This window comes from Pseudomonas sp. B21-053, from assembly GCF_026016365.1.
Lineage (GTDB): Bacteria > Pseudomonadota > Gammaproteobacteria > Pseudomonadales > Pseudomonadaceae > Aquipseudomonas > Aquipseudomonas nunensis.
Genome location: NZ_CP087205.1, coordinates 1 through 57,671, shown reverse-complemented (window position 1 = coordinate 57,671; position 57,671 = coordinate 1). Strand labels below are relative to the sequence as shown.

51 protein-coding genes (1 of these 51 running past the window's edge) are annotated in these 57,671 nt (G+C 59.7%); 24 read left to right on the top strand and 27 right to left on the bottom strand.

From position 1 onward, the window contains the following. From LOY68_RS00260 to LOY68_RS00250, 3 genes are all read left to right on the top strand, one after another. Positions 1–1,977 carry the 3' portion of a diguanylate cyclase gene (locus LOY68_RS00260; RefSeq protein WP_265042359.1) on the top strand. 87 nt of this gene lie to the left of the window's left edge, so the window shows 1,977 of its 2,064 coding nt (coding positions 88–2,064); its start codon lies off the left edge, out of view; its stop codon occupies positions 1,975–1,977. A gap of 103 nt (positions 1,978–2,080) precedes the next feature. Beyond that, on the top strand, positions 2,081–2,860 hold the full coding sequence (locus tag LOY68_RS00255; RefSeq protein WP_265042357.1) for an N-acetylmuramoyl-L-alanine amidase: 780 nt from the start codon (positions 2,081–2,083) through the stop codon (positions 2,858–2,860). A 76-nt stretch (positions 2,861–2,936) separates the two neighbouring features. After that, positions 2,937–4,550 carry an EAL domain-containing protein gene (locus LOY68_RS00250; protein ID WP_163910496.1) on the top strand — a complete coding sequence of 538 codons (1,614 nt, stop codon included), beginning with the start codon at positions 2,937–2,939 and terminating at the stop codon, positions 4,548–4,550. Positions 4,551–4,557: 7 nt separating this feature from the next. Here the strand turns inward: LOY68_RS00250 and LOY68_RS00245 are convergent, their stop codons facing one another. Together LOY68_RS00245 and algB are read right to left on the bottom strand one after the other, a co-directional pair. Continuing rightward, positions 4,558–6,348, bottom strand: a complete 1,791-nt coding sequence (locus LOY68_RS00245; protein ID WP_265042355.1) for a KinB sensor domain-containing domain — start codon at positions 6,346–6,348, stop codon at positions 4,558–4,560. 10 nt (positions 6,349–6,358) lie between these two features. Next, positions 6,359–7,705 carry a sigma-54-dependent response regulator transcription factor AlgB gene (algB, locus tag LOY68_RS00240; RefSeq protein ID WP_054048028.1) on the bottom strand — a complete coding sequence of 449 codons (1,347 nt, stop codon included), beginning with the start codon at positions 7,703–7,705 and terminating at the stop codon, positions 6,359–6,361. Positions 7,706–8,145: 440 nt separating this feature from the next. On the opposite strand from algB, the gene LOY68_RS00235 reads away from it, so the two are divergent. From LOY68_RS00235 to LOY68_RS00215, 5 genes are all read left to right on the top strand, one after another. After that, on the top strand, positions 8,146–8,433 hold the full coding sequence (locus LOY68_RS00235) for a hypothetical protein (RefSeq protein WP_163910498.1): 288 nt from the start codon (positions 8,146–8,148) through the stop codon (positions 8,431–8,433). A gap of 81 nt (positions 8,434–8,514) precedes the next feature. Further along, positions 8,515–8,679, top strand: coding sequence for a DUF1328 domain-containing protein (locus LOY68_RS00230; protein WP_008002172.1), 165 nt, complete (start codon positions 8,515–8,517; stop codon positions 8,677–8,679). Between the two features lie 2 nt (positions 8,680–8,681). After that, positions 8,682–9,146, top strand: coding sequence for an inhibitor of vertebrate lysozyme family protein (locus tag LOY68_RS00225; RefSeq protein WP_163910499.1), 465 nt, complete (start codon positions 8,682–8,684; stop codon positions 9,144–9,146). Positions 9,147–9,848: 702 nt separating this feature from the next. Then, positions 9,849–11,180, top strand: a complete 1,332-nt coding sequence (gltP, locus tag LOY68_RS00220) for a glutamate/aspartate:proton symporter GltP (protein WP_054048036.1) — start codon at positions 9,849–9,851, stop codon at positions 11,178–11,180. A gap of 250 nt (positions 11,181–11,430) precedes the next feature. Further along, on the top strand, positions 11,431–12,660 hold the full coding sequence (locus LOY68_RS00215) for a nucleoside recognition domain-containing protein (protein ID WP_265042349.1): 1,230 nt from the start codon (positions 11,431–11,433) through the stop codon (positions 12,658–12,660). Between the two features lie 137 nt (positions 12,661–12,797). On the opposite strand, the gene LOY68_RS00205 is transcribed toward LOY68_RS00215, so the two are convergent. The 9 genes from LOY68_RS00205 to LOY68_RS00165 form a co-directional block, all read right to left on the bottom strand. Further along, positions 12,798–13,424: an ABC-type transport auxiliary lipoprotein family protein gene (locus tag LOY68_RS00205; protein WP_265042347.1), complete on the bottom strand. Its 627-nt coding sequence runs from the start codon at positions 13,422–13,424 to the stop codon at positions 12,798–12,800. Then, positions 13,421–14,359 carry an MlaD family protein gene (locus tag LOY68_RS00200; protein WP_163910501.1) on the bottom strand — a complete coding sequence of 313 codons (939 nt, stop codon included), beginning with the start codon at positions 14,357–14,359 and terminating at the stop codon, positions 13,421–13,423. The genes LOY68_RS00205 and LOY68_RS00200 overlap by 4 nt, the downstream gene beginning before the upstream one ends. A 1-nt stretch (position 14,360) precedes the next feature. Beyond that, on the bottom strand, positions 14,361–15,164 hold the full coding sequence (locus LOY68_RS00195; protein ID WP_054048044.1) for an ABC transporter ATP-binding protein: 804 nt from the start codon (positions 15,162–15,164) through the stop codon (positions 14,361–14,363). After that, complete coding sequence (locus tag LOY68_RS00190; RefSeq protein WP_163910502.1) at positions 15,161–16,309, bottom strand: ABC transporter permease; 1,149 nt, start codon at positions 16,307–16,309, stop codon at positions 15,161–15,163. The genes LOY68_RS00195 and LOY68_RS00190 overlap by 4 nt, the downstream gene beginning before the upstream one ends. A gap of 54 nt (positions 16,310–16,363) precedes the next feature. Further along, entirely contained in the window at positions 16,364–17,392 is a 1,029-nt protein-coding gene (locus tag LOY68_RS00185; protein WP_054048048.1) for a DUF5924 family protein, read from the bottom strand. 249 nt (positions 17,393–17,641) lie between these two features. Beyond that, positions 17,642–19,030: a M16 family metallopeptidase gene (locus LOY68_RS00180; protein WP_265042344.1), complete on the bottom strand. Its 1,389-nt coding sequence runs from the start codon at positions 19,028–19,030 to the stop codon at positions 17,642–17,644. Between the two features lie 166 nt (positions 19,031–19,196). Further along, complete coding sequence (locus LOY68_RS00175) at positions 19,197–20,855, bottom strand: Na/Pi cotransporter family protein (RefSeq protein ID WP_265042342.1); 1,659 nt, start codon at positions 20,853–20,855, stop codon at positions 19,197–19,199. 306 nt (positions 20,856–21,161) lie between these two features. Beyond that, positions 21,162–21,929 (bottom strand): TerC family protein, encoded by a 768-nt coding sequence (locus LOY68_RS00170; protein WP_163910506.1) that lies wholly within the window; start codon positions 21,927–21,929, stop codon positions 21,162–21,164. An 84-nt stretch (positions 21,930–22,013) separates the two neighbouring features. Beyond that, on the bottom strand, positions 22,014–23,321 hold the full coding sequence (locus LOY68_RS00165) for a CitMHS family transporter (protein WP_163910507.1): 1,308 nt from the start codon (positions 23,319–23,321) through the stop codon (positions 22,014–22,016). 403 nt (positions 23,322–23,724) lie between these two features. On the opposite strand from LOY68_RS00165, the gene LOY68_RS00160 reads away from it, so the two are divergent. After that, the gene (locus LOY68_RS00160) at positions 23,725–24,126 is read left to right on the top strand and encodes a GFA family protein (RefSeq protein WP_265042339.1); all 402 of its coding nucleotides are present in this window, start codon (positions 23,725–23,727) and stop codon (positions 24,124–24,126) included. On the opposite strand, the gene LOY68_RS00155 is transcribed toward LOY68_RS00160, so the two are convergent. Beyond that, complete coding sequence (locus LOY68_RS00155; protein WP_265042337.1) at positions 24,127–24,453, bottom strand: DOPA 4,5-dioxygenase family protein; 327 nt, start codon at positions 24,451–24,453, stop codon at positions 24,127–24,129. 83 nt (positions 24,454–24,536) lie between these two features. Here LOY68_RS00155 and LOY68_RS00150 point away from each other — a divergent pair, with 83 nt between their 5' ends. Beyond that, on the top strand, positions 24,537–25,202 hold the full coding sequence (locus tag LOY68_RS00150; RefSeq protein ID WP_265042335.1) for an NAD(P)-dependent oxidoreductase: 666 nt from the start codon (positions 24,537–24,539) through the stop codon (positions 25,200–25,202). Between the two features lie 128 nt (positions 25,203–25,330). Here the strand turns inward: LOY68_RS00150 and LOY68_RS00145 are convergent, their stop codons facing one another. Further along, a complete protein-coding gene (locus tag LOY68_RS00145; protein ID WP_054617170.1) occupies positions 25,331–26,281 on the bottom strand; it encodes a choline sulfate utilization transcriptional regulator in 951 nt (316 codons plus the stop codon). Positions 26,282–26,395: 114 nt separating this feature from the next. On the opposite strand from LOY68_RS00145, the gene betC reads away from it, so the two are divergent. From betC to LOY68_RS00130, 3 genes are all read left to right on the top strand, one after another. Beyond that, positions 26,396–27,910, top strand: a complete 1,515-nt coding sequence (gene betC, locus LOY68_RS00140) for a choline-sulfatase (protein ID WP_265042332.1) — start codon at positions 26,396–26,398, stop codon at positions 27,908–27,910. Between the two features lie 16 nt (positions 27,911–27,926). After that, positions 27,927–28,850 carry a choline ABC transporter substrate-binding protein gene (choX, locus tag LOY68_RS00135; protein WP_265042330.1) on the top strand — a complete coding sequence of 308 codons (924 nt, stop codon included), beginning with the start codon at positions 27,927–27,929 and terminating at the stop codon, positions 28,848–28,850. A 160-nt stretch (positions 28,851–29,010) separates the two neighbouring features. Beyond that, positions 29,011–30,579: a SulP family inorganic anion transporter gene (locus tag LOY68_RS00130; RefSeq protein WP_265042329.1), complete on the top strand. Its 1,569-nt coding sequence runs from the start codon at positions 29,011–29,013 to the stop codon at positions 30,577–30,579. 95 nt (positions 30,580–30,674) lie between these two features. Here the strand turns inward: LOY68_RS00130 and aroE are convergent, their stop codons facing one another. Continuing rightward, the gene (gene aroE, locus LOY68_RS00125) at positions 30,675–31,496 is read right to left on the bottom strand and encodes a shikimate dehydrogenase (protein WP_265042327.1); all 822 of its coding nucleotides are present in this window, start codon (positions 31,494–31,496) and stop codon (positions 30,675–30,677) included. Positions 31,497–31,507: 11 nt separating this feature from the next. After that, positions 31,508–32,422 carry an oxygen-dependent coproporphyrinogen oxidase gene (gene hemF / locus LOY68_RS00120; protein ID WP_163910517.1) on the bottom strand — a complete coding sequence of 305 codons (915 nt, stop codon included), beginning with the start codon at positions 32,420–32,422 and terminating at the stop codon, positions 31,508–31,510. A gap of 164 nt (positions 32,423–32,586) precedes the next feature. On the opposite strand from hemF, the gene LOY68_RS00115 reads away from it, so the two are divergent. After that, the gene (locus LOY68_RS00115; protein WP_054617164.1) at positions 32,587–33,564 is read left to right on the top strand and encodes an NADPH:quinone reductase; all 978 of its coding nucleotides are present in this window, start codon (positions 32,587–32,589) and stop codon (positions 33,562–33,564) included. 87 nt (positions 33,565–33,651) lie between these two features. Here the strand turns inward: LOY68_RS00115 and LOY68_RS00110 are convergent, their stop codons facing one another. The 3 genes from LOY68_RS00110 to LOY68_RS00100 all read right to left on the bottom strand — a co-directional run bounded on the left by LOY68_RS00110 (position 33,652) and on the right by LOY68_RS00100 (position 36,469). Continuing rightward, positions 33,652–34,209 (bottom strand): L-threonylcarbamoyladenylate synthase, encoded by a 558-nt coding sequence (locus tag LOY68_RS00110; RefSeq protein ID WP_054048078.1) that lies wholly within the window; start codon positions 34,207–34,209, stop codon positions 33,652–33,654. A gap of 54 nt (positions 34,210–34,263) precedes the next feature. Then, positions 34,264–35,364, bottom strand: coding sequence for a DNA-processing protein DprA (dprA, locus tag LOY68_RS00105; protein WP_265042323.1), 1,101 nt, complete (start codon positions 35,362–35,364; stop codon positions 34,264–34,266). Positions 35,365–35,443: 79 nt separating this feature from the next. Further along, positions 35,444–36,469: a LysM peptidoglycan-binding domain-containing protein gene (locus tag LOY68_RS00100; RefSeq protein WP_265042321.1), complete on the bottom strand. Its 1,026-nt coding sequence runs from the start codon at positions 36,467–36,469 to the stop codon at positions 35,444–35,446. A 167-nt stretch (positions 36,470–36,636) separates the two neighbouring features. Here LOY68_RS00100 and def point away from each other — a divergent pair, with 167 nt between their 5' ends. The 5 genes from def (at position 36,637) to LOY68_RS00075 (ending at position 41,356) form a co-directional block, all read left to right on the top strand. Continuing rightward, entirely contained in the window at positions 36,637–37,143 is a 507-nt protein-coding gene (gene def / locus LOY68_RS00095) for a peptide deformylase (RefSeq protein ID WP_046056612.1), read from the top strand. 70 nt (positions 37,144–37,213) lie between these two features. After that, a complete protein-coding gene (gene fmt / locus LOY68_RS00090; protein WP_054048083.1) occupies positions 37,214–38,173 on the top strand; it encodes a methionyl-tRNA formyltransferase in 960 nt (319 codons plus the stop codon). Next, positions 38,170–39,480: a 16S rRNA (cytosine(967)-C(5))-methyltransferase RsmB gene (rsmB, locus tag LOY68_RS00085; RefSeq protein ID WP_265042317.1), complete on the top strand. Its 1,311-nt coding sequence runs from the start codon at positions 38,170–38,172 to the stop codon at positions 39,478–39,480. The genes fmt and rsmB overlap by 4 nt, the downstream gene beginning before the upstream one ends. A gap of 23 nt (positions 39,481–39,503) precedes the next feature. Continuing rightward, positions 39,504–40,877 carry a Trk system potassium transporter TrkA gene (trkA, locus tag LOY68_RS00080; protein ID WP_054617161.1) on the top strand — a complete coding sequence of 458 codons (1,374 nt, stop codon included), beginning with the start codon at positions 39,504–39,506 and terminating at the stop codon, positions 40,875–40,877. Between the two features lie 164 nt (positions 40,878–41,041). Further along, positions 41,042–41,356: a tetratricopeptide repeat protein gene (locus LOY68_RS00075; protein ID WP_054617160.1), complete on the top strand. Its 315-nt coding sequence runs from the start codon at positions 41,042–41,044 to the stop codon at positions 41,354–41,356. On the opposite strand, the gene LOY68_RS00070 is transcribed toward LOY68_RS00075, so the two are convergent. The 3 genes from LOY68_RS00070 to tag form a co-directional block, all read right to left on the bottom strand. Continuing rightward, positions 41,357–41,596 carry a PilZ domain-containing protein gene (locus LOY68_RS00070; protein ID WP_265042316.1) on the bottom strand — a complete coding sequence of 80 codons (240 nt, stop codon included), beginning with the start codon at positions 41,594–41,596 and terminating at the stop codon, positions 41,357–41,359. Positions 41,597–41,745: 149 nt separating this feature from the next. Then, positions 41,746–42,633 (bottom strand): lysophospholipid acyltransferase, encoded by an 888-nt coding sequence (locus LOY68_RS00065; RefSeq protein WP_054048093.1) that lies wholly within the window; start codon positions 42,631–42,633, stop codon positions 41,746–41,748. 40 nt (positions 42,634–42,673) lie between these two features. Further along, positions 42,674–43,231, bottom strand: a complete 558-nt coding sequence (gene tag, locus LOY68_RS00060; RefSeq protein WP_265042314.1) for a DNA-3-methyladenine glycosylase I — start codon at positions 43,229–43,231, stop codon at positions 42,674–42,676. 81 nt (positions 43,232–43,312) lie between these two features. Between tag and glyQ the strand changes: the two genes are divergently transcribed. The 4 genes from glyQ (at position 43,313) to LOY68_RS00040 (ending at position 47,718) form a co-directional block, all read left to right on the top strand. Continuing rightward, a complete protein-coding gene (gene glyQ / locus LOY68_RS00055; protein WP_008155694.1) occupies positions 43,313–44,266 on the top strand; it encodes a glycine--tRNA ligase subunit alpha in 954 nt (317 codons plus the stop codon). Further along, on the top strand, positions 44,263–46,317 hold the full coding sequence (gene glyS, locus LOY68_RS00050; RefSeq protein ID WP_265042309.1) for a glycine--tRNA ligase subunit beta: 2,055 nt from the start codon (positions 44,263–44,265) through the stop codon (positions 46,315–46,317). The genes glyQ and glyS overlap by 4 nt, the downstream gene beginning before the upstream one ends. A gap of 6 nt (positions 46,318–46,323) precedes the next feature. Then, positions 46,324–46,857: a D-glycero-beta-D-manno-heptose 1,7-bisphosphate 7-phosphatase gene (gmhB, locus tag LOY68_RS00045; protein WP_163910524.1), complete on the top strand. Its 534-nt coding sequence runs from the start codon at positions 46,324–46,326 to the stop codon at positions 46,855–46,857. Positions 46,858–46,938: 81 nt separating this feature from the next. Next, on the top strand, positions 46,939–47,718 hold the full coding sequence (locus LOY68_RS00040) for a lysophospholipid acyltransferase family protein (protein WP_265042307.1): 780 nt from the start codon (positions 46,939–46,941) through the stop codon (positions 47,716–47,718). Between the two features lie 170 nt (positions 47,719–47,888). Here the strand turns inward: LOY68_RS00040 and LOY68_RS00035 are convergent, their stop codons facing one another. Beyond that, complete coding sequence (locus LOY68_RS00035; protein WP_265042305.1) at positions 47,889–49,421, bottom strand: sensor histidine kinase; 1,533 nt, start codon at positions 49,419–49,421, stop codon at positions 47,889–47,891. A 176-nt stretch (positions 49,422–49,597) separates the two neighbouring features. Between LOY68_RS00035 and LOY68_RS00030 the strand changes: the two genes are divergently transcribed. Further along, a complete protein-coding gene (locus LOY68_RS00030; RefSeq protein WP_163910527.1) occupies positions 49,598–50,317 on the top strand; it encodes a response regulator transcription factor in 720 nt (239 codons plus the stop codon). Positions 50,318–50,405: 88 nt separating this feature from the next. Here LOY68_RS00030 and dinD read toward each other — a convergent pair whose 3' ends face one another. The 5 genes from dinD to dnaA form a co-directional block, all read right to left on the bottom strand. Next, positions 50,406–51,230 carry a DNA damage-inducible protein D gene (dinD, locus tag LOY68_RS00025; protein ID WP_265042303.1) on the bottom strand — a complete coding sequence of 275 codons (825 nt, stop codon included), beginning with the start codon at positions 51,228–51,230 and terminating at the stop codon, positions 50,406–50,408. 224 nt (positions 51,231–51,454) lie between these two features. Beyond that, positions 51,455–53,878: a DNA topoisomerase (ATP-hydrolyzing) subunit B gene (gene gyrB, locus LOY68_RS00020; protein ID WP_123408550.1), complete on the bottom strand. Its 2,424-nt coding sequence runs from the start codon at positions 53,876–53,878 to the stop codon at positions 51,455–51,457. 5 nt (positions 53,879–53,883) lie between these two features. After that, on the bottom strand, positions 53,884–54,987 hold the full coding sequence (recF, locus tag LOY68_RS00015; RefSeq protein WP_054048131.1) for a DNA replication/repair protein RecF: 1,104 nt from the start codon (positions 54,985–54,987) through the stop codon (positions 53,884–53,886). 20 nt (positions 54,988–55,007) lie between these two features. Continuing rightward, positions 55,008–56,111 carry a DNA polymerase III subunit beta gene (dnaN, locus tag LOY68_RS00010; protein ID WP_054048133.1) on the bottom strand — a complete coding sequence of 368 codons (1,104 nt, stop codon included), beginning with the start codon at positions 56,109–56,111 and terminating at the stop codon, positions 55,008–55,010. A 39-nt stretch (positions 56,112–56,150) separates the two neighbouring features. Then, positions 56,151–57,671, bottom strand: a complete 1,521-nt coding sequence (dnaA, locus tag LOY68_RS00005) for a chromosomal replication initiator protein DnaA (protein WP_054048135.1) — start codon at positions 57,669–57,671, stop codon at positions 56,151–56,153.

Sequence of the window (57,671 nt, the reverse complement as noted above, 5' to 3'; positions counted from 1 at the left end):
CTCGACCTGTTGCGTCGCGGGCTGGTGCGAAGCACTTTGGCGGCAGAGGGCACTGACCGCGCTGTTGACCTGTGCATGAAGGAAATGCGCGAAGTCGTGCGCACCGATGACATGGATGCCGGCCTCGCCGCGTTGCTACCGCGCCTGGAAAAAGCCGTGCTCGACTCCGAGCAGCGCCGCGAAACCCGGGTCGATCAGGTCAGCGCGGCACTGAATGCGCTGGTCTCGCAGCTCCAGGCACTCCCACTGCCCCGGGAAGTCAGCCGGCCACTCAAGGCTTTTGCCAAGCAATTGGACGGACGCGTCGGCCAGGCTCGCGAGATTCCATTGTTGCTCAGCGAACTGAGCGGCTTGCAAGGCAAAGCCCTGAACCAACTGGAAAACCCTGCCGAACCGGGTCGCCCAGGCTTGTTGCAGCGGTTGTTCGGCAGCCGGGAAGCGGAAGAGTCAGCGCCACAAGTCGCTGCCCCCGTCGTCCAAGCGCCAGTCCAACAACCCGTTTCTGCACCCGTTGTTGAGGCGCAACAGGCGAAAGCCGAACCCGCCCTGCCGCAAACATCGCCGGCAATAACCCCCGTCGCGCCAGCCGTCGCCATTGCGGAGCCACTCGCGCCGCAGGCAGCACCAGAGCCGGAGATTGTGGCGTTTATCCCTCCTGTCGTGGAGCCACAAGCAGTACACACCCAAGCGCCATCGCCAGAGCCTGACCCTGAACTGCTCCAGACACCGATAGCTCCGACCATCGCGCCTGTCGTTCAAGTTCAGCCAGACATCAATCCAGACGAACTGATTCCGGCCGCAAGTCCTGAGACACCGGTATTCCTCGACAGCCTGCCCCTGCCTCCCGTCATGGCCCAGGCACTGGCCGCCATCGATCCGGAACACCCCGAGCAAGACATTCTCTACGCGCTGCCGGACTCACCGGAACCGTCCTACAGCTCCGTGGCCACGCACATCGAAGAGACGCTGCTGGGCCTGCTCGACGACCTGACGCTGCCGGAACGCCACCGCCCGCAAGCCGAAGCGATGCGCGAACGCCTGCAAAACGGGTTGAACTGGTACGAATTGCTGCCGATCCTCGACGATCTGGCCACCTTGATGTTGGCCATTACGGACAGCGGCCAACACGAATTCGAAGCTTACTTGCAGCAACTCAACGAACGCCTCGAGTCGTTCCAGAGCAACCTGCAAGCCGCCAGTGCCGGACATGCCGATAACCGCTCCGCCGCGCGGGAAATGGATACGCAGATTCGCGAACAAGTCGACGGCCTGCAAACCAGCATGCAGGACGCAGCCAACCTGCAAGATCTCAAGCACGTTCTGGAGAACCATCTCGAAGGTCTGCTGGGCACCATGGATCAGCATCAGAAGCAGCGCGATGAACGTGAGCAGGAAGTCGCCGCTCGCCTGCAAGGCCTGGCCGAACGGGTTGCGCACATGGAGCAGGAAGCCTTGGGCTATCGCGAGCACTTGGAAGAACAACGTCAAAAGGCATTGATCGACCCGCTGACCGGCCTGCCCAACCGCGCCGCCTGGAGCGAACGGCTGGAACACGAAATCGCTGAGTGGCAGCAGCACGGCAACACACTGATGCTGGCCATGCTCGACCTCGACCATTTCAAACGCATCAACGATAACTACGGCCACCTGGCAGGCGACAAGGTGCTGAAGATCATCGCCAGCGTACTGCGCAAGCGCCTGCGCGGCTCGGACTTCATTGCCCGCTTCGGCGGTGAGGAGTTTGTGCTGTTGATGCCCGCCACCGTGCCGGCCGTCGGGGCAAAACTGCTGGAAACCCTGCGCGCTTCGATTGAAGCCTGCCCGTTCCACTTCAAGGGTGAGCGAGTGACTGTCACCATTTCCATGGGGCTCGCGGCGTTCAAACCGGGTGAACACAGCGATATGGTGCTTAAAAGAGCCGATCAGGCGCTGTACCGTGCCAAAAACGCCGGACGTAACCGGATCGAACTGGGCTGAAGGGCAATTGTTCCATTTTGTTTAAAGCGGCTCTTTTGCCCTCAACGCGCGAGGCATTACGTTACACTGTTGCATTATTGTCTCGCGCGTACTGCCTTCTATCATGAAATTTCTTACTCTCGTTGTGTCGCTTCTGCTGCTGGCCGGTTGTGCCAGCGGTCCACGTATCGACACCAGTCACCCTTCCGCCAACTTCGACAGCCGCGTGCAGTTCGTGGTGGTGCATTACACCAACGCATCCCTGGAACGTTCGCTGCAGTTGTTGACCCACGGCGAAGTCAGCGCCCATTACCTGATCGGTGATGACAAGGGCGCGACCATCTACAAACTGGTGGATGAAAACCAGCGCGCCTGGCACGCCGGGGAAAGCGAATGGCAAGGCCGGACCTGGCTGAATTCGAGCTCCATCGGCATCGAAATCGTCAATCCGGGTTTCAGCGACACCCCGACCGGTCGCCTCTGGTACCCGTACAGCGAAGCCCAGGTGCAATCCTTGATCGTCCTGCTCAAGGACATCAGCAAACGCAATGGCATCAGCCCTCGGCACATCATCGGTCATAGCGACATCGCTCCACTGCGCAAGCTCGACCCCGGCCCGCTGTTCCCCTGGAAACGTCTGGCCGCCGAAGGCCTGGGTATCTGGCCGAACGAACAGGCCGTTGCGAGCCGGCAAGTACAGTTCGCCGCCGAACTACCGAGCATCGGATGGTTCCAGGGACAGCTGGCACGCCTGGGCTATGCAACGCCGCAAACCGGCGAACTGGATGTGGCGACGCGGCATGTCCTGGCAGCCTTCCAGATGCACTACCGCCCTTCCCGTTTCGATGGCACCCCGGATGCGCAAACCGCCGCCCTGCTGCTGGTACTCAATCAGACAAAATAATGACGCCCGCCCGACGGTCCGCGCTTTTTCTCAATCAGCAGCTATAACTCATTGGTAATTCTTCGGATGTTCCCAAATGGCTGCTACTCGAGAGAGGTTGCGTAGTTGGTTCTATCGCCCATGGTTTTTGGCGATGCTGGCTGCTGCCTTGAGTGCGACGCTGTTGATGGCTGCCAGCCTGTACATCGCAATGAATCAGGTCGAGCAGAACGAAAGCCGGGAAATGAACGCCCAAGGCGAACGCTTTCTCGCCCGTCTTGAGCAAATGTTCGGGCAATTGCGCGAAAGCCTCGATGACCTGGAAGCCCAGCCGTTGCGAACGTGCAACGAAGAAATGATCGCCACGTTGCAGCAGATCAGCTTCAGCTACCGCTTCGTCTACGAAGCCGCTTTTATGGAAGGCAACCGGATTTGCTCCAATCGCCCTCGTCAGGAGGGGTTGGCGATGATCCGACCGGCGGACCTCCGGGGTCCCACCTACAGTTACTGGCTCAATACCACCACCGAACCCGATGAAAACCGCGCCGCGCTGATGCTCAGTCGAGGCAATTTCCGCGTGGCTACTTCTCGCGGGCATTTGACTGACATGGTCGATCTCTCGCCAGGCAGCAGCCTGCTGGTGGTACTCGATCATGGGAAGCGGGCAATTCCGGTTCTGGGTGTCGAGCAGGCCTGGCCACCGACGGAACCCTGGCCTCCGACCAGCAGCGATTCGCTGCAAGTGACCCAAACCCGCCTGATTTACCGTATGCCCACCAACAACCCGGAATATCAGTTGGTGCTGATCACCCCGCGCACCGCCATGCATGTACCGACGGTCTGGTGGTGGCTGCTGCCGGCGAGCCTGGCGCTGGGCATTATCGTCGGCATCCTGGTGTTTCTGCTGGTGCGTCAGCGTCAATCGCTGGATGCCGAACTGCAAGGCGCGATACGCCGTGGCGAGTTGCAGGTGTTGTATCAACCGATCTTCGACCTCGACAGTCGCAACTGTGTCGGCGCTGAAGCCCTGCTGCGCTGGCGCAGGCCGGACGGCACGCTGACCAGCCCTGACCTGTTCATTCCGATGGCGGAAAACACCGGACAGATCCGCCAGATGACCGACTTCGTCTTGCAGCGTCTGCTCGAACAGTTGGGGCAATTGTTACGAGCGAATCCGCAGCTGTACATCTCGGTCAACCTGGCAGCTTGCGATGTGATGGTGCCGCGTATCGGCCAAGTAATGGCGCGACTGCTGACCTTGCACCGGGTCGCGGCCAAACAGATTGCCTTCGAGGTGACCGAGCGCGGGATGATCGACGTGGTGGTGGCCCGGGAAAACCTGCAAGCCTTGCGCGATGTCGGGCATCAAGTGCTGATCGATGACTTCGGCACCGGCTATTGCAGCCTGGCCTACCTGCAAACCCTGCCGGTGGATTGCCTGAAAATCGACAAGGCCTTTATCGATGCCTTGGGTCATGACGCCGCCAGCAGTGGCGTGGCCCCGCACATCATTCACATGGCCCAGGCCCTGCAGCTCAAAGTGATCGCCGAGGGCATCGAACATGAAGCCCAAGTCGCATTCCTGAGCAGCGAAGGCGTTAAGTTCGGTCAGGGCTGGCTGTTCGCCCATGCGCTGAGCGCGGTGCAGTTCATTGAACTGATCACCCGTGGCCGACGACTGGCGGGCCGTCGTATGGATGACGAAGCGTGAAGACGCGTTATACCGCCAGCGCCATATAGAACTGTGTGCCCTGCCCCGGCCGCGAATAAACCCCCATTCGCCCGCCGTGCAATTGCACGATTTCCTTGCACAACGCCAATCCGAGCCCGGCCCCGCCCTTTTTGCGACCGACCTGCACGAACGGCTCGAAAATCCGTCCTTGCTGGCCATAGGCAATGCCTTCGCCGTTGTCCTCGACACTGATAATCACCCGTTCGCCGTGGCGCCGGGCCTGCAAACGGATCTGCCCGTCCGCAGCGGTATGACGCAAGGCATTGTCGATCAGGTTGTCGAGCACTCGATCCAGCTGCGCCTGGTCCGCCTGCAAGCGCGGCAGCGGCCCCTGCACTTCCACCAGCAACTCGATGCCCTTCTGCGCGGCCTCCCCCGCAAATCGGCCCTGTGCCTGCTCGAGCAAGTCTTCGATGACGCACGGCCCCAGCGTGAGTTTCTGCAAGCCGTTCTGGTAGCGCGAGAAATTCAGCAGATCGTTAATCAACTGCATCAAGCGCTGCATTTCTTCATTTACGGTATCGAGCAAGTCAGCTTCGCGGGAGTCCGGGGCAAATTTCGCTCGCTCGCGGAACAGGCCGAAGGCCATATGCATCCCGGTAACCGGCGTGCGCAACTCATGCGAGGCCCGCAGGACGAATTCACTGCGCACCCGTTCGAACGCCCGCTGTTCAGTGACGTCATGCAACACCATCACCGCACCGAGAATGTGTCCTTGGGTATGGCTGACCGGGGTCAAGCTGTAGGTCAACAGCCGCGATTCCCCATCGACTTCCACACTCAGGTCTTCCGGCGCCCGCTCCAGGGTGCCGCCGCGTAAAACCAATTGCAGCTGCGCATCCAGTTCAGGTCGTTCGAGCGCCGAGCCCAAACCCTGGCCGAGTCGGTCGGTGTCCCAGCCCAATTGGCGCTGCGCCACCGGGTTGAGGTGCTCCAGATGACCTTCTCGGTCGATCATCAGCAAACCGTCGTCGATGCTGTCGAGTACCGCTTGCAAGCGTTGCTGGCCGGCCATCAGTTCATCGACATTGGTCGCCTGATGCTCGCGCAACGCCTCGGCCATGATCCCGAAGCGCTTGGTCAGCTGGTTCATTTCCTCGGCCGAGGAAATCGGCAGGGTCACTTCGAAATTGCCTTGGCCAATGTTGTCCGCGGCCTGGGCCAGCGCCTCGATCGGCGCACCGAACCGGCGGGCAATTGCATGCGCAGTGACGAAGCCGATGATCAGCACCGCCAGCCCGACCAAGCCGAGCAGGCCGGCGATCAGCAGCGCCCGATCACGGGCTTTGCGCTGGGTGTCGTTGATGTTATCCAGAGCGCGCTTGTGCTCGGCGATCAAGCCGTTGCGCAGCTGATTGAATTTGGCCGTGACGTCATCGTTGCCCGACAGCACAAAGGCAGGATCGTGAGACTGGTCCAGCGCCTGCAGAAAACTCTGGTAGTCAGCCTTGGCCTGCTTGAAGCCATACTGGCCCTCGACAACGCCCTGCTCATGGGCGACGCCTTCGTCGAGCAGTTCCAGGTAATGCTGCTTCGACGCGGCAAACTGCGCAGGGTCGGGTTTTTCGCTGAGCATGATGATCAGTTGATCACCCAGGGTCTGGCGCAGCTTCAGACCCAGATCCAGAGTAACGAAGTTATTGCGGACCAGCGCTTCCTGACTGCCGGCCATTTGCATAACGCTGATCAGCCCGAGCAACAGCCCAAGCAGCGCGACGGTGATGAGTGCGGAAATACTCAGGAACAGTCGGGTCCGCAACTTCATCGCCAGTTTCATCGGATGTTGCTCACAGGTTGTACTGCTTGCGTTTGCGGTACAGGGTCGAGGCATCGATGCCCAGCGTTTTCGCTGCCTGGTCCAAAGTTCCTGCGGTGGCCAGCACGGCGCCGATATGGGCTTTTTCCAGCTCATCCAGGCTCAGCGCGGCACCCACTCGCGGCGAGTTATTCGCCGGTTGTTCGGCCATGCCCAAGTGAACGATCTCGACGCGCTCCTGTGGACAAATAATGCTCGCCCGCTCCACCACGTTACGCAGCTCTCGAATATTGCCCGGCCATCGGTAGCTGAGCAGCGCTTCCCGGGCCTCATCGCTGAAACCCCGCGCCGGTCGTGCATATTCCTTGACGAAACGGGCCAGGAAACGATCAGCGAGGGTCAGGATGTCTTCGCTGCGTTCGCGCAGCGGCGGCAGGTGCAAGGTGATGACGTTCAGGCGATAGAGCAAATCTTCGCGGAAACGTCCGTCGCGGACCATGTCTTCAAGATTAAGGTTGGTGGCCGCAAGGATCCGCACATCGGCGCGTCGAGTGACTGGGTCGCCGACCCGCTCGTATTCCTTGTCCTGGATGAAACGCAGTAACTTGGGTTGCAACGTCAGCGGAAAGTCGCCGATCTCGTCGAGAAACAACGTGCCGCCATCAGCCTGGTTAACCCGACCCAGCGTACTTTCACTGGCACCGGTGAACGCGCCACGGCTGTGGCCGAACAGTTCGCTTTCCATCAATTCGGCGGTCAGCGATGGGCAGTTGATGGTGACGCAGGATTTCTTCTCGCGCTTGCTCCAGCCGTGAATCGCCCGAGCCAGTTCACCTTTACCTGTCCCGGACTCACCGAGGATCAGGATATTGGCGTCGGTGCCGGCCACTTGGCGGGCCGTCTCAAGCACAACTTTCATCGCCGGGCTGTGGGAATCCAGGCCATCCTTGGTTTTACGCACTTCGCCTTCGAGGGCCTCCAGACGCGCCGAGAGCTGGCGCACTTCCAGTTGCTTGGCGGTGGCCAGACGCAATTGATCCGGGCTGCAGGGTTTGACCAGGTAATCGGCGGCGCCGGCCTGAATCGCATCGACGGCGGTATCCACAGCGGAATGCGCGGTGACGATAACGACCCGCATCCACGGCGCCTGAATACGCATCTGCGCCAATACATCGAGGCCATTGTCCTCACCCAGGCGCAAATCCAGGAAGCACAGGTCGAACACCTGACGCTGCAACAGTGCATCGGCCTGGGCGGCGCTGTTGGCGGTGGCGACGGTATAGCCTTCGTCTTCGAGGCAATAACGGAAGGTACGAAGGATGGCGGACTCATCGTCTACCAGCAGAATGCGGCCTTGATGCTCAGTGGCTGATTCCATTTTCCTACGCTCCTTACTGAATGATTTTGGTTAGTCCCGAGAAAATCGGGCAAGTTGCATGGTTGATTCTGATCCATTCCAGCCCCGGCAGTGTAGCTATCTGCTGCCCTTCTCGTTAATTGGCTGATTTCGTTGGTTTTTTACGAAAAATCCAACATTTCGACGTTTGCCTGCTTGAACGTCTGACATCTGCGCCCTCCTCGCAATTCAAAAAATTTGAAAGTTCCTCTGAATCTTTCGTGCATTACGCACGACCGTCAGGGCCCCATCGTGCAGGATGCGTGTGGAACGATTTTCACCACAACCATAACTATCTGATTTTATTGAGTTTTTTTCATTCAAAAAGCTGGCATGCAGACTGCAATAGTCTGATTAACGCCAGGGCATTCACGGAATGAGCGCCCTCAACAAGACGACCACTCAGGTGGAGGAGCTACAGGATGAATCGCCAACGTGCCGCCCAATTGCGTATCTCGCCACTGCACATCCAGCAGGGTTTGTTCGCGATGCTCGCTCTTACGATCACATTGATCGGTGGCCAGCAGTTCGCCCGTTGGGAGCAGAGCCAGCAGCCAGAGGCGCCACGCCTGTCGATTCAACACGCCACCCAGACCCACTTCAGCGCCGTCAGCAGCAAACTCGCCGACAGCGCCCCAATGCGAATGATGGACGTCGACCAGGCTCAGCCTGTGGATCAGATGCCGCGTCAGGAACGTTGGGTGTTCTAAAGAACCGAACTTGGCGCGACTGATGCGCCGGGAAAAGCACCACCAGACATACCTTTAAATAGAAACGTAAGGAGAATCACCATGTTGAGCTGGGCAATTACATTCTTGATCATTGCCATCATCGCCGCCGTACTGGGCTTCGGTGGTATCGCGGGCACCGCCACGGGTATCGCCAAGATTCTCTTTGTCGTGTTCCTGGTGATGTTTGTTGCTTCGTTCTTCTTCGGCCGTCGCGGTCGAGGCTGAATATGAGCGTTCTGTTTAAGACACTGGCAGCCGCCCTGCTTCTGGGCGGTAGTGCCATGGCGATGGCGGCCAATGATGGCCAGACGCGGGCCAACGAGTTGCTGAACTCTGACCCGCAGTACCGTGAAACCTGGACCAAAGTCGTGAAGAAGGAAGAACGACTGCCGGAATGGGTGATGAACCTCACGGGCGATGCCGAACAAATGAATGCTGTCCAGGAGGATGGCGACAAGTATCTGGTCGGGCCGCTGTGCGAAGCACAACAGTCATGCCTGAACAAACGCTTGATCGTGGCATTCAGTTTCGACAAAAAGGACGCCTACGCGATGCTGGTCGAAGTGCCTGCGGGCTTGCCCGCCGACAAATCACCCACGCGACATGCCGACTACCGCTTCCTCGGGAAGCCGAATCAGGGCATGCAGGACTTGTTGATGGAACAACTCAAGAAAGATCCGAACTGGTACTGAGTTTGAAACACGAGAGGAGCAGCCTTGCTTCTCTCCAGTGCGCCACCCGAGGAAGGCAGGCGCATGACCAAGGGGTCGGGACGCTTTGACTGCTTCAGGGTCGGAGTGACCTACGGGCACATGGAGTGCTTGCGCAAGGGCCGGGTCAGGTCAGTAAAGCTGCGACGCAAGTTCGCCGGCCCTCAGCGGCTCGACGGACTTGCGAAGAGCTTCAACGTGCAAAACGTTGATCTAGAGCACTTCGCTTGTTCCCTTCTGCTGCATATTCCCCGCAAAACCGTTTCGCGGTGTTTCTTCACGACCGTATATCGAGAAACCTCCGACTTTCGTCGCGGGAGTTTTCGCTATCAAACGTGGGCTTTTTCCCAAGTTTTGCCATGAATTCAACTGTTTAAAAAACAACCAACCTGCTCTGAAATGGCCGGTTCACGGCACTTATGCCTGCCGAAATGTCGTATTCGAACCGGTTGGGACGCCAGTTTCATTTGAAAAAGCTCATGCCGATTCGGCATAGGGTAGGCGTTTACGGCATTAGACGTCGCTTCCTTGCATCGGAATAGTTGCGCCTTTTTTCGCCTGCCGAAGAGCCGTAATTACGCGCTTGCGGGGCACCTTATACGGGGGCAGATGCACAGACTTTTCCGCCACTGAGCGTTCCAGTTCGCGCATCTGCCCGAGTCAAACTGAAGTAAGGGTAATGATATGAAGAAGGCAAAGCTTAGCCTCGCCTGGCAGATCCTCATCGGTCTGGTATTGGGGATTGCAATCGGTGCGCTGCTCAACCATTTCAGTGCCGAAAAAGCCTGGTGGATCAGCAACGTCCTGCAACCTGCGGGCGATATCTTTATCCGTCTGATCAAGATGATCGTGATCCCGATCGTGATCTCCTCGCTGGTGGTCGGTATTGCCGGCGTCGGCGATGCGAAGAAGCTCGGGCGCATCGGTCTGAAGACCATTCTCTACTTCGAAGTCGTCACCACCATCGCCATTCTGGTCGGTCTGGTGCTGGCCAACGTGGTCCATCCGGGCACCGGCATCGACATGAGCACCCTGGGTACCGTGGATATTTCCAAGTACCAGGCGACGGCGGCCGAGGTTCAACATGAACACGCGTTCATCGAAACCATCCTCAACCTGATCCCGTCGAACATCTTCGCGGCCATGGCCCGCGGCGAGATGCTGCCGATCATCTTCTTCTCCGTATTGTTCGGCCTCGGTCTGTCGAGCCTGCAATCGGACCTGCGCGAGCCGCTGGTGAAGATGTTCCAGGGCGTCTCCGAGAGCATGTTCAAAGTCACCCACATGATTATGAACTACGCCCCGATCGGCGTGTTCGCACTGATCGCGGTGACCGTGGCCAACTTCGGTTTTGCCTCGCTGCTGCCACTGGCCAAACTGGTGGTGCTGGTTTACTTCGCCATCGCTTTCTTCGCCTTCGTGGTGCTTGGCCTGATCGCCAAGCTGTTCGGCTTCTCGGTGATCAAGCTGATGCGCATCTTCAAGGATGAGCTGGTGCTGGCTTACTCCACCGCCAGTTCCGAAACCGTGCTGCCGCGCGTGATCGAGAAGATGGAAGCCTACGGCGCGCCGAAAGCCATTTGCAGCTTCGTGGTGCCGACCGGTTACTCGTTCAACCTCGACGGTTCGACCCTGTACCAGAGCATCGCGGCGATCTTCATTGCCCAGCTCTACGGCATCGACCTGTCGATCAGCCAGCAACTGCTGCTGGTGCTGACCCTGATGGTCACCTCCAAAGGCATCGCCGGCGTACCGGGCGTGTCCTTCGTGGTGCTGCTGGCCACCTTGGGCAGCGTGGGTATTCCGCTGGAAGGCCTGGCGTTCATCGCCGGTGTCGACCGCATCATGGACATGGCGCGTACCGCACTGAACGTGATTGGTAATGCCTTGGCCGTACTGGTCATCTCCCGCTGGGAAGGCATGTACGACGACGCCAAGGGCGAGCGCTACTGGAACTCCCTGCCGCACTGGCGCAGCAAGGAAAAATTGCCGGCCGGTGAAATCTCCAAGGGCTGATGCATAACCCTGTGGGACTGCTTTATGTGGGAGCGAGCCTGCTCGCGAAGAGGCCGGCACATTCAACACCTGAGTTGACTGACCCGACGCTTTCGCGAGCAGGCTCGCTCCCACAGTGGATTGAAGCCAGCCCATAGAATTGGGTTCGGCCCGCGCGATGCAGCGTCAAAACAAACCCCGGAGAAATCCGGGGTTTGTCGTTTCTGGCGACCCCGCTATCATTCGCCGCATTCTTCGGGGGATTTAACTGATGCTCAATGGCCTGTGGCTTGGCTTCTTCATCGTGGCAGCCGTGTCGGCAATGGCGCAGTGGCTGATCGGCGGCAATGCCGGGATCTTCGCAGCGATGGTGGAAAGCATCTTCGCCATGGCCAAGCTGTCGGTGGAGGTCATGGTCCTGCTGTTCGGCACCCTGACCCTGTGGCTGGGCTTCCTGCGGATCGCCGAGAAGGCCGGGATCGTCGAGTGGCTGGCCAAGGCGCTGGGCCCGTTGTTCCTGCGCCTGATGCCTGAAGTCCCGGCGGGGCACCCGGCCATCGGCCTGATCACCCTGAACTTCGCCGCCAACGGCCTGGGCCTGGACAACGCCGCGACGCCGATCGGCCTCAAGGCCATGAAGGCGCTGCAAGAGCTCAACCCCAGCGCCACCATCGCCAGCAACGCGCAAATCCTGTTTCTGGTGCTCAACGCCTCGTCCCTGACCCTGCTGCCGGTGACGATCTTCATGTACCGCGCCCAGCAAGGTGCGCCGGATCCGACGCTGGTGTTCTTGCCAATCCTGCTCGCCACCAGTTGCTCGACCATCGTCGGCCTGTTGTCCGTGGCATTCATGCAACGCCTGCGCCTGTGGGACCCGGTGGTGCTTGCGTATCTGATTCCCGGTGCGTTGGCACTGGGTGCCTTCATGGCGCTGCTGGCGACGCTCTCAGCCACGGCGTTGGCCGGGCTGTCCTCGATCCTCGGCAACCTGACGCTGTTCGGGCTGATCATGGTGTTCCTGATCATTGGCGCGATGCGCAAAGTGAAGGTCTACGAAGCGTTTGTCGAAGGCGCCAAAGAAGGCTTCGACGTGGCGAAGAATCTGCTGCCATACCTGGTGGCGATGCTCTGCGCGGTGGGCGTACTGCGGGCGTCCGGCGCGCTGGACTTCGGCCTGGACGGGATTCGGCACCTGGTGGAGTGGGCCGGTTGGGACACGCGCTTTGTCGATGCGCTGCCGACAGCGATGGTCAAGCCATTCTCCGGCAGCGCCGCCCGCGCCATGCTGATCGAAACCATGAAGACTTCCGGGGTCGACAGCTTCCCGGCGCTGGTGGCGGCGACGATTCAGGGCAGTACCGAAACCACGTTCTATGTATTGGCGGTGTACTTCGGCGCGGTGGGGATCCAGCGGGCGCGACATGCGGTGGGCTGTGCGTTGCTGGCGGAACTGGCCGGGGTGCTTGGTGCGATCGGGGTTTGCTACTGGTTCTTTGGTTAACCACAAAACCACTGTGGAGCAAAGAATCCTGTGGGAGCGAGCCTGCTCGCGAAAGCGGTGTGTCATTCAATGAAGATGTTGAATGTACCGGCGCCTTCGCGAGCAGGCTCGCTCCCACATTGGGGTTTGTGTTGGGTTCAGGGTCTGAGTGGCGGGGCGACTTTCTGTCCTTGTTCCACCGTCCAGGCCACCACCTGCGCGGTCAATTGATCGCTGGCCTGGCCAAACCCGGCCACCACCGACGGCACCTTCACGTCGCTCAGCGGTTGGCGCACTTCAAAGCGGTGGCTGGCGAGGATTCGCTGGTCATAACCGCGCACCAACAACGCATCCAGGCGCACCACCACACTCGCGTTCGAGCCCTGATATTCGGTCTGGAACGCTTGCAGGTTGCCGCCCAGCTCCAGATCCGCCTGGAAGTTGCTGTCATCGGTGCTCAACAACGACACCCGACCATCACGCTGAAAACCATCCAGCAGACGGTTACGCAGCAACACCGGCGCCGGATCGCTCCAGCGCGACGCTTTGTAGCTGCTGATCAAATCACCCTGCGGGATCACCGCGATTTTCGGACTGTTCAACGCTTCGCTGGCCTGAGGCTTGGCGAGGCGCAGCGACCAATGCTGCGGCGTGCCACGGCTGGCCGCTGCGCCGCTCTGGGTCGAGGGTAAGCGATAGACATCGGATGGCTCGGCCTTGGGCAAAATCGAGCAGGCGCTGACCAGCGCAAAACCGGCGAGGAGGGCGAGGTGAATCAGCTTCATGGCGTGAATTCCTTGTTCTTGTCGCTGCCCAGCAGGTAACCGCTGGGGTTGGCTTCCAGTCGCTGGGAAATCGCCCGCAGCGAACTCAGGGTGTCGCGCAATTCACGCACCGCCGGCGCCAGGCCATTAAGGCCCTGCATGCCGCTGTTGAGGGAGTCCTGATTGGTGGTCAGCAGTTTGTCGATGGTCGCGGTGGTCTGTTCCAGTGACTTCATCGCCTGCCCGGCGCTGCCAAACATCTGCTTGCCCTGATCGTTGAGCAAACCGTTGGCATTGCGCATCAGCGCGGTGGTTTGCTCAAGGGTGGCGCTGGCCTGTTTACCGATCGAGGCCAGTTGCTGCATGGCCTGGCGGATATCGCCGCGCTGCTCGGCGATGGTGCCGGTGGTTTGCTCCAAGTGCTCAAGAGTCTTGCTGATGCGCTCGACGTTGTCCGCCGAAAACATCTGATTGGCGTTGTGCATCAGCGTGCTCACGCCGGCCATCAGGTCGTTGCTGTCATTCAGCAGCCGGGCGATAGGCGAGGGCGCGGCGATGATGGTCGGCAACTCGCCGTCCTTGCCCCGCAGCTTGGGACTTTGCGGCGTACCGCCACTGAGCTGGATGATCGAGGTGCCAGTGATCCCGGTCAGCGCCAGTTTGGCTTCAGTGTCTTCCTTGATCGGCGTGTCGCCACCGAGGCGAATCCGCGCCAGTACCCGGCGCGGGTCTTTCGGGTCCAGGCGCAGGCTGACCACATCGCCGACCTTGATCCCGCTGTACTGTACGGCGCTGCCCTTGGACAAACCGCTGACCGCCTCGTTGAAGACGATTTCGTAATCCTTGAACTCGGTGTCGACGCTGGACTTGGCCAGCCACAAGCCGAAGAGCAGGGCGCCCGCCACCACAATCACGGTGAACAGGCCGATCAATACATGATGGGCTCGGGTTTCCATGTCAGACCTCGTTTAACTGTTGGGCGGCCGTCAGCGCCGCGCGGCCGCGAGGGCCATGGAAGTATTCGTGAATCCACGGATCGTCGGTTTCCGACACCTTGTCGATGGCGTCTGCCACCAACACTTTTTTCTGCGCCAGCACCGCCACCCGGTCGGTGATGGTGTAGAGCGTGTCGAGGTCGTGGGTCACCAGGAAAACGCTCAGGCCCAGGGCATCGCGCAGGGTCAGGATCAGTTGATCGAAAGCGGCGGCGCCAATCGGGTCGAGGCCGGCGGTGGGTTCGTCGAGGAACAGGATGTCCGGGTCCAGCGCCAACGCCCGGGCCAACGCCGCACGCTTGATCATGCCGCCGGACAGGGACGCGGGGTATTTGTCCGCCGCCGACAACGGCAGCCCGGCCAACGCCAGTTTCACCGCCGCCAGGTGCTCGGCGTCTGCACGGCTGAGTCCGGCGTGTTCGATCAGGGGCAGGGCGACGTTCTCGGTCACGGTCAGTGAAGAGAACAACGCGCCTTTCTGGAACAGCACGCCAAAGCGCCGTTCGACCATCGAACGTTCATGCTCGGAGAGCGTCGGCAGGTTCTTGCCGAAGACTTTCACCACGCCTTCGCTGGGCTGGCGCAAGCCGACGATGCTGCGCAGCAACACCGATTTGCCGCTGCCGGAGCCGCCGACCACCGCGAGGATTTCGCCTTTGTACAAATCCAGGTCGAGGTTCTCGTGCACGCTCTGGCTTCCAAACCGGTTGCACAGCCCACGGACTTCGATCACCGCCTCGGAAGGCGCTCGGGGTAGACGACTCACCAGCCTATCTCCATGAAAAACAGCGCGGCCACGGCATCCAGCACGATCACCACGAAAATCGACTGGACCACGCTGGACGTGGTGTGGGCGCCAACGGATTCAGCGCTGCCGCTGACTTTGAAGCCTTCAAGGCAACCGATGGCGGCGATCAGGAACGCGAAGATCGGCGCTTTGACGATCCCCACCAGAAAATGCTGAACGCCAATGTCGGTTTGCAGCAGCGAGAGGAACATCGCCGGCGAAATCCCCAGCGACACCGCGCACACCACGCCGCCACCAACGATCCCGGAGATCATCGCCAGAAAGGTCAGCATCGGCAGCGCCACCAGCAGCGCCAGGACGCGCGGCACCACCAGCAGCTCCATCGGATCGAGGCCCAAGGTGCGGATCGCGTCGATTTCTTCGTTGGCCTTCATCGAACCGATCTGCGCGGTGAATGCACTCGCGGTGCGCCCGGCCATCAGGATCGCGGTGAGCAACACGCCGAATTCGCGCAGGAACGAGAACGCCACCAGGTCGACGGTGAAAATACTCGCACCGAAGCTTGCCAGCACCGTCGCCCCGAGAAACGCCACCACCGCGCCCACCAGAAAGGTCAGCAAGGCAACGATGGGCGCGGCGTCGAGGCCAGTCTGTTCGATGTGCGCGACCATCGGCGTGATGCGCCAGCGCTTGGGCCGGAACAGCCCACGGGCGATGGTTTCGAGGATCAGGCCAACGAAGCCCAACAGTTGCAGAGTGTCTTGCCAGACTGTGTCAACGGCACGACCGATGCGGGTCAGCAATTGAATGCCGACGCCGATCTCCGGCTCCTTGAGCGGGACGCAGAAGTCGCTCAGCGAGCAGTAGACGGTTTGCAGCAACGCGCGATCGGCGTTGGAGAGGGTGCATTCGGGGTGTTCGGCGGAGCGGCCGAGGCGTTCGGAACCGAGCAACTCCACGAGCAACGAAGCGCCAGCGGTGTCGAGCGCACCGAGGCCATTTAGATCGATGTGGGTGCTGTCGTCGTACTGGCCGCGAAGCTTGTCGCCCAGGCGCTTGAGGTCAGCGTAATGGGCAAGCGTCCAGTCACCCGTGACCCGCAATTGTGCAGGGGTGTGCGAGGTGTCTAACTGGGCATTACCGGCCAATGTGTTGCTGGTCATAAGCTCCGTGCTTGTTCGGCTGTTACGCAGAGCTACGTAATAGCACGAACCGCATTACTTTTCTTTGGTCGGTGTGCTGTCCTTGACCACGAAGCGCAGCACGCCGATCACCTGGCCGTCTTCGGTCAACACGCGGACCTGCCATTTACCCGCCGGGTTGCCGGGGAAGTTCTGCTTGTGGGTCCAGGCCCGGTAGCCTTCCTTGCGCCCGCCATGGATATCCAGCGGGATGCGGTCGACTTCCTGGCCGTTGAACTGCCAGACGTGGTAAATCCGCTCATCCAGACCGCGCGGCGCGTTGATCGCGGTGTAGGCGTAGAGCCCTCCGCCGCGAATCTGCTCGGCACTGACTTCATCCAGGCTGTCGCCGGGAGTGCGGTCCTGCATTTCAGTGCTAATGGCCACGTCGGTCATCCACAGCGTGGCCGGCGGCACCCACGAACGCAGGACCCAACCGAGGGCGCCAATGCCCAGCGTGATACTGAGAATCGCCAAGGCGTTGCGCACGGTGCGTATCGGGAAGATCGACGCCAGGCTCGGGAACGACAACAACACCGAGATGCCCAGGGCCAGTTTGAAGCTCTGGGACGTGGTCAGGTGCAGGATGACGGGCAGGGCGGTGAGCAGGGCGGCGAACAGGGTCAGGGTGTGCAACGCCAGAAACGCCCAGCGCCGTGGCGCCAGCCATTTGTAGTAGAGCGGGTCGGTGATGGAAATCAGCGCCGCGATGCTCAACAACCCGGTGAAAAACAGTTGGCCGCTGTTCCAGGTGGTGGTGATGAAGAAAAACGGCAGGACGAAAAACAGGCTTTCCTGGTGAATCATCTGCGTCGCATAACGCAGCAACGGCTGGGGGATTTCGCGTTTGAACACCCGAGTGAACAGCTGCGTCAGGCTGTTTTCCAGCATCAGCCAGACCCAACTGATCAGCATGATGGTAGTGATCCACGTCGCCAGGCCCTGTTGGCGATCCACCAGCATGAAGCTGCCGACACCCGAGACAAAACCACCGAGCGCAATCACCCCGGGATAGCGCTTCATCAATTCGAGGACGCGCTGGACGATGAGGGGCAGGTTAGGCATTCGGCGGTTCACACTAATCGTAGGAAAAATCCTCGACAGGGTAGCGCTGGCGAGTCCGTGTGGCGAGAGAACTGCGTTCGACTCATGTACTCATGTAGCAGCTGCGTTTGACTCATGTAGCAGCTGCCGAGGCACGAGGCTGCGTTCGGCTGCGAAGCAGTCGTAAAACCTTAGCACGCAATCTTCCTGAATCACCGCGTCGCCTGATCTCGCGACTGCTTCGCAGCCGAACGCAGGCTTCGCCAGCTGCTACACAGGTCGCTGTGCCCGGTGGTGAACACGCCAGGCGAGCAACCCAAGAAGCATCAACCCAAATACCCCAGCAATCGCCCACAACAACTGGTCATCACTGATCAACGGCTTCTCGATCCGCAAATACCCCGGCTGCAGCAGCAACTCGCGCATGGCCTTGTTCGCTTCTTCCAGGGTTACGCCTTGCAGTTCCTTGGCCGGGTCGGTGAAGCGACCGTCCTCATAATCGCCCAGGGCACCCCAATAATAATCGGCCAAGGCGCTGTTACCTTGAACGGCCCACGACTGACGGGCGATGGCGGCTTGCTTGAGGCGGTCAAAGGTCTCGACATCGAGGCCATTCTTGAGCAACTCGGCTTTCATGTCCTCCAGCACTTGCTCGGCTTCGGCGACGTTTTCGCGCTCAAGGTCGGCATTCAGGCTCATGAAACCGACGCTACCGAATAACTCGCGCTCAGCCCAAGGGCCATAGGACAAACCATGGGCCAAGCGCATCTGCCGATACAGCGCCCAATCCAGATAATCCTTGAGCAGGTCGAAAGTCTGGTCCGGTATGTCTTCCAGCACCGGTTCCGGGACCAGCCAGTGCAATTTCGCGCCGCCACCGACAAACCCGTGAATCAGGCTGCGTTCATGGGCGGCGCTGGCGTTGATTTCCGGCAGCGGCAAATGGTCGGTGGGATCGACCGCTTCAAGCGCGCCATAAGCCCGTTCCAGATAGGCCGGCAGCAGCTTGTCGAGGTCGCCGACCACGATCAGGGTCATGTTATTCGGCGCGTACCAAGCCTTGCGCACCGTCTCCAGTTGCTCGCTGGTCAGGTGACCGACTTCCGCACGCTCGGGGCATTTGAGGCCCAGTTCCACGGCAAGTTGATTACTGGCGGTGTGGCCCAGGTCCTGACGATCCATCCAGCGCTGCAAGTGCGAGTAGTGACCGCCGTCTTCGCGCTCGACCACTTGCTTGGCGGCGTTGATCGCGTTGTCGTCGATGCGGGTCTGGGTCAGCAGCGCCAGCAGCAGGTCGAGGACCTTGCGCTGGTTTTTCGCCGGGGCTTCGATGACGAACGTGGTGTCGGCGTTGCTGGTGTAGGCGTTCCATTCACCGCCCAGCGCCTGCATGCGTTCCTCCAGACCACCTTCGCCGCTGGCGTCGATGCCGCTGAACAGCAAGTGTTCGAGCAGGTGTGGCAGCTCTTTGTCAGCGCATTTGAAGTCATCGAAACCGACGCCAACCACCAGGCGAATCGCCACGTGCCCGCGATCGGTGCCGGGCTTGAGCATCAATTGCAGACCGTTGGGCAGCGCATAGCCTTCGACCTGGAAACGATCCAGGGCAAACGAAGGAAATGAACCGAGCAACAGACAGGCGAATAACAGACAACGCATAACGAGCTTCCAGGCAACCAATCGGAGATCCGTACCGTCAGTCAGGGCCTCTTCGCGAGCAGGCTCGCTCCCACAAATGAACTGCATTCCTCTGTGGGAGCGAGCCTGCTCGCGAAGAAACCTTCAAGCTGAACCACTGTTACTGACTGGCCACAACCCCAGACGTTCAAGGCGAATGTGTGATGTCCGCCAAATCGTCAGCCGCCAGCGCCCCGGTGTCGGCGGTTTCCAGGACTGCGTAGGCGCTGCTGCAAAACAGCGAATTCAGGCGTTTCATGTCGGCAATCAGCTCCAGGTGCAGCGAACTGGTTTCGATACTTTGCACGATCTTACGTTGCAATCGGCTGACATGAGCATGGGCCAAGCGGCGTTCCTGTGCGCGAAAGCGACGTTTCTCACGCAGCAACTGACGCGCACTTTCCGGGTCGCTGCTGAGGAATACCGACAACCCCAGGCGCAGGTTGGAAATCAACTGACTGTGCAGCCCCGCCAGTTCTTCAAGGCCCACCTCGGAAAACGATCGGCGTTGCGAGGTCTTCTGCTGCTGGACCTTGCGCAGCATGCGTTCGATCAGGTCGCTGGCGAGTTTGAGGTTGATCGCCAGTTCGATGATTTCCGCCCAACGGCGGCTGTCCTGATCACTGAGGTCTTCGCGGGGCATCTGCGCCAGATAGAGCTTGATCGCGCTGTACAGCGCCTCGACATCATCGGTCAGGCGGCGCATTTCCTGGGTTACGGCGGTCTGTTTGCCGCGCAGCACGTCGAGCATGGCTTCGAGCATGTTGTCGATCAGGTCGCCGATGCGCAGGGTTTCCCGGGCGGCATTGGCCAGCGCCAGGCTGGGGGTGACCAGCGCTGTCGGATCGAGGTGCCGAGGCTTGGCCATGCCGTTGAGTTCCGGGCGTTCCGGCAACAGCCACGCGCAAAGCCTGGCCATCGGTCCGACGCTGGGCAGCAGGATCAGGCAGCGCGCGGTGTTGTAGAGCAGGTGGAAGCCGATGACCATTTCCTGCGAGCTGAAGTCCAGGCTGTCGATCCAGTGCACCAGCGGGTCGAGCACCGGGATGATCAGCAGCAAGCCGATCAGCTTATACAACAGGCTGCCCAGCGCCACTTGGCGGCCGGCCGCGTTTTGCATGCTGGTGCTCATGAACGCCAGCACACCGCTGCCGATATTGGCGCCGATCACCAGGCCAATGGCGACCGGCAGACTGATCACACCGGCACCGGCCAGGGTCGCGGTCAGCAGCACGGCCGCCAGGCTGGAGTAGGAAATCATCGCGAACAGCGCGCCAATCAGCGCATCGAGCAGGATGTCGCCGGTCAGGGAGGCGAAGATCACCTTCACTCCCTGGGCGTGGGTGATCGGTGCGGCGGCTTCGACGATCAGTTGCAGCGCCAGGATGATCAGCCCCAGGCCGATCGCCACCCGGCCCATCTGCCCGACCCGCGTCTGTTTGCGCGACAGGAAGAAAATCACCCCGAGAAAGATCAGCAGCGGCGACAGCCATGACAGGTCAAACGTCAGCACCCGCGCCATCAGCGCCGTACCGACATCGGCGCCGAGCATGGTTGCCAGGGCCGGGGTCAGCGCCATCAGGCCCTGACCGACGAAGGAAGTGACGAGCATCGCCGTGGCGTTGCTGCTCTGGACCATGGCGGTCACGACGATGCCGGCGATGAACGCCAAGCCACGCTTGGACATGTTCTGGCCAATCACATGGCGCAGGTTGGAACCGTAGACCCGCAGGATGCCGGTTCGGACGATGTGCGTGCCCCAGATCAGCAAGGTCACGGCAGATAGCAAATTGAGCAGGGTCAGCATGCTGGGCCCCCTGTGGTGGTAGCGTCCCAAAGGGACAAGTTGACGGTACCGCGCGACGTTCTACGTTCTGTACTTAAGCTGTAGTTGGCTAACGGTCTGGGCGCCAGCATCGCATAGCTAAAGAAGTGATTGAAACAAAACTGTCATAAAAACAGCTTGATTCGATTGAGAAAAAGCACCGCAAAACAAATGTGGGAGCGGGCTTGCTCGCGAAAGCGTCGTATCAGGCAACATTGATGTCGACTGATATTCCGCCTTCGCGAGCAAGCCCGCTCCCACAGGGTTTGCAGGGCTACAGCAATCGGTTTACTGCCCAGGAATGTCCTTGCGCAGTTTCACCGGGTCCTGCTGTTTTTTCTTTTTCGCGATCGCGGTGCGCATCTTGATGTTGATCGCTTCCACCGCCAGCGAGAATGCCATGGCGAAGTAGACGTAGCCTTTTGGCACGTGCACATCGAAGGATTCGGCAATCAGCACCGTACCAACGATCAACAGGAACGACAGCGCCAGCATCTTCAGCGACGGGTGCTTGTCGATGAATTCGCTGATGGTGCCCGACGCCCACATCATCACCAGTACGGCGACGATGATCGCCGCGACCATGACCGGTACGTGGGACACCATGCCGACGGCGGTGATCACCGAGTCCAGCGAGAACACGATGTCGATGATCGCGATCTGGATGATCGTGTAGAGGAAGTTGCCGCCCTTGCCACCCGGCTCTTCGCCGGTTTCGTCTTCGCCTTCCAGCGCGTGGTACATCTCTTGCGAGCTCTTCCACAGCAGGAACAGACCACCGAAGAACAGAATCAGGTCACGCCCGGAAATCCCCTGGCCGAACACTTCGAACAGGTCGGCAGTCAGGCGCATGACCCAAGTGATCGACAGCAGCAACAGGATCCGCGTGACCATGGCCAGCGCCAGGCCGAAAATCCGGGTACGCGCCTGCATATGCTTGGGCATACGGCTGACCAGGATCGAGATCATGATGATGTTATCGATGCCCAGGACGATCTCCAGGGCAGTCAGGGTGAAGAAGGCAACCCAGATTTCAGGGTTGGTCAGCCATTCCATTTTTTTTCCTTTGAGCGAGTGTTAAACCACAAAGGGCCCGGGCTTCATCTGCAAAGCCTGGACCCGCCATGGTGAGTCTTGGGCTTACAGCGTGCTGAATACCGGGAAGATCCCCATCAGCAACGCTGCAACCAGTATGCATATGCACACCAGCACAGCCCACTTGAGGGTAAAGCGCTGGTGATCACCAAATTCGATACCGGCCAGGGCCACCAACAGGTAGGTCGATGGAACCAGCGGGCTCAGCAAGTGGACGGGCTGACCGACGATCGAGGCACGTGCCATCTCTACGGCGGTTATACCGTAGTGACTGGCGGCTTCGGCAAGTACCGGTAACACGCCGTAATAAAATGCATCGTTCGACATGAAGAAGGTGAACGGCATGCTCACCAACGCCGTAATCACGGCCAGGTACGGGCCGAGGAAATCCGGGATCACCGCCAGCAGGCTTTTCGACATCGCATCGACCATGCCGGTGCCCGACAGGATACCGGTGAAGATACCCGCCGCGAAGATCAAACCGACCACTGCCAGCACGCTACCGGCGTGAGCCGCCACGCGATCCTTCTGCTGTTGCAGGCAAGGATAGTTGACGATCATCGCGATACTGAACGCCACCATGAACAACACAGGCAGCGGCAACAGGCCGGCGATCAGGGTGCACATCAGGGCAATGGTCAACGCGCCGTTGAACCAGATCAGCTTCGGACGACGGGCATCCGGGAACTGCGAAACGCTGATTTCGCTGTGGTCCACTTCGTCGCCAGCCAGGTGCAATTCACCCAGGCGAGCACGCTCGCGCTTACCGTAGAAGTAGGCAATCGCCAGGATCGCCACCACGCCGGCCAGCATTGCCGGAATCATCGGCACGAAAATGTCGGACGGGTCCACGTGCAGCGCACTCGCGGCACGGGCCGTCGGGCCGCCCCACGGGGTCATGTTCATCACGCCGCCGGCGAGGATGATCAGGCCAGCCATGATTCGCGGGCTCATGCCGATGCGGCTGTAGAGCGGCAGCATGGCGGCCACGCAGATCATATAAGTGGTCGCGCCGTCACCATCGAGGGAGACAACGAGCGCCAGAACGGCGGTGCCGACCGAAACTTTCAACGGGTCGCCCTTGACCAGTTTGAGAATCTTGCGCACGGCCGGGTCGAACAGGCCGGAGTCGATCATCAGGGCGAAGTACAGAATGGCGAACATCAGCATCACGCCGGTCGGCGCAAGCTTGGTGATGCCTTCGAGCATCATTGGGCCGATCTTCGGTGCAAAACCGCCGAACAGGGCAAAGATGATTGGAATAATGATCAAAGCGATCAGCGCGGACAGGCGCTTGGTCATGATCAGGAACATGAACGTGATGACCATGGCGAAGCCAAGGAAAGTCAGCATGGGAATACTCCAGGCGTAGCGCGGCTAGGGAATGGGCGAACCGGGTGGGGTCAGCGCAGAACGGGAAGCACGAGGCGTACGGGCGGAGTTGCAGCAAAGCGGCGGGTAGCAGAGGACATCAGAATCACCATTGTTGTTGTTAATTGGACCGTGCCAGCGATAAAACACAGGCATTGGCCAACCGGTCTGTTGCCGGTAGTGGGGGCGATCCTAATGGGCAAAGCTTTCATCAAGCTTTCGTTGCTGAAAGCATTGACCGGGTGTGCGACCGGTCGTCGGACGAGGGATGGAAGATAAACCGGGTTGAAGCATTCGCGAGCAGGCTCGCTCCCACAGGGGTACGCATTCCAATGTGGGAGCGAGCCTGCTCGCGAAGCGGTGAACATTGATGAGGAGTGAACACATGGGCGATATCCATACAGGCGGCTGTCATTGCGGCCATCTGCGCTATCAATTCAGCGGGCCGCTGCACGACATCGCCCACTGCCATTGCTCGATTTGCCGACGGGTCAGTGGCGGGATCGTGACCACCTGGATCACCGTGCCCGCCTCACGCTTTGAATGGCTGGGCGGAATACCCGCGCGGTACGACTCTTCTGAACACTGCGCGCGATATTTCTGCCCGACCTGTGGGGCGCAGGTTGCGCTGATAACCCAGCTCAGCCCCGAGAGCATCGACCTGACCATCGCCACGCTCGATAACCCTGAAAGCGCCTCGGCCGACCGGCACATCTGGACCGACAGCCGCTTGCCCTGGCTGCACCTGGACGAACATTTGCCCGGTGAAGCCGAGGAAAGCATCTGATCAGAAAATAGACAGGTTCAGCGGCCGGATCGCGCCCATCCACACCGCGTGCTCGGTGTGGTCGAGCAGGTCATCGCCGGTGTCCGGGTGCAGGAACACCACCAGGCCGCTGCGATTGAGCACCAGCCACGGCAGCACTTCGCCGATGAGTTCCGGCCCGAATGCGAGTTGGCAGCTCCAGTCCGGGTGCGGACCGACCGGGCGTTCGTGCACGCGGCCCATCTTCAGCGGGAATACCTTGGCCGCCTGCTCACACAAGGCCCGTGCCTGGTCGATGGTGCTGGCGTCGAAATAGACGTGGGCGTGGTAGCCAGTGATCTGTTGCATTTGAACCTCTCGAAATCCCGGTCGAACCCTCACCGTTTCCTACAGGTCACACGCCATATACGTAGGAAATAAGGAACTCAGCCATGAAAAATGCCGAAACCCCTGTGGTGAAAGTGGTGCTCTATGGTGCCATGAGTAGCCTGGGCAGTGCGCTGATGGCTGAAATGCTGCGGCGTCAGCATGAAGTGATCGCGATTCTCGATGACCTGACGGCGCTGGCGCCACGACCGGGCCTGCGCACCAAAAACGGCGACCTGTTCGACGCCGAACGGGTCAAGCAAAGCGTGGCCGGTGCTTCGGCGGTCATCTGTTTACTAGACGCACCAGGGCTGCCGCTCAACAGTGAACATGTGGAAAAAACCATCGTGCCCGGCCCGGTCGAGCAAGTGTTGGCGGTGGATGCATTGATCGACGGCATGCAAGCCGCGCGAATTAGCCGCTTGTTTGTGGTGGGGCATTTTGAGGAGCTGGACGAGCCGGAGGTGGAGGATGACCTTCAGCACCACGCCGCCGAAGAAATTCTCGACGCCTTGCAAAGCAGCGGGCTGCAATGGACGTTGGTGGACGCCCCACGTGGGGTTGCCGGGTTGACCATCGAGCATTTCAGTCAGGTCAGCAGCAGCCTGGAGACGGGATTGGCCGAGCCGCTTGAGCGGTTGAACCGGGTCGCCGTCGGGATTGCCGATGAGCTGCGTTTGAATCTGCATCTCGGTGAGCATGTGAATTTTGTGGCTGCTTCGGAACCGTAAAAGATCGCAGCCTTCGGCAGCTCCTACATGGGGTCCGCGTCGACTTTCCAACTCGAATTTCGCGTTGACGTCGGTTGTTTGCCGTACACGATCCCGTAGGAGCTGCCGAAGGCTGCGATCTTTTGCTTTCAAACCGCAATAGAAGGGAAGGGCAGACCGGTCAACGATTGCGCACTGCTGGCCTGCTCCTCCATCAGCCAGTCCACAAACTGTTGAATCAACACGCCACGGCGTTTGCGCTGGGGCAGCACCACGTAATAACCCAACCGAGAAATCACCGTGTCGGCAATCGGCCGACACAACAATCCCTGGGCCAGCAAGTCATCTACAAGGTGCCGCCAACCGATGGCCACGCCCTGACCGCCAATCGCGGCCTGGATCAACAACGTGTAATTGTCGAACCGCAGTTGCCCCGGCGCGGGTGCCGAAGTGATCCCCAATTCCCGGAACACACCGCTCCAGTCGAACCAGTTGCTGCTGTTTTCACCGCGCAGGTGCAGCAGCGGCAAATCGAGCAGGGCCTGAACCGGCAAGGGCAGGGCGCGATCCTTCAATAACAGCGGACTGCACACCGGGAACACTTCTTCGCTGAACAGCCAGTGGCTTTCGCCTTGTTTAAAGCGCCCATCGCCAAACAGGATCGCTACATCGATATCCGTGCGCAGCATGTTGTGATTGCGTTCACTGGTGACCAGGCTGACATCCACCTGCGGATTGGCTTCATGAAAGCGGTGCAGGCGCGGCATCAACCAATACGCGGCGAAGGCGAAATCGGTGGCGACTTGCAGCACCTCGTGGGATTGCTGTGCGCTGATCGCAGTCAATCCTGCGTCGATATTCTGTAAACCGAGCTGAACCTGCTCGAAAAGGATCATCCCGGTCTCGGTCAGTTCGATGCCGCGATAGATCCGATCAAACAACCGCGTGCCGAGTTGTTCCTCCAGTCGTTTGATCTGCTGGCTGATCGCCGGTTGCGTGGTCCCCAGCTCTACCGCAGCGGCAGTGAAGCTGTGCTGACGCGCCGCCGATTCAAAGGCGCGCAGCAAATCGAGGGACAAATCACCGAGGGCGTCATACATAAGCTGTGCTTATCCTAGTCATTGCCTTGCGTGGGCTTTACCACAAAGAGCATGGCCTACATGCTCGGTCGCAGCACTCTCGCATAAATATTCACTATGGAATGCCGCGATCACATGAAGCGCAAGAATATTCTTTTCATCATGGCCGATCAGATGGCCGCGCCAATGTTGCCGTTCTACGGTCCTTCGCCCATCAAACTCCCGAATCTCAGTCGCCTCGCCGCCGAAGGCGTGGTGTTCGACGCCGCGTATTGCAACAGCCCCTTGTGCGCGCCGTCGCGGTTTACCCTGGTCAGCGGGCAATTGCCGAGCAAGATCGGCGCCTACGACAACGCGGCCGATTTCCCCGCCGATGTACCGACCTATGCCCACTACCTGCGTCGCCTTGGCTACCGCACCGCGCTCTCGGGCAAGATGCATTTCTGCGGCCCGGACCAGCTCCACGGCTATGAAGAACGCCTGACCAGCGACATTTACCCGGCCGACTACGGCTGGTCGGTGAACTGGGATGAGCCGGACGTACGTCCGACCTGGTACCACAACATGTCATCGGTGCTGCAAGCCGGGCCGTGCGTGCGCACCAATCAGCTGGATTTCGATGAAGAGGTGGTGTTCAAGGCGCAGCAGTACTTGTTCGATCACATTCGCGAAGATGGCGATCAGCCGTTTTGCCTGACCGTGTCGATGACTCACCCACACGACCCGTACACCATTCCCAAGGCTTTCTGGGATATGTACGACGACGCCGACATCCCGCTTCCTACAACGCCGGCCCAGACAGAACTCGACCCGCACTCCCAGCGTTTGCTCAAGGTCTACGACCTGTGGGACAAGCCGTTGCCTGTGGATAAGATTCGCGATGCCCGCCGTGCCTATTTCGGTGCGTGCAGCTATATCGACAGCAACGTCGGCAAACTCCTGCAAACACTCGAGGAAACCGGGCTGATCGATGACACGATTATTGTGTTCTCCGGCGACCATGGCGACATGCTCGGCGAGCGTGGCCTCTGGTACAAAATGCACTGGTTCGAAATGGCCGCCCGCGTGCCCTTGTTGATCAGTGCACCGGGGCAGTTCGGTGCGGGACGGGTCAGCGCGGCAGTTTCCACGGCGGATTTGCTGCCAACCTTCGTCGAACTCGCCGGCGGCTCGCTCGAACCTGGCTTGCCGCTGGACGGCCGCTCACTGGTTTCGCACCTGCAAGGGCAAGGCGGTCACGACGAGGTGTTCGGCGAATACATGGCCGAAGGCACCATCAGCCCGTTGATGATGATTCGTCGCGGCGCCTACAAATTCATCTACAGCGAAGACGACCCCTGTCTACTCTTCGACGTACATAACGATCCGCGCGAACAGGAAGAACTCAGCCAGTTGCCGCAACATCGTCGGCTGTTCGACGACTTTCTGGCCGAAGCCCGGGCTAAATGGAATATTCCGGCGATCCACCAACAGGTCCTCGAAAGCCAACGACGCCGGCGTTTTGTTGCCGACGCCCTGACGATCGGCAAGCTGAAGAGCTGGGATCACCAGCCGCTGGTAGATGCCAGTCAGCAGTACATGCGCAACCACATCGACCTTGATGATCTGGAGCGCAAAGCACGTTATCCACAACCCTGCCAAAACCAATAATGTGAAGGGGAAGTCCATGCAAAGGTTATCCACAGTACTGACGGTCGGGCTTTTGGCCCTTGGCAGTGCATCGGTTTACGCCGCCGATCAAAGCTGCGAGACGGTGAAAATGGCCGATCCGGGATGGAGCGACATCGCCGCGACCAACGCCATCACCGGGTTTCTGCTGGACGGCATGGGCTACAAGGCCAAAGTCGACACCCTCGCGGTGCCGATTACCTTTGGCGGTTTGAAGGACGGCCAGGTCGATGTGTTTTTGGGTAACTGGATGCCGGCGCAGCAGGGCTTCTACGACAAATTCGTCGCCACTGGCGATGTCACGCAACTGGCGAAGAACCTGGATGGCACCGAGTTCACTTTGGCGGTCCCGGATTATGTGTGGGACGCGGGTGTGCATAACTTTGCCGACCTGAATAAGTACGCCGACAAGTTCGACAAGAAGATCTACGGCATCGGTTCTGGCGCCCCGGCGAATATCTCGCTGCAGGACATCATCAAGAAGAACGACTTCGAACTGGGTCAGTGGAAACTGGTTGAGTCCAGCGAGCAGGCGATGCTGGCTGAAGTGTCCCGCGCGGTGAAGAAACAGAAGTTCGTGACCTTCCTCGGCTGGACTCCACACCCGATGAACGTGCAGCTGAAAATGCATTACCTGAAGGGCGGCGAGAAGTATTTCGGCGACACCGGCAGCGTTTATACATTGACCCGCAAAGGTTATGCACAGGCCTGCCCGAACGTCGGCAAGTTGCTCACCAACCTGAGTTTCACCCAGGAAATGGAGAACAGCATCATGGCTGAGGTGGTGAACAAGAAAGTCAGCAATGCCGAGGCGGTGAAGGCGTGGATCAAGGCCAATCCGGCAGTGTTGGATAAATGGCTGGATGGCGTGAAGACCGTGGATGGCAAGGATGCATTGGGGGCGGTGAAGGCCAAGCTTTAACCCCCCACCGCTCCTCGTGGGAATGATCAACCTGACCCTGTAGGAGCGAGGCTCGCCCGCGAAGCTTTTGGCGCATTTGAGGACGCCTTCGCGGGCAAGCCTCGCTCCTACAAGGGCTGGTGCTGTTACCCTTTGCGCAAACTCCCACCCGAGAGGACCCATGGCCTTCCCCAGCCGCCATTCACTCTTTCCTTTTCTGACCTGGTTGCCGCGCCAGACTCGCGTCAGTGTCGGCCGCGATTTGATCGTCGGCCTCAGCGGCGCAATTCTCGCGCTGCCGCAATCCATTGCCTACGCGTTGATTGCCGGTCTCCCACCGGAATACGGTTTGTACGCCGCAATCATCCCGGTGCTGATCGCCTGCCTCTGGGGTTCGTCGTGGCATCTGATCTGCGGTCCTACGGCGGCGATTTCCATTGTCCTGTACGCCAGCGTCAGTCCTCTGGCCGTGCCGGCGACCCAGGACTACATCACGTTGATACTGCTTCTTACGCTGTTGGCCGGGATTTTCCAGTGGTTGTTGGGAATGCTGCGGTTCGGCGCGCTGGTGAATTTCGTCTCGCACTCGGTGGTGCTGGGTTTCACCCTCGGTGCCGCCGTGGTGATTGCCATCGGGCAAATGCCGAATCTGCTGGGGCTGGACCTGCCCAACCAGGCCACGGCGCTCAACAGCCTGATGACCTTGCTCACTCACCTCGGGGCTGTGGATAAACCTTCGCTGGTACTGGGCCTGGCCACAGTGGTGGTCGGTATCGTTCTGAAACTGCTGCTGCCACGCTGGCCGACGCTGTTGATCACTCTGGTGTTAAGCGGTTTGCTGGTGTGGCTTTGGCCCGCGATGTTTGGCCATGTGAAATTGGTCAGTGCGTTTTTTGGACGGTTGCCACCCTTCAGCGCGCTGCCGCTGGATCTGGAACTGATCCTGCGTTTGCTGCCTAGTGCGGTCGCGGTCGGCATGCTTGGGCTCGTTACCAGCCTGTCGATTGCCCGTTCTTTGTCGGCCCGTTCGCAGCAGTTGCTCGATGCGAACCAGGAAGTCCGCGCCCAAGGCTTATCAAACATGGTCGGTGCGTTTTTTTCCGGGTCGCTGTCGGCCGGTTCCTTTACCCGCTCGGGCCTGAGCTACGAAGCGGGCGCCTGTTCGCCGCTGGCCGGGGTGTTTTCGGCGTTGTGGGTGGCGCTGTTCGCAATCTTCGGCGCCAGATTGATCGCGCACATCCCCATCCCGGCCATGGCCGGCAGCATCCTGTTGATCGCCTGGGGGTTGGTGGACCATCGCGGCATTCGCGCCTTGCTGCGGGTCAGCCGCGCCGAATTCCTGGTCATGGCCCTGACTTGTGTCGCCACATTGCTGCTGGAATTGCAGACGGCGATCTACGCCGGAGTCTTGGCCTCGCTGTTCTTCTACCTCAAGCGCACGTCTCAGCCACGAGTGCAGCACTGGCGCGATGGCGACGAAGACATTCTGCGGGTCGGCGGCTCGATCTTCTTCGGTGCCAGCCATTACCTGCAAGTGCGCCTGCAACGGATGCATGGCGCGCGGGTGGTGATCGAGGCGCAGCACATCAACTTTATCGACTATTCAGGGGTGGAGATGCTGCACCAGGAAGCGCGGCGGCTACTGCGCCAGGATCGCAGCCTGACCTTGCGCGGCGCGCGGCCGCCGGTGGTGGAGGAGTTGCGCAAGCTGGAAGGGGCGGAGAAATGCCCGATCCGTTTCGAAGATTGAAACCCCACCCTCTGTAGGAGCGAGGCTTGCCCGCGAAGCTTTTGGCGTACCTGAGGCCGCCTTCGCGGGCAAGCCTCGCTCCTACAAGGAAGTGGTTATGCGGCGAGTTGGCGGCGCAGCTCAGCCAACACCGGCGCCGTATCCGGGCGCACTCCGCGCCACAGGAAAAACGCTTCCGCCGCCTGCTCGGCCAGCATCCCCAACCCGTCCATCACCACCACCGCGCCGTGTTCGCTGGCCCAGCGGCAGAACGAGGTCGGTTCCTTGCCGTACATCATGTCGTAGCACAGCGTCCTGCCCGGTTCGATCAAGCTTCCGGCAATCGGCGGTACATCGCCTGACAGACTGGCGGACGTCGCGTTGATGATCAGGTCCACCGGTTCCTGTAACCAGTCGAAACCACTGGCGGACACCGGACCCAGGTCAGCGAACAGTTGCGCGAGCAACTCGGCTTTTTCCACCGTACGATTGGCGATGATCAGCGATGCCGGTTGTTCCGCCAGTAACGGTTCCAGCGCACCGCGCACCGCGCCGCCGGCCCCCAGCAACAGAATGCGTTTGTCCTTGAGGCTGAAACCGGCGTTGACCGTCAGGTCGCGCACCAGCCCGGCGCCGTCAGTGTTGTCGCCCAACAACGTGCCGTCCGCCAGTTTGCTCAAGGTGTTGACCGCACCGGCCCGTTGCGCGCGCGGCGTCAGGCTGTCGGCCAGGCGATAGGCCTCTTCCTTGAACGGTACCGTGACATTTGCCCCACGGCCTTCAACGAAAAATGCCCGGGCAAACTCGGTAAAGTCATCAAGCGGCGCCAGCGAAGTGCTGTAGTCCAATTGTTCACCGGTCTGCTCGGCAAACAGGCGATGAATCAGCGGCGACTTGCTGTGGCCAATCGGGTTACCGAATACGACATAACGATCCATCAGGATTCCTCTCAGCCCTTGGCCAACCAGTCACGATCTTGCAGGAAGTACTCGGTCAGGCGCGCTTCTTCGCTGCCCGGCTCGGCTTTCCAGTCATAACCCCAGCGCACTTGCGGCGGCAGGGACATCAGGATCGATTCGGTACGTCCGCCCGATTGCAGGCCGAACAAGGTGCCACGGTCGTAGACCAGGTTGAACTCGACGTAACGGCCACGGCGGAATTCCTGGAATTCACGCTGTTTGGCGGTGAACGCATCGTTCTTGCGCCGCTGCACGATCGGCAGGTAGGCCTCGATGAACGCATCGCCAATGGCGCGCATGAAAGCGAAGCTGGTGTCGAAGTCCCACTCGTTCAAGTCATCGAAAAACAGACCGCCGATGCCCCGAGGCTCGTGACGATGCTTGATATGGAAATAGCTGTCGCACCAGGCCTTGTAACGCGGGTAGACGTCCTCGCCGAACGGCGCACAAGCCTGTTCAGCGACGCGGTGCCAGTGCACGCAATCTTCTTCATTGCCGTAATAGGGAGTCAGGTCGAAGCCGCCGCCGAACCACCAGACCGGTTCTTCACCTTCTTTTTCGGCGATGAAAAAGCGCACGTTGGCGTGGGACGTCGGCACATGCGGATTGTGCGGATGAATCACCAAGGACACGCCCAGTGCTTCGAAGCCGCGCCCGGCCAGTTCCGGCCGATGAGCGCTGGCGGACGGTGGGAGACCGCTGCCAAACACGTGGGAAAAGTTGACGCCGCCCTTTTCGATCACTGTGCCGTTTTCGATGACCCGGGTGCGACCGCCACCGCCGGCAGGGCGGGTCCAGGCGTCTTCGACGAAGCGCGTGCCGCCGTCCTCGGTTTCCAGGGCGGCGCAAATGCGGTCTTGCAGGTCGAGCAGGTAGGCTTTTACGGCCTCGGTGCGGGTCGTCATGTCATCACCTTGAATCGGGCAAAACTACGCGGCGCTCCATCGGAGCGGGGGCCGGCGCAAATGGGCGCGTAGCATAACATTGCAACAACGCCCGCCGCAGTTGACGAAGATCAAGCTTAGGAGTTCGATAGGGAGCTTCGTAAAACGACGTTAGGAGAAGGCAGATGGCAAAGCGTATTCAGATCCGCGCCCATGGCGGCCCCGAAGTGCTCGAGTATGTCGATTACCAACCCGCCGAACCCGGCCCGCATCAAGTGCGCGTCACCAACAAGGCCATCGGCCTGAACTTCATCGACACCTATTTCCGCAGCGGCCTCTATCCGCCGCCGGCCTTGCCGTCGGGCCTGGGCTCTGAAGGCGCGGGCGTGGTGGACGCGGTGGGCAGCGACGTTACCCGCTTCAAGGTCGGCGATCGCGTGGCCTACGGCAGCGGCCCATTGGGCGCCTACAGCCAGGTTCATGTGTTGCCGGAAGCCAATCTGGTGCTGCTGCCGGACGCCATCAGTTTCGAACAGGCCGCCGGTGTGATGCTCAAGGGCCTCACCGTGCAGTACTTGTTGCGTCAGACGTATGAACTCAAGGGTGGCGAAACCATCCTGTTCCACGCGGCGGCGGGTGGTGTCGGTTCCCTGGCGTGCCAATGGGCCAAGGCGTTGGGCGTGAAGTTGATCGGCACCGTCAGTTCAGCGGAAAAAGCAGCACTGGCCAAGGCCAACGGCGCCTGGGCGACCATCGACTACAGCCACGAAAACGTCGCGCAACGGGTGCTGGAATTGACTGACGGGAAAAAAGTCCCGGTGGTGTACGACGGCGTGGGCAAGGACACCTGGCTGACGTCGCTCGATAGCGTGTCACCTCGGGGCCTGGTGGTGAGCTTCGGCAATGCGTCGGGCGCCGTGGATGGCGTAAATCTGGGGATTCTGGCGGCGAAAGGTTCGCTGTACGTGACCCGTCCGACCCTGGGCACCTATGCCAACAACGCCGAAAACTTGCAGCGCATGGCGAATGAGCTGTTCGAGATGATCATCAGTGGCAAGTTGACGGTGGACATCAGCCAGACGTTTGCACTGGCTGACGCGGCCAAGGCGCAGACTGAATTGTCGGCGCGGCGGACTACGGGCTCGATTGTTTTGTTGCCCTGACAGACGCTTTCGCGAGCAGGCTCGCTCCCACAGGGGAACGTATTCCAATGTGGGGCGAGCCTGCTCGCGAATGGCCGCGCCGCGGTGTCAGCCCTGGCGCACTACATGCCCGGTCGCCACATCCCGAATCACACTCGGGTTCTTGCGCCCACCCAGATTGCCGCCAAGCACCAGATCAAGCTGCCCACGGAAATACTGCTCGATGCGCAGCCGCGTCCGCGCCGCCGGCCGGCCCTGTGGGTTGGCGGAGGTGGACACCAATGGCCCGACCAACGCACACAAGTCCCGCACCAACGGATGATCGCTAACCCGCAGCGCCACGGTTTCATGCACGCCGGTAATCCATTGCGGCAACAGATTCTGGTGCGGCACCAACCATGTGTTTGGACCCGGCCAAGTGCTGGCCATGCGGTCCATCCACAGTTCAGGGAAGTCTTCGAAAAGGAAGTCGAACTGGCGAATGTTGTCCGCCACAAGGATCAAGCCCTTGCTCACTGACCGGCCCTTGAGCATCAGCAGACGATCCACTGCCTCTTCGTCCCACGGGTCACAACCCAGGCCCCAGACGGCTTCGGTTGGGTAGGCAATTACCGCTCCTGCGCGAATTGCTTGTGCGGCTTGTTGCACCCGCCAGCTGTTGACCATGAAAAACTCTCCGGAATAAGGCTCTGCGCAGTTTACCGATCTTCCTTATAAAACCTAGCTCACCCGCGCAAACCAGCGTCCGCTTTCGCACACCGCCCGGCCGTCCATTTCCAGTTCAGTCAATGCCGCCAGCACTTTGGGCAAGGCCCAGCCACTGCTGTTTGCCAGCGCTTCACTGGTGTGAGGCGCCGCGTGCAGCAACATCAGCAAGGGATGAGTCGCTGACGGCGCGGTGATGGACAACGGCAACTGCTGCCAGCCGCGCAAGGCTTCGAGGATGTGCTCGATGGTTTCCACCAGCATCGCACCGTCGCGGATCAGCTGATGACAGCCCTTGGCGCCGGGATGATGAATCGATCCAGGAATCGCATAAACCTCGCGACCTTGCTCCGCTGCGAGCCTGGCGGTAATCAACGAACCACTGGCGACACTGGCCTCGACCACCAGCACGCCGAGGGACAAACCGCTGATGATTCGGTTGCGCCGGGGGAAGTTGCTGGCGGTCGGACCGGCGTCCAGCGGGAACTCCGAAAGCACCGCGCTGCCCGAGGCAATCATGGCGTCCGCCAGCCGCCGGTTGCGCTGTGGATAAAACTTTTCAAGTCCCGTGCCAAGTACCCCGACCGTTTGGCCGCCCACGTCCAAAGCCGCTTGGTGCGCGGCGGCATCAATGCCCAAAGCCAGACCACTGGTAATGACGAATCCGGCACCCGCCAAACTGCGGGAAAAGGCAGCCGCGGTGTCCATGCCCGGCCTCGATGCCCGGCGACTGCCGACCATCGCCAACTGCGGCTTTTCCAGGATGCCCGGATCGCCGGCGACAAATAACAGTGGCGGTGCATCGCTGATTTCCGCCAGCAACGCCGGGTACTCCGGCTGGTCCCACATCAGCAAATGCTGACCCGGACGCTCTAGCCAGGCCAATGCGTGGCTCGCGCCGTCGCGGATTTCACTGGAGCGTCGAGCCTCGGCACTGGCTGCCGGCAAACCCAACGAACGCCAGGCACTGGCTGGCGCGCTGATGGCTTTTGACGCCGAGCCAAACGCTTCGAGCAGTTTCTTGAATCGCATCGGTCCCAGTTCGGGCAAGCGGTGCAGACGTAAACGCGCCTCCAGTTCCGCAGGGGAAACCGGGGTAAAGGCAGAGAGCGACATGGATCATCCTTGATCGTTATGAGCCCCGTTCAAACGGGAATAAGCTGTGGATAACTCTGTTGGTAACTTGTGGAGCAGGCTAAGGATTTCGCACCTTATCCAGGACCGCCAGCGAGCGCGATGCGTTGAGAACCAGCCCGTAACTGAGTTTGTCGTAAGTGCGGAAAACCATCAGCAGACCTGCGCGTTCATCGGGGATTTTCAGCGGCTGGCCGGTGATCCGGTCACGCACGGTTTCACCGGTTTTCATCACCACCAGCACGTTGCCTTCGGCTAATCCGTCCCGTTGTCCCTTGTTCAGCGTGACCACGTCCATTGCGCCAATCTGCGTGACCCCACGTGGCACATCGATGATCAGGCCGTTGATGTCGGTTTTCGGCGCGCTGGGCATGAAAGTCGAATTGATCGCTCGCTCTTCGCCGCTGAATAAACGGTCGCCGAGGCGGACTTCCTGGGTGGTGCGTTGCAGTGCCAGGGTGGCGACATCGCCTTCGGTCGCGACAATCTCGCCGCCGCCAATGTCGTCGGCGTTGATCCCCAGGAACTCCTTGCTCTGCGGATCGGTGTAGACCTTGCCCTGACGGAAGATGCCGTACACCGGCTGGTTCGGGTCGAAATGCCCACGCGCGAAAATCCGGTCACCGGTGCCGCTGAGCACTCGCTCGGCATCGCCAGCGACGATGTAGGGCGCTTTGTCGAAGTCCTCGACCTTGTCGACGATGCGGTTGCTCAACAGAAAGCTGTTGATCGATTGCAGCGGGATGCTCGGGATCGCATCGGCCACCGGGCTGCTGCGGATCCGTGGCGAGAGCTTGATGGTGCCCCGGGATTCGCCGCGATTGAGGGTCAGTCGCGGCTGGCCGTCGACATAGACCAGCGTCAACGTGTCGCCGGGATAGATGAGATTGGGGTTCTGGATTTGCGGATTGACCTGCCACAGCTCGGGCCATTTCCACGGCTCACGCAGGAATTTGCCGGAGATGTCCCAAAGTGTGTCGCCCCTTACCACTGTGTATTGCGGCGGAAAACCTTCCTTGAGTTGCACTTGCCCGTGCGCCAAACCGGCCGAGGCCAGAAGGAGCAAGGCGAGTAGTGATTTCCTCATGCGGTGAATCCCTTTATTATGTGCGTTCGCGTAAAACGCCAGAGCCCCCGTGGCTCGCTCCTCGCTCTTCTCGAAGAAAGGAGCTACGTTTTACAACGGTAGCCTGCATCTTCGGACCCGCCAGGCCATCGACCCGACTTTACCTCACATGTGCAGCAATTAAGCTTATGGCCATTTTAGACATCCTCGAATTCCCCGACTCGCGCCTGCGCACTATCGCCAAACCTGTGGCCGTAGTGGACGACGAAGTGCGTCAGTTGGTCGATGATATGTTTGAAACAATGTATGAAGCGCCAGGCATCGGCCTCGCCGCGACCCAGGTCAACGTGCACAAACGTATCGTCGTGATGGACCTCTCCGAAGACCGCAGCGAACCGCGGGTGTTCATCAACCCCGAGTTCGAAACCCTGACCGACGAGATGGAGCAATACCAGGAAGGCTGCCTCTCGGTGCCGGGCTTCTACGAAAACGTCGATCGCCCGCAAAAGGTCAAGATCAAGGCCCTGGACCGCGACGGCCAACCTTACGAACTGATCGCCGAAGGCCTGCTCGCCGTGTGCATCCAGCATGAATGCGACCACCTCAACGGCAAGTTGTTCGTCGATTACCTGTCCAATCTCAAACGCGACCGAATCAAGAAGAAACTGGAAAAGCTCCATCGCCAGAACGCTTGATGCCCTCCTTTCAAAGGCTTGCTGCGGCAAGCCTTTTTCTTTTGCGACTGCTTTGTAATAGAGAGTTTCCATGACTGAGCCACTGCGCATCGTTTTTGCCGGCACCCCGGAATTCGCCGCCGAACACCTCAAGGCCCTGCTCGCCAGCCCTTACGAGATCGTCGCGGTCTACACCCAACCGGACCGTCCGGCGGGCCGCGGGCAAAAACTGATGCCGAGCCCGGTCAAGCAGTTGGCTCTGGAAAACAACATCCCGGTCATGCAACCGCCGACCCTGCGCAATGAAGACGCCCAGGCTGAACTGGCCGCACTGAAACCCGACTTGCTGGTGGTGGTCGCCTACGGTCTGATCCTGCCGCAAGTGGTGCTGGATATTCCGCGCCTGGGTTGCATCAACAGCCACGCCTCGTTGCTGCCACGCTGGCGCGGTGCGGCGCCGATCCAGCGCGCCGTTGAAGCAGGCGACAGCGAAAGCGGCGTGACCGTAATGCGCATGGAACTGGGCCTCGATACCGGGCCGATGCTGCTGAAGGTCACCACGCCGATTACCGGCGAAGACACTGGCGGCAGCCTCCACGACCGTTTGGCGGAAATGGGTCCGCCGGCCGTGGTTGAAGCGATTGCCGGCCTCGCTGCCGGCACGCTGGAAGGCGAAGTGCAGGACGACAGCCTCGCCACCTACGCACACAAATTGAACAAAGACGAAGCACGCATCGACTGGAGTCGCCCGGCGGTAGAGCTGGAACGCCTGGTCCGCGCCTTCAACCCATGGCCGATCACCCACAGCACCCTGAACGGCGAAGCGCTGAAAGTATTGGCCGCGAACCTCGCCGAAGGGCAGGGCGCACCGGGGGAAATCCTCAGCGCCAGCAAGGACGGCTTGATCGTCGCCTGCGGTGAACAGGCCCTGTGCCTGACCCGTCTGCAATTGCCCGGCGGCAAGGCGCTGAACTTCAGCGACTTGTTCAACAGCCGTCGTGAGAAATTCGCCGTCGGCACCGTGCTCGGTCAAGCGGCGGACGCTCAATGAACCCGCGTCTGGCCGCCGCCAAGGCACTTGCCGCTGTACTGAACGGAAAAGCCTCGCTCAACAGTTCATTGCCGACGCAAATGGACAAGGTTGAGGACCGCGATCGCGGCTTCACCCAGGACCTGGCGTTCGGCACCGCGCGCTGGCAGCCACGTTTGTCGGCGCTGGCAGCGAAGTTGTTGCAGAAGCCGTTCAAAGCCGCCGACGCCGATGTCGAGGCCTTGCTGTTGGTCGGCCTCTATCAACTGCTCTACACCCGCGTCCCGGCCCACGCCGCCATTGGCGAAACCGTAGGTTGCGCTGACAAGCTGAAGAAGCCTTGGGCCAAAGCCTTGCTCAACGCCGTGCTGCGCCGCGCCCAACGGGAAAGCGAAGCGCTGCTGGCGGAGCTGGAACACGACCCGGTGGTGCGCACTGCCCACCCGCGCTGGCTGCAAAAATCCCTGAAGGCGTTCTGGCCTGAGCAGTGGGAAGCGATTTGCGCGGCGAACAACGCGCATCCGCCGATGATTCTGCGGGTCAACCGTCGCCATCAGACCCGCGACGCATATATCGGCTTGCTGAGTGAAGCCGGCATCGCCGCCAACCCCTGCGTTTACAGCCGCGACGGCATCATCCTCGACGCCGCCGCCGATGTGCGCAGCCTGCCGGGTTTTGCCGAAGGCTGGATCAGCGTGCAGGACGAAGCCGCGCAACTGGCCGCCGACTTGCTGGACCTGGCGCCGGGCCAACGCGTGTTGGACGCCTGCTGTGCACCGGGTGGCAAGACCTGCCACATCCTTGAAGCCGAGCCTGCACTGGCCGGCGTGGTGGCGGTGGACCTGGAAGCCAAGCGTCTGGTGCGGGTGCGGGAAAACCTCGCGCGCCTGGGCCTGAGCGCCGAACTGATCGCCGCTGACGGTCGCGACACCGCGACCTGGTGGGACGGCAAACCGTTCCAGCGCATTCTGCTGGACGCGCCATGCTCGGCCACTGGCGTGATCCGTCGTCACCCGGACATCAAGTTAACGCGCCAACCCGACGACATCGCCGCGCTCGCGGTACTTCAGGGCGAGTTGCTCGACGCCATGTGGATAACCCTGGAGGTCGGCGGGATCCTGCTGTACGCCACCTGCTCGACATTGCCGACCGAGAACACCGAAGTCATCGAAGCCTTCCTCGCCCGCACGCCGGGCGCGCGTGAGCTGGACCTCGCCACCACGGCCGGGATCAAACAGCCGCATGGTCGCCAGCTGCTGGCCCAGCAGGGCGGTCACGACGGGTTCTACTACGCCAAACTGATCAAGATTGCCGCCGCGCGCGGTTAACCGGATTTCAAGGGAGTGACTGGATGAAAATCATCATCCTCGGCGCGGGGCAGGTGGGCGGTTCGCTGGCGGAACACTTGGCCAGCGAAGCCAACGACATCACCGTGGTCGACACCGATGGCGAACGCCTGCGTGACCTCGGCGACCGGCTGGATATCCGCACCGTGCAAGGCCGCGCGTCGTTCCCGACCGTGCTGCGCCAGGCCGGTGCCGATGACGCCGACATGCTGGTCGCGGTGACCAACAGCGACGAAACCAACATGGTCGCCTGCCAGGTCGCCCACACCTTGTTCCACACCCCGACCAAGATCGCCCGGGTTCGCGAAGCTGCGTACCTGACCCGTGGCGGGCTGTTCAACAACGACGCGATCCCAGTGGACGTGCTGATCAGCCCGGAACAAGTGGTCACCAACTACATCAAGCGCCTGATCGAACACCCCGGCGCCTTGCAGGTGATCGACTTCGCCGAAGGCAAGGCGCAACTGGTGGCGGTGAAGGCGTATTACGGCGGGCCGTTGGTGGGTCAACAACTGCGGCAGTTGCGCGAGCACATGCCGAATGTCGAAACCCGCGTAGCGGCGATTTTTCGCCGCGACCGACCGATCCTGCCCCAGGGCGATACGGTGATCGAGGCCGACGACGAAGTATTTTTCATCGCCGCCAAGGCGAATATTCGCGCGGTGATGAGCGAAATGCGCCGCCTCGATGAAACCTACAAACGCATCGTCATTGCCGGTGGCGGGCAGATCGGCGAACGCCTGGCCGAGGCCATCGAAAGCCGTTATCAGGTGAAGATCATCGAGATGAACCCGGCGCGCTGCCGCTACCTCTCGGACACCCTCGACAGCACCGTGGTGTTGCAGGGCAGCGCGTCGGACCGCGACTTGCTGCTGGAAGAGAACATCGCCGACGCGGATATCTTCCTGGCCCTGACCAACGACGACGAAGCCAACATCATGTCGTCGTTGCTGGCCAAACGGCTGGGCGCGAAGAAGGTGATGACGATCATCAACAACCCGGCTTACGTGGATTTGATCCAGGGCGGCGACATCGACATCGCCATCAGCCCGCAACTGGCGACCATCGGCACCTTGCTGGCCCACGTGCGCCGTGGCGATATCGTCAGCGTGCACTCACTGCGCCGAGGCGCGGCGGAAGCCATCGAGGCGATTGCGCACGGCGATGCGAAGTCGAGCAAGGTGATTGGCAAGGCGATCGAGAACATCGGTTTGCCGCCGGGCACCACGATTGGCGCGATCATTCGTGATGAACAAGTGATCATCGCCCACGACGACACAGTGATCGCGGCGGGCGACCATGTGATCCTGTTCCTTGTGGATAAGAAGCATATTCGGGATGTGGAGAAGCTGTTCCATGTGGGGTTGAGCTTCTTCTGATCCAGCATTTGCGTTGACTGGACTGACCTCTTCGCGAGCAAGCCCGCTCCCACAGGGGATCTGGGCCGTACACAAAAACTGTGGCCACTGAATATCCACTGTGGGAGCGGGCTTGCTCGCGAAGACGATCTCGAAAACCACTCATCACTCAAAGGAATCCACCCATGATCGAATCCCTGGAAAAAATGCTCGCCAAGGGTGTGGATAACTCCTTGCTGCGCTTCGGCCTGGGCAAGGGCTATCTGGATCTTGGGGAAAACGCCAAGGCCGCCGAGCATTTCCAGCGCTGCGTTGAGTTCGATCCAAAGTATTCGGCGGCCTGGAAGCTGCTGGGCAAAGCGCATCTGGCGCAGGCGGACGTTGCCGCCGCACGTCAGGCCTGGGAACAAGGCCTGGAAGCCGCTCGCGCCCATGGCGACAAGCAGGCGGAGAAGGAAATGACGGTGTTTCTGAAGAAGCTTGAGCGTCAGGCCCACTGATCAGAGATAGCGCAGGCCAATCCCTTCGGCATCCACCAGCACCACTTCCATGCGCACTTGCGGCGCGCCTGTGGGTAAGTCTTGCACCTGACCGTAAACCACCGCGCCCTTGGGCAATACCGACAGAGTCGGGTGCTTGACGTAGACGCCCGTCGTCGACAGGTTACGGGTTTGCCCCAGACACTCGCCGAAGCTTTCGTGGCTGATCTTGATGCGAAATGATTTGCGGAGTTCGGACATCTACTGCGCCCTTGAATGAACGTGTTGTGGATAACTTGACCTTGTAGGAGCGAGGCTTGCCCGCGAAGGCGTCCTCAATAACGCTAAAAGCTTCGCGGGCAAGCCTCGCTCCTACACAGGCAGGTTATCCACAGAGCGTGCCAATTACTTCAGTACCAGCGTTCTTCACCCGGTGGACGCTTCTTGAAGCGCTTCATGCTCCACATGTACTGGCTCGGATAAGCCCCGACATAGCGTTCCACGACTTTGCTCATCGCGGCGCAAGACGTCTCGGTATCCGTGCTGTACATGGCTTCCGGCGCGGCTTCGAGGATCACTTTGTACCCCGAGCCGTCCGGCAACCGCAGGGCATGCAGGAACACGCCGACTGCTTTGCCGCCCGCCAACATGTTCGGCACGAATTTGCTGGTCAGGGCCTGGGTGGCGAAGAACGGCACGAAGATCCCGGCGGATTCGGCCGGTTCCGGGTCGGCGGGAATGCCCACTGCACCACCTTTGCGCACTTCCTTGATCACGCTGAGGATGCCTTCCTTGGTGGAGGCCGCCACGCGGTTGCCCAATTGCACGCGTTGTTTGCGCAGCAAATCATCCACAGCCTTCAATTTCGGTGGACGATAGAAAATGATCGGTTTGCACTGGCTGCAATAGAAGTGGTTCAACACTTCCCAGTTGCCCAAGTGGCTGGTGATGCCGACCACACCTTTGCCGGACGCCAACGCATCCTTCAACACGTCGAGGCCTTCGACTTCGCGCACCAGGTCGATCGAACGCTGGGCCGGCCAGATCCAGGCGCAGGCGCTTTCGGTCAGGGACTTGCCGATGTCTTTCAGGCTCTGGCCGACCAGACGCTCGCGTTCGGCGGCATCCATCTCCGGGAAGCACTTGGCGAGGTTGATCCGCACCACGTCGCGGGAACGGTTGGGGGTTTTCCACATGACCCAGCCAATCGCCGAGCCCACCGCTTGCACTGCTCGCCACGGAAGCAAGGCAAACAGCCGCAGAGCGCCTACCAGCAAGGCGCCTTTAAACTTATCCACAGGTCACTCCTGATCTTGTGCTGTGTGCGAGGCGGTCATTCTAACCGCCGTTCGCCAGCGTCGCGTAGCGATCGCAATCCCGGGTGTGGTCCATGACCATGCCCGAGGCCTGCATCAGCGCATAACAAATGGTCGGGCCGACGAAGGTGAACCCGGCCTTTTTCAGGCCTTTGCTCATCTCCACGGCGACCGGCGTCACCGCCGGCACTTCGCTGCGATCCTTGAAATGATTGATCAGCGGTTTATCGCCGACGAAGGACCAGAGAAATTTCACTGGATCCTCCAGTGCCAACCAAGCCTGGGCGTTGCGCCGGGCCGCGTTGAGTTTGAGACGATTGCGAATGATCCCCGGATCGAGCATCAATTCATCGATTTCGGCGTCGCTCATTTGCGCCACGCGCTGTACGTCGAAGCCGAACAACACCTCGCGATAACGCTCACGTTTGCGCAACACGGTGAGCCATGAGAGGCCGGCCTGGAACCCTTCGAGCAAAAGCAACTCGAACAATCCCTGCGCATCGCGTAGCGGCGTGCCCCACTCCTGATCGTGATAAGCCATGTACAGCGGATCTTCGGAACACCAAAAGCAGCGTGGCATAAGGCTCCAGGGGGCGTGCGCAGCAACGAATCGGGTATACTCCCGCTCTTTAAATCGCAGCCCAAGAAACAGGTGAATTTCGTGAGCCAGCCTACGCCAGCCGTGCGTACCTTCCAAGACTTGATCCTCGCGCTCCAGCAATACTGGGCCGAGCAAGGTTGCGTGGTACTTCAGCCCTACGATATGGAAGTAGGCGCCGGCACTTTCCACACAGCCACGTTTCTGCGCGCCATCGGCCCGGAAACCTGGAACGCCGCTTATGTGCAGCCCAGTCGTCGCCCGACTGACGGCCGCTACGGCGAAAACCCGAACCGTCTGCAGCACTACTACCAGTTCCAGGTAGTCCTGAAGCCGAACCCGGACAACTTCCAGGAACTGTACCTGGGCTCCCTCAAGCACGTCGGCCTGGACCCATTGGTCCACGACATTCGCTTCGTCGAAGACAACTGGGAATCGCCGACACTCGGCGCCTGGGGTCTGGGCTGGGAAGTCTGGCTCAACGGCATGGAAGTGACGCAGTTCACTTACTTCCAGCAAGCGGGCGGCATCGAGTGCTACCCGGTGACCGGCGAAATCACTTACGGTCTGGAACGTCTGGCCATGTACCTGCAAGGCGTGGACTCGGTCTACGACCTGGTCTGGGCTGACGGTCCGATGGGCAAAGTGACTTACGGCGACGTGTTCCACCAGAACGAAGTCGAGCAATCGACTTACAACTTCGAACACGCCAATGTCGAGAAGCTGTTCGAGCTGTTCGATTTCTACGAAAGCGAAGCCAAGCGCCTGATCGAACTCGACCAGCCGCTGCCGTTGCCGAGCTACGAAATGGTGTTGAAGGCGTCCCATACCTTCAACCTGCTGGATGCGCGCCGGGCAATCTCCGTGACTGCGCGTCAGCAATACATTCTGCGTGTTCGCACCCTGGCGCGTTCCGTTGCGCAAGCCTACCTGCTGGCTCGCGCCAAGCTGGGCTTCCCGATGGCGACCCCGGACCTGCGTGACGAAGTGTTGGCTAAGCTGGAGGCTGCACAATGAGTGCTCTGGATTTCCTGGTTGAATTGGGCACCGAAGAACTGCCACCCAAAGCCCTGAACACCCTGGCCGACGCGTTTCTGGCCGGTATCGACAAGGGCCTGCAAGCTGCCGGCCTGAACTACGAGACCAAAACCGTCTACGCCGCGCCACGTCGCCTGGCCGTGCTGATCACCGCGCTGGCCACCCAGCAACCGGATCGCAGCATTAACCTCGACGGCCCGCCACGTCAGGCCGCGTTCGATGCCGACGGCAACCCGACTCAAGCAGCCCTGGGTTTCGCCAAGAAGTGCGGCGTCGACCTGAGCGAAATCGATCAGAGCGGTCCGAAACTGCGTTACAGCCAGAGCATCGCCGGCAAGCCGACCGCGAGCCTGCTGCCGACCATCGTCGAAGATTCCCTGAACGACCTGCCGATCCCGAAGCGCATGCGCTGGGGTGCTCGCAAAGAAGAATTCGTGCGTCCGACCCAATGGCTGGTGATGCTGCTCGGTGACCAGGTCATCGATTGCACGATCCTCGCCCAGAAGGCTGGCCGTGACTCCCGTGGTCACCGCTTCCACCACCCGCAAAGCGTGCGCATCACCGCGCCGGCCAACTACTTGGCCGATCTGCGTGGCGCCTACGTGCTGGCCGATGCCAACGAGCGTCGCGCACTGATCAGCAAGCGCACCGAAGAACTGGCGACGATGCAGGAAGGTACTGCGATTGTGCCGCCAGCCTTGCTCGATGAAGTGACCGCGCTGGTTGAATGGCCGGTGCCGCTGGTGTGCTCGTTCGAGGAACGCTTCCTCGACGTGCCGCAAGAAGCCTTGATCACCACCATGCAGGACAACCAGAAGTACTTCTGCCTGCTGGATGCCGACGGCAAGTTGCTGCCACGTTTCATTACCGTGGCCAACATCGAAAGCAAAGACCCGCAACAGATCATCGCCGGTAACGAGAAAGTGGTTCGCCCACGCCTGACCGACGCCGAGTTCTTCTTCAAGCAAGACAAGAAGCAGAAACTCGAAGACTTCAACCTGCGCCTGCAGAACGTGGTGTTCCAGGAAAAACTCGGCAGCGTCTACGACAAGGCCGAGCGCGTTTCCAAACTCGCGGCGTACATCGCGCAACGCATTGGCGGCAACGCAGCCTGGGCTTCCCGTGCCGGCCTGCTGTCCAAATGCGACCTGTCGACCGAAATGGTCGGTGAGTTCCCGGAGATGCAAGGTGTCGCCGGTTACTACTACGCCCTCAACGATGGCGAGCCGGAAGAAGTCGCCCTGGCGCTGAACGAGCAGTACATGCCGCGCGGTGCCGGCGCTGAACTGCCGACCACCCTGACCGGTGCGGCCGTGGCCATTGCCGACAAGCTCGATACCTTGGTCGGTATCTTCGGTATCGGCATGTTGCCAACCGGTAGCAAAGACCCGTATGCCCTGCGCCGTGCAGCATTGGGCGTGCTGCGCATCCTGATCGACAAGAAACTCGACCTCGACCTCAACGAAGCCGTGGCGTTTGCCGTGAATGCGTTCGGTACCAAGGTGAAGGCTGCCGGCCTGAATGACTCGGTGCTGGAATTCATCTTCGACCGTCTGCGTGCCCGTTATGAAGACGAAGGCGTGGATGTCGGTACTTACCTGTCGGTGCGTGCCCTGAAGCCGGGTTCGGCGCTGGACTTCGACCAACGCGTACAAGCGGTAGAAGCGTTCCGCAAGTTGCCGGAAGCCGCTGCTTTAGCCGCGGTGAACAAGCGCGTGTCGAACCTGTTGAGCAAGGTCGAAGGCTCCGTGCCGACGGTCGTTGAAGCCAAGTACTTCGACAATGCCAACGAGTTCTCCCTGTACTCGGCGATCCAGCAGGCTGACCAGGCTGTTCAGCCGATGGCAGCTGCCCGTCAGTATAGCGAATCCCTGGCGCGTCTGGCTGCCCTGCGCGAGCCGGTCGATGCATTCTTCGAAGCCGTGATGGTCAATGCGGATGACGCCAATGTGCGCGCCAACCGTTATGCACTGCTGTCGCGTCTGCGTGGGCTGTTCCTCGGCGTCGCCGATATTTCGCTGTTGGGGTAAGACTGTTTGAAACTGCTGATTCTCGATCGGGACGGGGTGATCAACTACGACTCCGACGCTTACATCAAGTCGGTGGAGGAGTGGATTCCGCTCCCCGGTTCGATCGAAGCCATCGCGCAGTTGAGCAAGGCCGGCTGGACGGTGGCGGTCGCTACCAACCAGTCGGGCATCGCTCGCGGCTATTACGACATCGCCACCCTGGACGCCATGCACGAGCGCTTGCGCACGTTGGTGGCGGAGCAGGGCGGTGAAGTCGGGCTGATCGTCTATTGCCCGCACGGGCCGGACGATGGCTGCGATTGCCGCAAGCCAAAACCCGGGATGTTGAAAACCATCGCCGCGCATTACAACGTGTCGCTGACTAATCTATGGTTTGTCGGCGATTCCCTTGGTGACCTAGAAGCCGCAAAAGCCGTCGATTCTCAGCCAGTTTTGGTAAAGACCGGGAAAGGCGAAAAGACTCTGGGTAAAACCCTACCGGTAGGCACCTTGATTTTTGACGATCTGGCGGCGATTGCCGCAGAACTTATCCACAATTAGAGCGTTTCGAGATTCCTGACCAAGGATTGATCGGGATTGCGCTTTATATAGACGGGCAGAGCCCGCACGGTAAACGTCACCATGTCGATACTGCAGGCCATCAGAACATTCCTCTTTTATCTGTTGCTGGGCACCAGCTCTTTGCTTTGGTGCAGCCTGAGCTTTTTCATCGCGCCTTTTCTGCCGTTCAAGGCCCGATATCGCTTCATTAATGTGTACTGGTGCCGCTGCGCCTTATGGCTGAGCAAAGTGTTCCTGGGCATCAGCTACGAAATCAAAGGCGCTGAAAACGTGCCTGACCAGCCCTGCGTGATTCAATCGAACCACCAGAGCACATGGGAGACGTTCTTTCTCTCCGCTTACTTCGAACCGTTGAGCCAGGTCCTCAAGCGTTCATTGCTGTTCGTGCCCTTCTTCGGTTGGGCGATGGCCATGCTGCGACCGATCGCCATCGACCGTGATAATCCCAAAGCCGCGCTCAAGCATGTGGCGAAGAAGGGCGATGAATTGTTGAAGGATGGTGTCTGGGTCCTGATCTTCCCGGAAGGCACTCGGGTTCCTTACGGCACCGTTGGCAAGTTCTCGCGCGGTGGTAGCGCTTTGGCGGTCAACGCCGCACTTCCGGTGCTGCCGATTGCACACAATGCGGGCAAGTTCTGGCCGAAAACCGGTTGGGCAAAGAAGCAGGGCGTGATCACCGTGATCATCGGTGAGCCGATGTACGCCGAGGGCAGTGGACCGCGAGCCGTTGCCGCATTGAACGATCGGGTCCAGGCCTGGAATGAGCAGATGCAACGCGATATGGGTTCGTTGCCACCGGCGCCTCAAGCACCCGCCGAGACGGATCAGGTGGCTGTCTGAGATTCTGTGGATAACCTGTGTACCGTTTTGTTGAAAAACGTCGTATTTAGTTTCTAGGCTTATGATTTATATACATATTTCTTAATCTCATAAAATCCCGAAAAAGGTGCATAAGTTTTTTCGGACGTAAAAAAACCGGCTGATATAGCCGGTTTTTTTATGCCCGGGTTTTATTCATCCAGCAGGGGGAATAGAAGGCTGAAACGGGTGCCTTTACCGACCTCACTGTGACATTCGATCCGGCCATCGTGGTGATCCACCACTGCCTTGACCATCGACAATCCCAACCCAATACCATCGATGCCTTGAGCCGAAGTAAACCGGCGATATTGGCTAAACAGCTCAGGCAATTCGTCGGCAGCGATGCCTTTGCCCTGATCGGTAAGCTCACAGGTCAGCCACCCCTCGCGACTGCTGACTTGCAGGCTGATACGCGTTCCGGAATCACTGTACTTGATGGCGTTTTCCAGCAAATTGAACAACGCCCGGGTCAGCAAACCCTGATCGGCCATGATCAAACTTTCCTGGGCATCGTCTTCGAGGTGGTGGACTAACTCGATCTGCTTCAACTGCGCAATGCTCAGGGCCTGGTCGAACACGTCCAGTACCAGCATTGCGAACAGGGTGGGTTGGAATTCATAGGCCTCTGACTCGGCCCTGGCCAATAACACGAAGCCGTCCGTGAGGTCCAAGGCCCGGCGCACCTGACGCTCAATCTGATCGAACAACTGCGTGTCGCCACCTACTTGGTGCCGATGCACGTCGAGCAACGCAAGGATCGCCGAATGCGGCGCCCGCAGGTCGTGGGACAAAAAGCGTAGCAGCACACCACGTTGCTCTTCGGCATCACGTTCGACACTCAGATCGGTCAGGCTCAACAACCAGCCAATCGGCGTTTCTCCGTCCACGGGCAACAATGCCGCGCGCTCCAGGCGCAGACTGCGTCCTTTGATATCCCTGAATTCCAGCAGGGCCAACGTCGATAAAAGCGGGCGCGCGCCATTCAGCAATTCCGGGTAGCCCAATCGCGCCAGTTGCTCAAGGATGTCATCGCCCACCAGATCGGCGCCGAACAAATCTCGGGCATTACGGTTACCGAGCAATATCCGGCCTCGCGGATCACTGATCAACGTCGCTACCGGTAGATACTCCAGTCCGTCGGCGATAAAGCGCCGGGTATCGCGGGTGCGACTCATGGCTTGTTCCAGCGCCATGATTTGCCCCTGCAAATGATCGCCAGTGGGAAACTGCACCCGACGGCGTTCCGGGAAGACTTTCGGTTCGTTGTCCAAGCGCGCCAGTTCCCAGCCGAAGTAGCTCAGCACCACACTCAGGCGCCGCCAATTCCAGATCAGGTAGCCCAACAGCATACCCATCAGGCTCGCCGCCGGGGACCACCACCAACGCAGTTCTGCCAGACAGGCGCTGATCAGCAGCGCGCAGCTCATGCCACCCAACGTCACCCACAGCGCCAGGCGCGGGCGCAGTAACAGCAAGCCGAGCACGCAAGCGACTAGACTGACTGACAACAACGCCTCCAGCGCTCCCGAACCCTTGAGCTCACTGGACTGGGCGCTGTACGAAAGCAGGGCGGTCAGGGGCAGCAGGATCAGACTTATCCACAACCACTCCCTGACCAATTGCCGGAACAAACGCTGGACCTGAGTCGGCTCACGGCTTTCACGACGGCGCTGATTCGTCATGGGCACGTCTGATAGGGCAGGGGGGAAGGCGTTAGATTCATGAGTCAGGAGTCTGATTGGGGGATTGAACCCGAAGAATCATAGCGGACGATGACCGACGCCGGTTTGCTTACTTTCACTCCGCCAGTCGAGCCGGTATCGTCTACCGCCCACCCGCCCTCAAGGAATTGCCGCACATGCGTGTCGCGATACTGGACGATGAACCCGCCGAACTGCGCCGGGTCGAACAGACCCTGCACCAAATGGCCGAACCGGGCGAACAGCCCTGGCTATTGCACAGCTTCGAGCGCGCGGAAGATCTGTTGCGCCAGCTGCGCCGGGAAACCTTCGACCTGCTGATCCTCGACTGGCAACTGCCAGACCTCAGCGGCCTCTCGCTGCTGCGCTGGACCCGCGAACACATGGATGCGCCGCCTGCCGCCATCATGCTCACCAGCCGCGACGCCGAGAGCGACATCGTCCAGGCACTGAATGCCGGGGCCGACGACTACGTCAGCAAGCCGTTCCGTCCCAATGAATTGAAAGCCCGTGTCGCTGCTGTATTGCGCAGGCACGGCCAGCAACGCGCAACGGCTACCGAAGTACTGAGTTTCAATGACCTGGTGTTTGATGACGCTGAACTGACCGTCACCCGCGCGGGTATCCCCATCGCCATGACCGAACGGGAATACAGTCTGGCGCGATGTTTATTCACCAACCTGGGCCGGCCGCTGTCTCGGGAATATCTGTATGGACGGTTCTGGAGCCATGAAGAGATGGTGTCTTCGCGACCACTGGACACTCACATCTATCGCCTGCGCAATAAGCTCGGGCTGACGGCTGATCGGGGTTGGCAGCTGCTGACGATTTATGGGTATGGGTATCGGTTGGAGAGTGTGGGGTCGGTCGGCGAATAAGATCAAAAGATCGCTGCCTTCGGCAGCGCCTACATTACGTAGGCTGCGATCTTTTGATTTGGGGCGCGACCTACACTCATTTCAGAAATTATTTGTCTTGTAGCTTTTTAACCGCAGACGCAATTTTCTTGATGCTATTTTCAGGAGTAGGGAGGTCTTCAGGCATCGTGCCTCCCAAATCAGAGATGGTTTCGCGAACTTTCCTGCCAACCTCAAGATGCACCTGATTTGCGTGCTGTTTACCCTTGACCTCATCACGGCGAAGTTTTTCTTCAGCCTGTGTAGCACGGAACAAGTTGGCGGCTAATTCAGTAGACCCCATGTGATCAAGAATCTTCTGACTCTTCTTTAGTCCCTTTCGGATGTGGATAGCTTTTTGATCAAGCCCCCCATAGAGGCCTTGATATCCATGATTCTGGAATATGGCGAAATCCAGACCGGTTTCCACACCAGCCAGTTGAGCTACCTCGACAAGCTGCTTGTTGTGCTCCTTAAGCTCGTTGCGAAGCAGCAAACGCTTCTGATCTTCTTTCAGTTGCTGGAAGGTAGTGTCGTCAGCAAGCTCTTGCCGACGTGTCTGAATAGCGAAGTATGTCTGCCCTGCAGCGATAACTGGTTTGGAAGGATCACCATTCTGCACAACCAGGTAACACGCGTAGCGCGAGAGCTTTACATCCGGCAGTTCCCGCCGCGCGCCCGAACCAATCGTGACCATTGCGAGCGTATCCTCGAAATGGTCATCAATGGCGAACCCACTACTCGTGCAGGCTTCTTTTGCTCGAGCTAAAACGGGTTGGAAATGTCGATATTCTGAGTATTCGAGCAGCTTGGACAAGCTTCTCGCTGACCAAAATTCCGCGCCGTTTTCATCTGTTTGCTTCCGTTCTTCGAAAGACTGATGCTGCTCGTTCATAAGCCTCATTCCTCGCCAATCATTGATCAGTAGCAATAGCGCAGCCTGTCAATGTTAACCGTCCAGTAAAGTACGATGCGCTGGTTCATCGAACTACGATAACCGGACTCTTATTAATTGACTGATCCTAATACAAAAACCCCGGCTTGAAGGCCGGGGTTTTGTTTGGCAGAGCGGAAATAGGCCGCCCATTTGTGACATTTAATGTGCCATCTACAATTGGATCAGAAGTCCAGGTTGGAAACCGCCAGGGCATTGCTTTCGATGAAGTCACGGCGGGGTTCGACCGCATCACCCATCAGGGTGTTGAAGATCTGGTCCGCGCCAATGGCGTCTTCGATGGTCACTTTAAGCATCCGGCGCTGCGCTGGGTCCATGGTGGTTTCCCACAGCTGATCCGGGTTCATTTCGCCCAGACCTTTGTATCGCTGGATGGTGTGGCGCTTGGTGCTTTCAGCCATCAGCCATTCAAGGGCTTCCTTGAACTCGGTCACCGGCTTCTTGCGCTCGCCGCGCTGGATGTACGCGCCGTCGTCGAGCAAGGTGCTCAATTGAGCGCCCAGGGAAACGACGGTTTTGTAATCGTTGCTGCCGAAGAAATCGCGGTTGAAGGTGATGTAGTTCGACAGGCCGTGGGAGATCAGTTCGACCTCTGGCAGCCAGACGTTACGTTCACGGTCTTCACGCAGGCTGGCTTTGTAGACCAGGCCAGACTTCTCGACAGTACGCAGGCGCACTTCGAACTGAGCCATCCAATCCTGCATCGCTGCGTGATCGGACAGTTGCTCCATGCTCACCGCTGGCAGGTAGATGAAGTGCTCGGTCAGTTCCTGTGGGTACAGGCGCGACAGACGCTTGAGGGTCTTCATCACCAGACGGAAGTCATTCACCAGACGCTCAAGCGCTTCACCGGAGATGCCCGGGGCTTCTTCGTTCAGGTGCAGGCTCGCATCTTCCAGGGCCGACTGCGTCATGTACTCTTCCATGGCGTCGTCGTCTTTGATGTATTGCTCTTGCTTGCCTTTCTTGACCTTGTACAGCGGCGGCTGGGCGATGTAGATGTAGCCGCGTTCGATCAGCTCCGGCAACTGACGGAAGAAGAAGGTCAGCAGCAGGGTACGGATGTGCGAACCGTCGACGTCAGCATCGGTCATGATGATGATGTTGTGATAACGCAGCTTGTCGATGTTGTACTCGTCGCGGCCGATGCCGCAGCCCAGCGCGGTGATCAAGGTGCCCACTTCTTGCGAAGAGATCATCTTGTCGAAACGCGCCTTCTCGACGTTCAGGATCTTGCCTTTCAACGGCAGGATGGCCTGGGTGCGACGGTTGCGACCCTGCTTGGCGGAACCGCCAGCAGAGTCACCTTCCACGAGGTACAGTTCGGACAGGGCAGGGTCTTTTTCCTGGCAGTCAGCCAGTTTGCCCGGCAGGCCGGCGATATCCAGCGCGCCTTTACGACGGGTCATCTCACGGGCTTTACGCGCCGCTTCACGCGCGCGAGCCGCGTCGATCATCTTGCCGACGACCAGTTTGGCTTCGTTCGGATTTTCCAGCAGGAAGTCGGAGAAGTACTTGCCCATTTCCTGCTCGACCGCGGTCTTCACTTCGGAAGAAACCAGCTTGTCTTTAGTCTGGGAGCTGAACTTCGGATCCGGCACCTTCACCGAAATAATCGCGGTCAGGCCTTCACGGGCATCGTCACCGGTGGTGGCGACTTTGTGCTTCTTCGCCAGGCCTTCCGCTTCGATGTAGGTGTTCAGGTTACGCGTCAGCGCGGAACGGAAACCCACCAGGTGAGTACCGCCGTCGCGCTGAGGAATGTTGTTGGTGAAGCACAACAGGTTCTCGTTGAAGCTGTCGTTCCACTGCAGGGCGATTTCCACGCCGATGCCGTCTTCACGCTGGATGTTGAAGTGGAACACCTGGTTGACCGGAGTCTTGTTGGTGTTCAGGTATTCAACGAACGCACGCAGACCGCCTTCGTACTTGAACAGCTCTTCCTTGCCGCTGCGCTCATCCTTGAGGACGATGCCAACACCGGAGTTCAGGAAGGACAGTTCACGAATCCGCTTGGCCAGGATGTCCCAGCTGAAGTGGATGTTCTTGAAGGTCAGGTCGGACGGTTTGAAGTGAATCTGGGTACCGGTGGTTTCGCTCTCGCCGACGATTTTCATCGGCTCTTTCGGAACACCGTGGATGTAAGTCTGTTCCCAGATCTTGCCGCTGCGGCGCACTGTGAGAACAAGCTCTTCGGACAGAGCGTTCACCACTGACACACCTACACCGTGCAGGCCGCCGGATACTTTGTAGGAGTTGTCATCGAACTTACCGCCGGCGTGCAGCACGGTCATGATGACCTCGGCTGCGGAAACGCCTTCTTCTTTGTGCACATCCACCGGGATGCCACGACCGTTGTCACGCACGGTGATGGATTCGTCCGGGTGGATGATGATGCTGATGTCGTCGCAGTGGCCAGCGAGCGCCTCATCGATGGAGTTGTCGACTACCTCGAAGACCATGTGGTGCAGACCGCTGCCATCGTCTGTGTCACCAATGTACATACCGGGACGTTTACGGACGGCATCCAGGCCTTTCAGCACCTTAATGCTCGTTGAGTCGTAGGTATTCGTATTTTCTTCGCTCAATGCCTTCACTCCCGATGGTCGTGGGTCTGGGTGATACGGCCCTGTTCCACGTGGAACAAAGCGACTGGCGTTTCCGTCTGCCAGCCTTCCCTCAATAATTCGTGATCTACACAGGTGATAAACACCTGGCAGCGTAAGTCTTCCAGCAAGCGGCAAAGCGCACGGCGGTGTTGCTCGTCCAGTTCGGACGGCAAGTCATCCACCAGATAAATACACTGGCCGCGTCGGGCCTGGCTAACCAGGTGCCCCTGGGCAATCCGCAATGCACAAACCACCAACTTCTGCTGACCCCGAGACAATATGTCCGCGGCGTTATGTGCGCCCAATCGAAGACGCAAATCAGCGCGTTGTGGTCCGGCCTGGGTATGACCCATTTGCTGATCCCGCTGAAGGGACCCGGCAAGCACGGCACTTAGTTCGCGCTCTTTGTCCCAACCTCGGTAATAGCTCAGCGTTAAGCCCTCGAGCTCAACCAGTTCGCTCAAGGTCTGTTCAAAGACTGGTTTCAAGGCTTTGATATAAGCGCGGCGGTATTCATCAATTTCTGCGCTGGCCTGGCACAGTTCCCTGTCCCAAACCGCTTGCGAAACGGCGTCAAGTGTACCATGCCGCAGCCAAGAGTTTCTCTGGCGCAGGGCCTTCTGCAAGCGCTGCCAAGTGGACATGAATCGCGGTTCCACGTGGAACACACCCCAGTCGAGAAACTGCCTCCGAATCTTGGGTGCACCTTCTAACAACCGGAAACTATCCGGGTTGATCAGCTGCAACGGCAGGATCTCTGCCAGTTGCGCCGCGCTGCGGGCGTTCTGCCCGTCAATGCGGATCTGGAACTCACCCTGGCGGTCTCGCGATATCCCCAAGGCGCTGTGCCCGCCTTCGGCCAATTCCACCTGACCAAACACCGTGCACGCCAGTTGCTCGTACTGAATCACAGGTAAAAGACGGCTGCTACGAAACGAACGGGCAAGCCCCAGCAGATGAATGGCTTCCAGAACACTGGTTTTGCCGCTGCCGTTGGCGCCGTAAAGAATGTTGATTCGGGGAGAGGGGGAGAAGGTCACCGGGTGCAGATTGCGCACCGCGGTGACCGAGACGCGACTTAAGGACATCTAGCTTCTGCTGGGCATGATTACAGACGCATCGGCATGACAACGTAGGCCGAGTCGTCGTTGTCGGACTCTTGCACCAGCGCACTGCTGTTGGAGTCGGACAGGATCAGGCGAACCTGCTCGGTGGTCATCACGCCCAGTACGTCGAGCAGGTAGCTCACGTTGAAGCCGATTTCCAGATTGCCGCCGTTGTACTCAACGCCCACTTCTTCTTCCGCTTCTTCCTGCTCCGGGTTATTCGCCTGGATCTTCAGCTGACCGTTGGCCAGTTGCAGACGGATGCCGCGGTACTTCTCGTTGGACAGAATCGCGGTACGGCTGAAGGCTTCACGCAGAGCTTGGCGATCACCCAGCACAAGCTTGTCGCCACCTTTCGGCAGAACACGCTCGTAGTCCGGGAACTTGCCGTCGACCAGTTTCGAGGTGAAGGTGAACTCGCCGGTGGTCGCACGGATGTGGTGTTGACCCAGGACGATGCTGACAAGGCCATCCGGCTCGGTCAGCAGACGCGCCAGCTCAAGGATACCCTTGCGCGGCACGATCACCTGGTGACGATCCGGCTGACCGATATCGGCTTTCATCGAGCACATGGCCAGACGGTGACCGTCGGTGGCCACGGCGCGGATGATGCCTTCGGAAACTTCCAACAGCATGCCGTTGAGGTAGTAACGCACGTCCTGCTGGGCCATGGCGAAGCTGGTGCGTTCAATCAGACGACGCAGTTTGCTTTGCTCCAGGCTGCAGGTCAGCGAACCCGGACCTTCTTCAACCGTTGGGAAATCGTTGGCCGGCAGGGTCGACAAGGTGAAGCGGCTACGGCCGGCCTTCACCACGAGCTTCTGCTCATCGACCTTGATGTCGATCAGCGCATCGTTCGGCAGGCTCTTGCAGATGTCCATCAGCTTGCGCGCAGGCACAGTGATAGAACCTGGATCAGCCGGCTCTTCGAGTTGCACACGACCAACCAGCTCGACTTCCAGGTCGGTACCGGTCAGCGACAGTTGCTGGCCTTCGACAACCAGCAGCACGTTGGAGAGCACCGGCAAGGTCTGTCGGCGCTCGACGACGCCTGCGACCAGTTGCAGGGGTTTCAACAGGGCTTCGCGTTGAATGGTGAAATGCATGGTCTAGTCCCTTGCCTTAATAAGCTGCGCTGGTGTTCATCAAGTGGTCAGTGTACGCAGCAGGTTCTTGTAGTCCTCGCGGATGTCCGCGTCGGATTCCTTAAGTTCGTTGATCTTGCGGCAGGCGTGCAAAACAGTCGTGTGGTCGCGGCCGCCAAACACATCACCGATTTCCGGCAGGCTGTGGTTAGTCAACTCTTTGGAGAGGGCCATTGCAACCTGACGCGGACGTGCGACCGAGCGCGAACGACGCTTGGACAGCAGGTCGGAGATCTTGATCTTGTAGTACTCGGCGACGGTGCGCTGAATGTTATCCACAGAGACCAGTTTGTCTTGCAGCGCCAACAAGTCTTTCAGGGATTCGCGAATCAACTCGATGGTGATGTCGCGCCCCATGAAGTGCGAGTGGGCGATCACGCGTTTGAGCGCGCCTTCCAGCTCACGGACGTTGGAGCGAATACGCTGGGCAATGAAGAACGCCGCGTCGTGGGGCAGATCGACTTTGGCCTGGTCGGCCTTTTTCATCAGGATCGCCACGCGGGTTTCCAGCTCCGGCGGCTCGACGGCAACCGTCAGGCCCCAGCCGAAGCGGGATTTGAGGCGCTCTTCAAGGCCTTCGATTTCTTTCGGGTAGCGGTCACTGGTGAGAATGACCTGCTGGCCACCTTCAAGCAGGGCGTTGAAGGTGTGGAAAAACTCTTCCTGGGAACGTTCCTTGCGAGCGAAGAACTGAATGTCATCGATCAGCAGCGCATCCACCGAGCGGTAGAAGCGCTTGAATTCGTTGATCGCGTTCAGTTGCAGCGCCTTGACCATGTCGGCCACGAAACGCTCGGAATGCAGGTACACGACCTTGGCATTCGGGTTCTTCTTTAATAGGTGGTTACCCACAGCGTGCATCAAGTGGGTCTTACCCAAACCAACGCCACCATAAAGGAAGAGCGGGTTGTAACCGTGCTTGGGATTGTCCGCCACTTGCCAGGCCGCGGCCCGGGCCAGCTGGTTGGACTTACCTTCGACGAAGTTCTCGAAGGTAAAAGTGCGGTTCAGGTAGCTGGTGTGCTTGAGCGCGCCTTCGACCTGCACAGTGCGTTGTTCGGCACGGACCGGGGCCTGTTGCGAACTGGCACCAGCCATCGGGTCGAAGCTGTCGCGAGACGGCTCTTCGCTGACTTCGGCAACTTTTTGAGTTGCACGTTTGGTCTGGGTGGCGGCTGGCGCTGGGGCTGGAGCGCTGACAGGTGCCTGGGCAGTCTGAGCCTGGGAAGCTGCGGCGGCCAGCGGAGCATTGGGTGCCGCACGCGGTGCCGAACTGCGTTTGCTGCCTATTAATAAGGAAAGCACCGGCGCAATGCCGTTGCCATGCTCATCCAGCAGTTCGAGAACGCGGCCCAGGTACTTTTCGTTGACCCAGTCGAGAACAAAACGGTTCGGTGCGTAGACACGCAACTCGTCGCCTTCGGCTTCGACCTGTAGTGGACGGATCCAAGTGTTGAATTGTTGGGCAGGCAGCTCATCGCGCAAAAGCTCCACGCACTGCTGCCAAAGTTCCACTGACAC

Bases quoted from the DNA above. Each gene is read 5' to 3' on its own strand.
- LOY68_RS00255 (WP_265042357.1), top strand. From the start codon at position 2,081: ATGAAATTTCTTACTCTCGTTGTGTCGCTTCTGCTGCTGGCCGGTTGT.
- LOY68_RS00250 (WP_163910496.1), top strand. From the start codon at position 2,937: ATGGCTGCTACTCGAGAGAGGTTGCGTAGTTGGTTCTATCGCCCATGG.
- LOY68_RS00245 (WP_265042355.1), bottom strand. From the start codon at position 6,348: ATGAAACTGGCGATGAAGTTGCGGACCCGACTGTTCCTGAGTATTTCC.
- algB (WP_054048028.1), bottom strand. From the start codon at position 7,705: ATGGAATCAGCCACTGAGCATCAAGGCCGCATTCTGCTGGTAGACGAT.
- LOY68_RS00235 (WP_163910498.1), top strand. From the start codon at position 8,146: ATGAATCGCCAACGTGCCGCCCAATTGCGTATCTCGCCACTGCACATC.
- LOY68_RS00230 (WP_008002172.1), top strand. From the start codon at position 8,515: ATGTTGAGCTGGGCAATTACATTCTTGATCATTGCCATCATCGCCGCC.
- LOY68_RS00225 (WP_163910499.1), top strand. From the start codon at position 8,682: ATGAGCGTTCTGTTTAAGACACTGGCAGCCGCCCTGCTTCTGGGCGGT.
- gltP (WP_054048036.1), top strand. From the start codon at position 9,849: ATGAAGAAGGCAAAGCTTAGCCTCGCCTGGCAGATCCTCATCGGTCTG.
- LOY68_RS00215 (WP_265042349.1), top strand. From the start codon at position 11,431: ATGCTCAATGGCCTGTGGCTTGGCTTCTTCATCGTGGCAGCCGTGTCG.
- LOY68_RS00205 (WP_265042347.1), bottom strand. From the start codon at position 13,424: ATGAAGCTGATTCACCTCGCCCTCCTCGCCGGTTTTGCGCTGGTCAGC.
- LOY68_RS00200 (WP_163910501.1), bottom strand. From the start codon at position 14,359: ATGGAAACCCGAGCCCATCATGTATTGATCGGCCTGTTCACCGTGATT.
- LOY68_RS00190 (WP_163910502.1), bottom strand. From the start codon at position 16,309: ATGACCAGCAACACATTGGCCGGTAATGCCCAGTTAGACACCTCGCAC.
- LOY68_RS00185 (WP_054048048.1), bottom strand. From the start codon at position 17,392: ATGCCTAACCTGCCCCTCATCGTCCAGCGCGTCCTCGAATTGATGAAG.
- LOY68_RS00180 (WP_265042344.1), bottom strand. From the start codon at position 19,030: ATGCGTTGTCTGTTATTCGCCTGTCTGTTGCTCGGTTCATTTCCTTCG.
- LOY68_RS00175 (WP_265042342.1), bottom strand. From the start codon at position 20,855: ATGCTGACCCTGCTCAATTTGCTATCTGCCGTGACCTTGCTGATCTGG.
- LOY68_RS00170 (WP_163910506.1), bottom strand. From the start codon at position 21,929: ATGGAATGGCTGACCAACCCTGAAATCTGGGTTGCCTTCTTCACCCTG.
- LOY68_RS00165 (WP_163910507.1), bottom strand. From the start codon at position 23,321: ATGCTGACTTTCCTTGGCTTCGCCATGGTCATCACGTTCATGTTCCTG.
- LOY68_RS00160 (WP_265042339.1), top strand. From the start codon at position 23,725: ATGGGCGATATCCATACAGGCGGCTGTCATTGCGGCCATCTGCGCTAT.
- LOY68_RS00155 (WP_265042337.1), bottom strand. From the start codon at position 24,453: ATGCAACAGATCACTGGCTACCACGCCCACGTCTATTTCGACGCCAGC.
- LOY68_RS00150 (WP_265042335.1), top strand. From the start codon at position 24,537: ATGAAAAATGCCGAAACCCCTGTGGTGAAAGTGGTGCTCTATGGTGCC.
- LOY68_RS00145 (WP_054617170.1), bottom strand. From the start codon at position 26,281: ATGTATGACGCCCTCGGTGATTTGTCCCTCGATTTGCTGCGCGCCTTT.
- betC (WP_265042332.1), top strand. From the start codon at position 26,396: ATGAAGCGCAAGAATATTCTTTTCATCATGGCCGATCAGATGGCCGCG.
- choX (WP_265042330.1), top strand. From the start codon at position 27,927: ATGCAAAGGTTATCCACAGTACTGACGGTCGGGCTTTTGGCCCTTGGC.
- LOY68_RS00130 (WP_265042329.1), top strand. From the start codon at position 29,011: ATGGCCTTCCCCAGCCGCCATTCACTCTTTCCTTTTCTGACCTGGTTG.
- aroE (WP_265042327.1), bottom strand. From the start codon at position 31,496: ATGGATCGTTATGTCGTATTCGGTAACCCGATTGGCCACAGCAAGTCG.
- hemF (WP_163910517.1), bottom strand. From the start codon at position 32,422: ATGACGACCCGCACCGAGGCCGTAAAAGCCTACCTGCTCGACCTGCAA.
- LOY68_RS00115 (WP_054617164.1), top strand. From the start codon at position 32,587: ATGGCAAAGCGTATTCAGATCCGCGCCCATGGCGGCCCCGAAGTGCTC.
- LOY68_RS00110 (WP_054048078.1), bottom strand. From the start codon at position 34,209: ATGGTCAACAGCTGGCGGGTGCAACAAGCCGCACAAGCAATTCGCGCA.
- dprA (WP_265042323.1), bottom strand. From the start codon at position 35,364: ATGTCGCTCTCTGCCTTTACCCCGGTTTCCCCTGCGGAACTGGAGGCG.
- LOY68_RS00100 (WP_265042321.1), bottom strand. From the start codon at position 36,469: ATGAGGAAATCACTACTCGCCTTGCTCCTTCTGGCCTCGGCCGGTTTG.
- def (WP_046056612.1), top strand. From the start codon at position 36,637: ATGGCCATTTTAGACATCCTCGAATTCCCCGACTCGCGCCTGCGCACT.
- fmt (WP_054048083.1), top strand. From the start codon at position 37,214: ATGACTGAGCCACTGCGCATCGTTTTTGCCGGCACCCCGGAATTCGCC.
- rsmB (WP_265042317.1), top strand. From the start codon at position 38,170: ATGAACCCGCGTCTGGCCGCCGCCAAGGCACTTGCCGCTGTACTGAAC.
- trkA (WP_054617161.1), top strand. From the start codon at position 39,504: ATGAAAATCATCATCCTCGGCGCGGGGCAGGTGGGCGGTTCGCTGGCG.
- LOY68_RS00075 (WP_054617160.1), top strand. From the start codon at position 41,042: ATGATCGAATCCCTGGAAAAAATGCTCGCCAAGGGTGTGGATAACTCC.
- LOY68_RS00070 (WP_265042316.1), bottom strand. From the start codon at position 41,596: ATGTCCGAACTCCGCAAATCATTTCGCATCAAGATCAGCCACGAAAGC.
- tag (WP_265042314.1), bottom strand. From the start codon at position 43,231: ATGCCACGCTGCTTTTGGTGTTCCGAAGATCCGCTGTACATGGCTTAT.
- glyS (WP_265042309.1), top strand. From the start codon at position 44,263: ATGAGTGCTCTGGATTTCCTGGTTGAATTGGGCACCGAAGAACTGCCA.
- LOY68_RS00040 (WP_265042307.1), top strand. From the start codon at position 46,939: ATGTCGATACTGCAGGCCATCAGAACATTCCTCTTTTATCTGTTGCTG.
- LOY68_RS00035 (WP_265042305.1), bottom strand. From the start codon at position 49,421: ATGACGAATCAGCGCCGTCGTGAAAGCCGTGAGCCGACTCAGGTCCAG.
- LOY68_RS00030 (WP_163910527.1), top strand. From the start codon at position 49,598: ATGCGTGTCGCGATACTGGACGATGAACCCGCCGAACTGCGCCGGGTC.
- dinD (WP_265042303.1), bottom strand. From the start codon at position 51,230: ATGAACGAGCAGCATCAGTCTTTCGAAGAACGGAAGCAAACAGATGAA.
- recF (WP_054048131.1), bottom strand. From the start codon at position 54,987: ATGTCCTTAAGTCGCGTCTCGGTCACCGCGGTGCGCAATCTGCACCCG.
- dnaN (WP_054048133.1), bottom strand. From the start codon at position 56,111: ATGCATTTCACCATTCAACGCGAAGCCCTGTTGAAACCCCTGCAACTG.